Source organism: Clostridium nigeriense (assembly GCF_050585245.1).
In the GTDB taxonomy this organism is placed as follows: Bacteria; Bacillota; Clostridia; order Clostridiales; family Clostridiaceae; genus Clostridium; species Clostridium nigeriense_A.
On record NZ_JBNOOF010000002.1, the window covers coordinates 230,687 to 288,357 of the forward strand.

Genomic DNA, 57,671 nt, shown 5'->3' on the forward strand with positions numbered 1-57,671 from the left:
AACTGTAGAAGAAGTTATGCTTATGGCATCTGGTACAGCACCTATAAATATAACAGTTATGGATAGAGTTGAGGATGCAATAGCATTATTAAAAGAAAAAACAGAAGTTAAAGAAATATCAGTTGATAGTAATAAAATTACTATAAATGTTGTTGGTGGAGATAAAGAAGCGATGAATATTCTTAAGGATTTAGTAATTAGAGATATTCCAGTTATAAGTTATAGTAAGTCAGCAGGTAATTTAGAAGAAGTATTTATTCAAATAACAGAGGACGATAAATAGAGGGGGGATAAGTAAGATGAAATTTAATCCAGTTTTAAGAAATGAAAGTAAGCTATCGGTAAGAACACCAAGGTTTTCATTAATGATATTAATATATATTGTTGTTTTATCAGCAGGAACTTTAATATTTTATAATAGCTATAGTTCAGATGTGTATGTTTCAGGAATAAATCCACAAGTAGCTGTTACTCTTTATATTACAATGGCAATAATTCAAGCGATATTATTAATGTTTATAGTGCCATCACTAACAGCAACTTCAATTTGTTCAGAAAGAGAAAAACAAACATTAGATATTTTATTATCAACACGATTGAGCCCACTTCAAATAATTCTAGGGAAGCTTTCAGCCTCATCGCTAAAGGTAATAATGTTAATATTTTGTACAATTCCTTTATACTCAATTTGTGGGTTAATTGGTGGTGTAAAATTAAGTAATATTTTAATTTTAGTTGGCTCATTTATTATAAGCACAATATTTGTTGGATCTATTGGTGTATTTATTTCTACTTATTCTAAAACATCTAAGGCAGCAACATCATTAACATATGCATTGGTATTATTTGTATTTGTGGGAACAATAGTTATAGCTTATATTTGGGTAATGCTTAGTATGTATAAAGTGGGGTATAACGGAAAAACTCCAACAGTATCGCCTATTGTATATTTAAGTCCTGCTACTGGATTTTTTGTAATGTTATCTAATCAAGTAGGATTTGGTGGAAATTCTTTTTATTTTATAGATCAGATGGGTATTTCTAAATATGCAGATTATATTAGTATTGGAATACAATTAGTATTGAGTTGTATATTTATCTTTTTAGCTGCAAGAAAACTTAATCCATTAAATAATAGAAGATTATTTAATGGAATTAAAAAAGAAAGGGCTAATAAGAAGGTAAAGGAGTAGCGCTATGAATTCTTTAAATAATGAAATCATAACCTTCATAAAAAAGGCATCAAAAAGAATTAAAGCTAACTTTATAATTAACTTAAGCATAATAGGTTTTAAATACCTACTATGCTTAATATTATGCTTATTAATATTATCTTTATTTATAACTATTCCATATGTAGAAGAAGTTTCTTTAATAATTCTATTAATTGGTCTAATATTTATTATAATTTTTGGATTTATTAAAGCACCAGATAATAAAAAGGTAGCCTTAATAGTTGATTCAAAAGGTTTAAAAGAAAGAGTAACAACTTCTTTAGAATTTATAAATGAAGAAGATAGTATATCTATTGCTCAAAAAAATGATACTTTAAAGTTTATAAAGAATTTCAATATAAAAGAAAATTTAAAGATAACTGTTGATAAAAAGCAAATACTTTTAGTTATTTCATTAATTGCTTTGTGTATATTAACTTCTTTTATAGATACTTCAGCAAAAAAAGAAGCAAATAATATTAGAGAATTTAATAAATATCAACAGGAGTATATTAAAAAAGTTGAAGAGGAAAAGAAAAATATAGATAAATTAGAGGATTTATCAGAAGAAGAAAAAGAAGCGATAAAAAAGATATTAGAAGATGCAAAGAAAGAGTTAAAAGAGAGTGAAAAGAAACTTGATGTTAATAAAACTCTAGAAAGAATGGAAAAGAAATTAGAAGATGAAAAGGATAAAGCAAAAAGTGATAAAAGTAAAGAAGCCATAGAAAATATGCAAAAAAACTTATTAGATAAATTTAATAAGGAAAAAGAAGAAGGTGCTAAAAAAGATTTAAATAAGTTAGTAAATGAGCTTATGAAGAAGAAAGAAAGTAAGGACTTAGCAGAATCTATATTATCTAAGGATAGTGAGGCTTTAGAAAAGGCTTTGGGAAATTTAAAGAAATCATTAGGGAATATGAGTTCAAGCGAACTTAATAATCTGTCAAAATCTCTCGCTAGTGCCGCTGAAGGTGTAGATGATGAAAATTTAAAAGAAGCCTTAGAGGCAGCCTCTGATTCAGTTTTGGATGGAAAACTAGATGCGGAAAGTTTAAAAGAAGCTATTGAAAATTCTCAGAATAATAGTGATGGTAAAAAAGAAGGCGAAGGATCAGGTGAAGGCGAAGGAGCTGGAGAAGGTGATGGAAATGGTAGTGGCCAAGGATCTGAAGACGGAAATGGCAATGGCCAAGGTAATGGTCAAGGACAAGGAAACGGCCAAGGTCAAGGAAGTGGAACAGGTCAAGGCTGGAACATGGGAAGTGATGAAGGTAGCGAAAATGATATAGATAATGAAAGTGGAGAGCAGGTTTATATTCCAGGAAGGGATGTTGGAAATGATGGGAACTTAACTGGAAATAAAAATGAAAATGGAGACTCTCAAAGTATAGAATCAGAAAATGGTTTTAATTTAGATGGAAATAAGATAGATTATGACAAGGTAATTGGAGACTATACGAATAGTGCTTTAGAAGGTGCTAATAATAGTAATTTACCAGAAAGTTTAAAGGATCTAATAAAGAAATATTTCGAAGGATTAAACTAAGGGGTGAAAATAATGGAAAAAAATGAAAAAGAGATGATGGAAGTTTCAGAAAAAATAAGAAGATGTGAAGAAGAGATATCTAAAGGAATAATTGGACAAAAAGATATAATTAGAAATGTTTTAATAGCAATATTTGCAGATGGGAATGTACTTTTAGAAGGTATGCCTGGAATGGGAAAAACACAATTAGTTAAAACAATTGGAAAGGTGTTAAATCTTAAGTTTTCAAGAATTCAATTTACACCAGATTTAATGCCAGCAGACGTTGTTGGAACTAATATAGTTGTAAAGGAAAATGATAATACTGTATTTAAATTTGAAAAAGGACCTGTATTTACAAATCTTTTATTAGCAGATGAAATAAATAGAGCAACTCCAAAAACACAATCAGCTTTACTTGAAGCTATGGGAGAAAAAACAGTTACAGTAGGTAAGAAAACTTATGAAATGTCAAAACCTTTTATGGTTCTAGCAACTCAAAACCCTATTGAGCAAGAAGGAACTTATCCCTTACCAGAAGCTCAATTAGATAGATTTTTATTTAAATTAAATGTAGATTTTCCTAATTTACAAGAATTAAAAGAAATAATGGATTTAACATTAACTAATGAAAAAACTGAAATTAATGCTGTACTTGAGGGAAATGAAATTTTAAATATAAGAGAATTAATAAGGGAAATAAAAATTGCTGATTCTGTTAAGGAATATGCTTTAAAGTTAATCCTAGCTACTCATCCCGAAATAGAAGAAGGGGCTGAAATAGTTAAAAAATATGTAGAGGCAGGAGCAAGTCCAAGAGCAGCACAAGGAATAATTAGTGGAGCAAAGGTAAGAGCAGTTATGGAAGGAAGGCTAAATGTTTCTTTTGAAGATATTAAAGCCTTAGCATACCCAGTTCTAAGACATAGATTAATATTAAACTTTGATGCTATAACAGAGGGATTAACTGAAGAAAGTATTATAGATAAGCTATTAGAAGATTTAAAGGTTGTGTAGAGGATGAGTGAAAGATTATTTAATGAGGACTTTTTCAAAAAGCTAAATAAAATTAATATGCATATTAATTTTAAGCTTTCATCTGGTACTCAAGGAGGAAGAAAATCTAAGGCGAAAGGTGTATCAGTTGAGTTCTCAGATTATAGAGAATATGCACCAGGAGATGATTTTAGAAGAATAGATTGGAATGCTTATGGAAGATTTGATAAGTTTTTTGTTAAAGTTTTTATGGAAGAAAGAGAAGGCGTGTTTAACTTTTTTATAGATAAATCTAAGTCCATGGACTATGGAATAGTAAATAAGAAAGATACTGCATTAAAAGTAGTAGCAGCCTTAAGCTATATTGCTTTAAATAATTTAGATAGAGTAAATATTTCTACTATGGATAGTGGGAGTATAGAAAATATTAAATCTGCTTCAGGAAATAAGGCTTTTCAAAGAATACTTAGAGAATTGAAAAGTTTAGAGTTTAAAGGAAGTACAGATTTAACTAAAAGTATAAAAAAGAGGCCTTTAACCCCAAGAGGCGTTTCTGTTATAGTTTCTGATTTTTTTAATAATGAAGGAATGAGAGATTTAGAAGATGCCTTAAAATATCTAGCCTTTAAAAAGCAAGATATAATCTTAGTTCAAGTATTAGCAGATGAAGAAATAAATCCTGATTTTAATAATGAAATTACTTTTATAGACTCTGAAACTAATGAAAATGTAAAGATGAGCTTAACTCCAAATATAATTAAAGAATATAAAGCTACTTTAAAACTATATAAGAAGTCTATTGAAGATTTAGCTAGAAAATATGGTGGAAAATTTATAAGTGTAAATTCATCTATGGAAATAGAAGAAATAATATTAGGTGAGTTTAGTAAGAAAAGAGTACTGTATTAAGGCACAATCAAATAAATAATAGACTAGTATGCTAGCCTATTATTTATTATCATGTGCCTGAAAGGATGATGTTATGGGATTTACTAATTTATGGCCCTTATTTTTATTAATAACTATTCCTCTTTTAATACTACTTTATATATTGAAAAGAAAGTATAGAGAAGAGGTAATCTCTTCAACACTTTTATGGAATGAAGTTTATAAAAATACAAGAGCCAATACTCCTTGGGAAAAATTAAGAAAAAATATAATGCTACTTTTACAAATAATAATATTACTTTTACTTATTTTTAGTTTAATGCGACCATTTTTAAACTTTGGAGGAAAAACTTATAAAAATATTATTTTAGTAATAGATAATACTGCAAGTATGAGTGCTGAATATGGAGATGAAACCAGATTAGATGAAGCAAAAAAAATAGCAAAAGAGTTGTTATCTTCTACTAAGGATGATACAAATACTTATATTATATCCTTTGATGGAAATAGTAATTTGCTTCAAAACGGAGATTTTGATAAGGAAGTTTCTAATGAAATTATTTCCTCTATATCTCAAAGTTATAATTCAGGAGATATTAATGAAACATTATCTTTTGTAAAAGCCATTGGAGAAGGTGTTGAAGAAGATTATGAGGTAATCGCAATTACTGATAAGGAATTTTCTTTAGGTGATGTTAATGGAAAAGTAGTTTCTTTAGCAAATTCTGGTGTAAATGCCTCCATAGATAATATTTCTCATAAATTTTTAGAAGATAGTGTAAGAGTAATTGCAACTATAACTAACAGAGGAAATGGAGATTATCAAGGAGATTTTTCACTTTATGATGGAGAGGAGCTTATATCTGTAAAAGCCCTAGACCTTAAAGAGGGAGAAAATAAAACTTTAACATTTGATTTACCATCAATTAAATCAGAAACTTTAAGGGGGGAGCTATCCAGAAAAGATATGATTTCAGGGGATAACACCTATAATCATGTAGTTGGAAAGAAAAAAGTAAATAAAGTTCTTATAGTTACAGAACAAAATTTATTTTTAGAAAAAGCTTTTAGTACTATTCAAAATACAGAAGTATATAAAACAAATAATTCATCTAATTTAACTAGTGCCGATAATTATGATTTATACGTATTTGATGGGGTTACACCAGATATTATGCCATCTAAAGGAAGTATATTATTTATTAATCCTTCATCAAATGAATTCTTTAATGTTGTTAGTGGAGGAGAAGGGGGAGAGGCTAAGGCTGTTATTGGTGAGGTTTCTAAGTATTTAGAAGATACTACCTTTACTGCTGCTAAGTATAACTCTATTGAGATTCCTTACTATGGAAAGGGATTTTTAAATATTGATGAAGATTTTATCGGATTTAAAGGAGAAGTTGATGGAAGAAAAATTGCAGCCTTATCCTTTGATCTTCATAATAGTGATTTTCCACTTAAAAAAGAATTTCCAATTTTAATGTATGAACTTGGAGAAAACTTAATTTCCAGTGGAATGGTATATAGTAGTAACTATAAGGCTGGTGAAAAGATTATTGCAAAAGGATTATCTTTAGATTCTAATATTACATTAACTTATCCTAATGGAGATACTGAAGAAATTGCTTCTGGAGATGAAATAAAGGAAGATAGTCAAATAGGAGTATATAGACTTGAATCTCAAGAGGAAAAAGAGCTATTTTCAGTAAACTTCCCTTCTGAAAAAGAAGGAGATACTAATGTAAGTAATATTAGTGAAAGTGAAAACTTAGCTAGTGCTAAGACAGATTTAAAGAGAGGTTTAAATTTATCTCCTTTAATTATTATTTTAGCAATTGCAGTAGTAGCTTTTGAGTGGATAATGTATAAAAGAGGAAATTAGGAGGCAAAGAATATGAAGATAGAAATGGGAAATTTATACTTTTTGATATTAGTTCCAATACTTTTTGCCTTTATGTATTATACTTTTAAAAAATATAGACCATGGAATAAAAATGAATTGGTAATATTTATAAGTAGAACTATAATATTCACTTTACTTATATTAGCTTTAGGAAATATAACTGTTAATTTAAAAGGGAGAAATATTTCAACAGTATTTTTACTAGATGTATCTGAAAGCGTAGGAGATTTTGAAGAGTCTGGGAAGGATTTTATATCCACAGCGCTAGAAAAAATGCCTAGAGGTAATAAAGCTGGAGTAGTTTTATTTGGAGATAATTCAAAGGTTGATAAAGTATTAAATAGAAAAAAAGAATATAAATCTATAAATGAAAATCCTATAGTTACAGCTACTAATATTCAAGAAGCAGTTGAAAGTGCTTTAAGTCTATTTGAAAGAGGCGGTTCGAAGAGAATAGTTTTAATTACAGATGGGGAAGAAAATCAAGGGGATATATTAAAATCTATTCCACTTATAAATGAACAAAAAATAGATTTTAAGGTATATAAAATAACTGGAGAAAAGGGAAATGAAGTTTATGTAGATAGTGTAAAGGTACCAGATAATATATCTGTGGGAGAAGAGTTTTCAGTTTCTATAGATATAAAATCTAATTATGCAACTAAGGCTAAACTTTCATTGTTTTCTGGTAGAACTAAAGTAGGTGAGCAAGAGGTTCAAATCCAAAAAGGTAAGAATTCTTTTGTGTTTAAAGATAAACAAAATTCAGGTGGATTTAAAGGATATAGAGTTTTAATCGAGGCAGATGAAGACACTAATAAAGTTAATAATGAATATAGTACTTTTACTAATGTAATGGATAGACCAACTATTCTTATTATAAATGGGGTTAAAGGGGATTCAACAGCATTAGAAAACATACTAGTTAATTCAGGAGCAAATATAAAGAAAATATCACCTGGAGCATCACCAAGCACATTAAATGAATTACTAGAATATAAGACAGTAATACTTAATGATGTTCATAAAGATGATTTAACGAATGGATTTATGGAAAATATTGAAGCCTATGTTAGAGATTATGGTGGAGGTTTAGTAACCTTTGGGGGTGAAGATTCTTATGCACTTGGAGGATATAAAGATACAGCTTTAGAAAAAGTCTTACCAGTTTACATGGATAAAAGAGGGAAGAATGAAGTCCCAGCTATAAGTATAAATTTAATTATAGATAAGTCTGGAAGTATGAGTTCAGAAGGTGGAGGAGTAAGTAAGCTAACCTTAGCAAAAGAAGCTGCTATGAAGGCTTTAGAAAATTTAAGAGAAGTAGATGAAATATCTGTTATAGCTTTTGATGATACTTATGATGTAGTTGTACCACTTCAAAAAGTCGGTGATAAGGAAGCTATAAAAGAACTTATTTCAGGAATACAAATAAGAGGTGGAACTTCTATTTATCCTGCTCTTGAGCAAGGGTATAATATGCAGCTTGAAAGTAATGCAAAAATAAAACATACTATATTATTAACAGACGGACAAGATGGATATGGATATGATAATTATCTAAATTTACTTCAAGGATTTAACGATAATAATGTTACTCTTTCTACAGTAGCTGTTGGTGAAGGCGCTAATTCGGATTTATTAAGTCAATTAGCATCTATAGGCAGAGGAAGAAGTTATTATACTGATATATATACTGACATTCCTAGAATATTTGCTAAGGAAGTATTGCTATCTGCAGGGACTTATATAATTAATGAAGAGTTTACACCAAAGATATTAAGCAATCATGAAATATTAGCAGGAGTTAAAACTTCAGATGGAATACCTAGTCTTCTTGGATATATAGGTACATCTATAAAAGAAAATGCAGTTGAAATATTAAGCTCTAGTTATGATGAACCAATATTAGCTGCTATGCAATATGGGATAGGAAGAACTGTTAGCTTTACCTCAGATGTTAATGGACAATGGAGCAAAAATTATTTAGCTTGGGAATATGGACCACAACTTATAAAAAATATGGTTTATTTCACTATTCCAAAGTATGGAGAAGAGGGATATCTTAATATTACTCAAGAAGGTAATGAAGCAAAAATTGAGTTTTATAATGATAATATTTCTGCTGATGCAAAGGTTAAGGGAATATATAATGGAGAAAATGGAGTGGAAGGAGAATTTGATTTAACTCAAGTTGAACCAGGAAAATTCTCTGCTAATGTACCTCTTAACTCATTAGGATTTTATAACTTTAACATAAGAGAAGAGGAAAATGGTGAAATTACTAACAGTTATAAAGGAGCTTTTGCACTTCAGTATTCAGATGAATATAAATTTAATACTAATGCTGAAAAATTAGATGTAGTAGTAAAAGAAACAAAGGGAAGCTTTATTAATAAACCGGAAGAGGTTTTTGAAGGAAAACTTCAAAGAGAGTATAAAAAAATTAATTTAACTAACATTCTTTTAGTAATAAGTATTTTATTATTTATGCTAGATATAGCTTATAGAAGATTAAATTTAGACTTTATTAAATTATTTAAAAAGAAAAAAGATAAAGCTAAGAAAGAAAAGAAAATAAGAGACGATGATATTTTAATAAATAAAGAAAAAGTCAAAACTTCTAAGGTGATAGTTGAAGAAAAGAAAATTATAAAAGAAAAGCTTCAAGAAGATATAAAAGTTGAAGAAAAGAAAAATAAAGAAGGTAAAAAGTCTAAGAAGAAAGTAAAAAAGGAAGAAAATAAAAATCAATCCTTAGATACTAGTTCTTTACTTAAAAAGAAAAATGATAGAAATAAAATTTAAATAAGAAGCTGTTTCAATACAGCTTCTTATTTTTTATGAAAAAATATCAAAAATAATTAATGGATTAAAAAAAGAAAATGATTTAAATTAAATAAATGCTAATAATATTAATAAAAAATTCAAAAAATAAGCGTTATTGAAATTAGGTATTCATTGTGATAGTATTTTTTCTTGTATCAAAAGGGGGTATTATAATGAAAAATAAAATAATAACAAATACAATCATATTTATATTTATAATAGGGTTTGTTAATATATTTCAATCCTTATTTGGGTCTGGAAATTCATTAGTAGGGGTAACCATAATAACTACAGCATTAACTCTTGTGGAAAAAGATTTAACAATAGCCCCATTTAAAAATTTCTTTAAAATATTAGGCGTTAATTTATTTAGCTTATTATTTTCAGTTTTAGCAATTCATAATGTATGGCTTGGAATTATATTAAATTTTATTGCTCTTTTTGTAATAGGTTATTTATTTAGTGGTAATTTAAAAAAGTCTATAGTAGTGCCATTTGGGCTTCAATATTTTTTTATGCTCTTTTACCCAGCAGAAGGTGAAGTTTTATTTAAGAGATTTATAGGGTTAGTTTTTGGAAGTGTTTTTATAATGCTAATTCAATTTATTATTAATAAAGATAAGTTGTTTAAGACAGGAACTAAATTAATAGATAAAATTAGTAATAGTTTATTAGAAAAGATAAGATTATTACAAGAAAATAAGAGCTTTGAAAAAGAAAACTTAGAAATAATAGAGTTAATAAATTATTTAAAAAGGGTTATTTATGATAAAAGAGTATCTGATTATTACTTAACTAGTGATGGATTAATAATAACTGATATTATATGGGCATTAGAAAGAATAAATATGCTACTAGATAGAATTAGCATGGAAAATAATAAAAGCAGCTATAAAGATTTATTAGATGATGTATATAATGAAGTTAGAAATATTAGAGATAGAAATTTTGAATTAAAAGATATGGACAATATAAAAACTTATTTAAATAGAGAAGAGCTAAATAAAGAATATATAAATGAGATTATAGAGTTAATGAATATTCTTTATAGGGAAGTAGAAAATATAGGTGCTTTAAGTGACAAAGAAAGGAAAAGTGTAAAGAAGGAATATGATATTCCATATCATTTCCATAATATAGCTGTTCATAAAAGAAACTTCAAGATTGACTCAGCTAAAGTTAGATATGCCATAAGACTAGGAATAATAGGTGCTTTTACAGCCTTTATAGCTAAATATTTTAATTTATCAGAGGGGAGATGGATGTGTTTTACTATCTTTTCACTTATCCAACCTTATGTAGAGGTCTCTAATGAAAGAGTAAAGGATAGAGTTATAGCTACCTTTATAGGTGGAGTTATTGTTCTTATAGCTTTTGGAGCTATCCAAAATAAAACTGCAAGAGCAGCAATTATTCTTTTAGCTGGATATTTAGATCCCTTTAGTAAAAATTATAGACAAAAGATGGTTTGCATAACTGTATCGGCAGTAGCTTCAGCAGCAATAATAGGTGGAACTGCTGAATTAGTAATTGAAAGAATTATATTTGTTTTAATAGGTGCAGTATTAACTTTACTTGCAAATAAATATATTTTCCCTTATAAAATTAACGATATGAAACAATATTTAGTAAATGTATATAATTCATTAATAAATCAAATGAAGGAAGATATAAAGGAAAATCATAATGATTATAGTATAAGAAATCTTTATCTTATAACTGGATTTATAGAAGAGAAAATGAAGTTACCAATGGGTATTGATAATAATAAAGAACATAATGAGTTCTTAAAGAAAAATAGATTTAAGGTAAATAATATATATAAATCATTTGTGAGTATAAAAAATTAAATTATTATTTATGTAGCAAATTCATAGGTAGAGAAATATTTATATAGTAATAGTAATAAAATAGGAGATAGCCATATGCAAATGATGGATATGCTTTTTAGAGGATTAATGGGAGGCGGAATGCCAGGAATGGGTGGTGGAATGCCGGGTATGGGCGGTGGAATGCCAGGAATGGGTGGTGGAAATCCACTTATGAATATGCTACTAGGATCAATGATGGGTGGCATGGGAGGACAAAGACAAGGTCAAGGCCCTCAAGGGCAAGGAAATAATCCATTATCCATGCTGATGAATGGAATGTCAGGAATGGGAGGCGGAATGCCAGGAATGAGCGGTGGAATGCCGGGAATGAATGGTGGAATGCCAGGAATGGGTGGTGGAATGCCACAAGGAAATGGCATAGGTCAATTATTAAGTATGCTAATGGGGGGGAATGGAATGAACATGCCAAACCAAAACAATGGTATGAATGGAAACATGAATAACCCCATGAACAACAATATGAATAATCCTATGTCAATGTTTATGAATAATATGAATCAGCAACAACCACAACAAAATCAACAAAGAAATCAAGGACAAAATAGAAATAATAGTGTAGATATGAATCAGTTAATGAGTATGTTGATGAATGGAAATCAAGGTGATCAAAATAATATGAATAGCAGAAATAATAGCAATCCTCAAGGGGATCCTTTATCTATGTTATTCAGTGCAATGAATGGTGGAGCAACGAATGGAAACATGAATAGCAATATGAATGGTGAAATGAATCCTACTTCAAACCAAAGTGGAAATAGAAGTTCATCTAGAAGCCATAGAAGAAGATAGTAAGTGTGCTGGCGCAAAATTAATAATTAAAAATGAAGAATGAACAATTAAGGATAAAACTCCTTAGGGAGTTTTTAAGATTAAATTGTTTTTAGTAATCTTAGAATAAATTGTTCAATAATTGTTCATTGATAATTGCAAATTAGTAATTACATTAATGTGGCTGTCCTTTGGGCAGCCACATTTTGCTTAACATAATGTAATAAATTACATATAAAATAGTTAATTAAAATACTTTATTATTTTTATAAAAAATGATATGCTATATAATCGGAAATTTACATATAGGAGAATGCAAACTTATGATAAAAGCTGTGAAGAAAGAATTAACAAAAGATATGACAACTGGTAATCCGGTTAAATTAATATTATTATTTTCGATTCCATTACTTATAGGTAATGTTTTTCAACAATTTTATAGTATGGTAGATACTATTATAGTTGGTAGATTCATAGGGGTAGATGCATTAGCTGCAGTTGGGTCTACAGGTTCAATGTCTTTTTTGATAAATGGTTTTGTAGTAGGGATAACTAGCGGGTTTTCTGTTTTAGTATCTCAAAAATTTGGTGCTAAAGATGAGGAAGGATTAAAAAAAGCTACTTCAAGTGCTTTGGTCTTATCACTAGTAGCAACAGTTATAATTACATTAGTAAGTGTTTTATTAGCTAAGCCATTACTTCATTTAATGAATACACCAGAAAATATTATAGATGATGCATATATTTATATTGTAATAATTTATGCAGGAACTATAGCAACAGTAGTTTATAACATAATAGCAGGAATATTAAGGGCTTTAGGAGATAGTAAAACTCCATTATATTTTCTAATAATAGCATCGATATTAAATATAATTTTAGATATAGTATTTATAGTGAACTTTTCTATGGGAGTTTCTGGTGCAGCTTGGGCAACAATAATATCCCAAGGAGTTTCAGGAATACTATGTATAATTTATGCATATAAAAAATATAAAATTTTAAGATTAAAAAGAGAAGACTTTAAAGTTAAAAAAAATGTATATGTTAAGCATTTAAAAATAGGAATTCCTATGGCCTTACAGTTTTCTATAACAGCTATTGGTATAATGATAGTACAAGGAGCATTAAATGTTTTGGGATCTACAGTAATTGCTTCATATACAGCAGCATCTAAGGTATTACAAATAGTAATGCAACCAGCAATTACCTTTGGAGTAACTATGGCTACATATTGTGGACAAAATCTAGGAGCTAAAAATTATAATCGTATAAAAGAAGGGGTAAAAAATTGCATTCAAATATCTATAATAACAAGTATAATTGCAGGACTTGTATTAGTTTTTGGGGGAAAGTTCTTTGTTGGATTATTTATAAGTAATCCAGATGCAGAAATATTAGCCTATGCACAAGAATGTTTAAATTATGCAGCAGCATTTTTCATTCCTTTAGGAGTAATATTTATATATAGAAATGCACTTCAAGGAATGGGAGAGTCATTTGTTCCTATGATGGCAGGAGCTTTCGAGCTTATAGCAAGAGCAATAGTTGCTTTCACATTACCTAAATTTATAGGATACACAGGAATATGCTTATCCGATCCTATAGCATGGCTAGCAGCAGCAATTCCATTAGGACTTTATTATTATAAAAAAATAAAGTCTATTGAAAGTTAGGATTGGTAAAAGGTTGTAGTTTGCACTACAACTTTTTTTGATATATTTTTTTATTTCAATATATAAGGTTAGGGCTATAGAAGTCTTAAATATACTAATTAAAGCAAGGTCAGGATAGGTATTATAAAATATGATATAATAAGTAATAATAATTAACTAAAACAGAAATTATTAAATAGAAAGAAGGTGTTAGACTTGAAAGGAATAGCATTAGGAAATAGTGATTTTAAAACAATTATTGAAGATGATAGATATTTTGTAGATAAAACTCTTTTAATAAAGGAATTTTTAGAAGATCCATCCCAAATAGTTTTAATTCCAAGACCAAGAAGGTTTGGGAAAACACTTAATTTATCTATGATAAGATACTTTGTTGAAAAATGTGATAAAGATAGAAGATATCTTTTTAATAACCTTCTTATAGAAAAAGAAGAAGAGATAATGAAAAAACAAGGAATATATCCAACTATATATTTAACTTTTAAAGATGAAAAGCATAATAAATTTAATTTCCTTATTGAAAGGATTAAGTGGTTTATAACAGAGATATATAATGAACATAAAGAAGTTTATAATATTTTAAAGGATAAACAAGATAAAGATTTCTTTAATAAAATAATTAATAGTGATTACAGCATAGCTGAATTAGAATTAGCATTGAAAAATTTATGTAAATATCTTTATGAATATCACGGTGAAAAAGTTATTATTTTAATAGATGAATATGATACACCAATTCAACATAGTTATTTTTCAGGAATTTATGATGAAACTATTGGATTTATGAGAAACTTTTTATCTAACACATTAAAAGATAATATATATTTAGAAAAAGCAATGCTTACAGGAATACTAAGAGTAGCTAGAGAGTCTATATTTTCAGGGCTTAATAACATACAAGTATATTCTATACTTAAAGAAGGATATTCAAAACAATTTGGTTTTACAGATATAGAGATAGAAAAAATATTAAATGACTTTAATGTAGTGGAGCAAAGAGAAGAATTTAAAAGATGGTATAATGGATATATTTTTGGAAGCACAGTAATTTATAATCCATGGTCAGTGTTATCCTATTTAAAAGATAAAAATAATGACTTTATGCCTTATTGGGTAAATACTTCAGAAAATAAAATAATAAAAACTATATTAGCAAAAGGTAGTGAAGGATTAAAAAAATCCTTTGAAGAACTGCTTAGGGGAAATACTATAGAAGTTAGTATAGATGAAAATATAGTAATGGCAGATATAGAAAGAGATGAAAATAATATATGGAGCTTCTTACTTATGTCGGGATATCTAAAAGTTGTAGGAAGAAGAAGAGAAGGAAAAGATTTTTACTATAGTTTAAAGATTCCTAATTTAGAAGTTGAATCTATGTATGAAAAAATAATTCGTGACTGGCAAAGTGAAAGCTATGTTGCTTCAGAATATAATGAAATGCTAAAGGCTTTAGTAAACTTTGATTTTAAAGTATTTAAGCTTATATTTTCAAGATATGTAAGGGAGTCTTTTAGTTATTTTGACGTAAGTGGAAAAATGCCTGAAAAAGTATATCATGCCTTTACCTTAGGACTTTTAGTTTCTTTAAGCAGAACACATCAAGTGTTATCAAATAGAGAATCAGGCTATGGAAGATATGATATAATGGTTATTCCTAAAGATATAAGTAAGATAGGAATAATAATAGAATTCAAAAAATACTACGAAGAGTATGGCGAAACCATAGAAGAATTAATAGAAGAAGCAAAAAAGCAAATAGAAGATAAAAAATATGAAACAGAACTTATAAATAGAGGAATAACTAATATTAAAAAACTAGTTATAGTATTTAAAGGAAAAGAAGTTTACATTAATGATGTAAGTTAATTAGAGGCTAGGAAACTAGCTTCTTTTTTTATGCCTGGGCATAGAGTTGGACTCTATAAGTTCTGTTATCTATCTAAATTTGATATAAGGAGATTAGAAATATATAAATAATAATACATAAATACAATTCAAGCTTATTAAAAAATGTGGAGTATTTTATAAGGAAGAATTAGACGGAAATTTAAATAAAATGTTATAATTAAATTAGATATGGAATATTTTATAAAATCCAGAGGCGTTGGATATGAATGTAATAAGCATTTTGCTAATTATACACCTAGATTTATAGAAAAAATTGTTAATAAAAGAGATTGAAATATGAGGATTAATAGGGGGATTTTATGACTTATCAAAGTGAGTATGAACTTGAAGAACTTCTTATAAAACAATTAGAAACTCAAGGATATACGAAAGTTTCAATAAATAATGAAGACGATTTGAAAGCAAATTTTAGAAATATGTTATTTGAGTATAACAAAGAAAAGCTTAATAATATTCCTTTCACAGACAAGGAGTTTAATAGAATATTAATTCATTTAGAAGGAAAGAGTATATTTAATAGTGCAAAATTATTTAGAGATAAATTTGTACTAGAAAGAGATGATAGTACTGAGGTTTACATAGAGTTTTTTAATAGCAAAAATTGGACAAGAAATAAGTTCCAAGTTACAAATCAAGTAACAATGATTAATAAGTACACTAATAGGTATGATGTAACTATTCTTATTAACGGGTTACCTCTAGTTCAGATAGAGCTTAAGAGAAGAGGCTTAGATTTAAGGGAAGCCTTTAATCAAATAGAAAGATATAGAAGACATTCATATAAAGGGTTGTATAGATATATCCAATGCTTTATTATTACTAACGGAGTTGATACTAAATATTTTTCTAATAGTGATAAGCCTCTTAACTTTAATTTTACTTTTTTCTGGAGTGATGAGAAGAATAAGAGAATTAGTAATTTAAATTCATTTACTTCTAGTTTTTTAGATAGATGTAATTTAAATAATGTTATTGGTAAGTACATGATTATTAATGAAACTGATAAAAATTTAATGGTTATGAGACCTTATCAAATTTATGCAGTTGAAGCACTTACTAAGAGGGCTATAGAAACTAATAATAACGGATTTATATGGCATACCACTGGAAGTGGTAAGACCTTAACATCTTTTAAATCAAGTCAATTATTATCTAATGAAGAAAAGATTAAAAAAGCATTTTTCTTAATAGATAGAAAAGACTTAGATTCTCAAACTGTAGAAGAATTTAATAAGTTTGAGAAAGATTGTGTAGATACTACTAATAATATAAGTAAGCTTATTTCACAAATTGAAGATGTTAATAGCAGACTTATTGTAACTACTATTCAAAAGTTAGCAAGACTACTACAAGCAGAAAAGTATGCCCATAGAATGGAGAAGTATAGAGAAGACAAGATAATATTTATAATAGATGAATGTCATAGATCTCAATTTGGAGAGATGCACACTGCTATTAATAAGCACTTTAAGAATGCACAATACTTTGGCTTTACAGGAACTCCAAGACTTATGGAAAATAGAAGTCAAGATGGTAGAACCACAGCAGATTTATTTGATAAATGTCTTCATACTTATCTTATAAAAGATGCTATAAATGATAATAATGTACTTGGATTTTCTGTGGAATATATTAAGACCTTTGATGGTGACTTAGATGAAAATGACGATACAAAGGTAAGTGCTATAGATAAAGAAGAAGTATTTCATGCACAAGAAAGAATAGAAATGGTTGCAAAGCACATAATAGACAATCATAATGCTAAAACTGCTAATAAAAAGTTTACTTCATTATTTACTGTAGATAGTATACCAACTCTTATTAAATATTATGATACCTTTAAGAGATTGGATCATGATTTAAAGATTGCAGCAGTTTATACATTCCAAGATAATGAAGATTTAAGTGGGAAAGAGGAGCATTCAAGAGATAGCTTAGAAAGAATTATTGAAGACTATAATAGTATGTTCCCAAGTAAAGATAATACAAAATTCTCTACAGATACTTTCCAAGCTTACTTTAAGGATTTATCTAGAAAGCTAAAAACAGCAGAAGTAGATATAGTGCTTGTTGTAAATATGTTTTTAACTGGTTTTGACTCAAAGCCACTTAATACTCTTTATGTAGATAGAAATTTAAACTATCATGGATTAGTACAAGCCTTTTCAAGAACTAATAGAGTTTTAGATGATACAAAGCCTTATGGTAATGTAGTTTGTTATAGAAATCTAAAGAAGAATACTGATGAAGCTATTTGCCTTTTCTCTCAAACAGGTAATACAGATGTAGTTCTTATGGAAAGCTATGATTATTATTTAGAAGCTTTTAAGAAAAAGCTAATAGAGTTATATAATGTAGCTCCAAGTGTTGAGTCCTTAGATGATATAAAGGATGAAGAACATAAGAAAAAGTTTATTGAAGCCTTTAGAGATTTAAGTAAGCAGCTTATAAAGTTAAAAACTTTCGTTGATTTTGAGTTTGACAAAGAAAAAATAGGTATGTCACATCAAGAATATGAAGACTATAAGAGTAAATACTTTAATATTTATGATGAAGTTAGAAAAAATGCTAATGAAAAAGAGTCTATTTTATTAGACATTTACTTTGGAATAGAGCTAATGCAAACTGATAAAATTAATGTTAACTATATTATGAATTTAATTAGAGATATTGATTTTGATAATGAAGATAAGAGGAAGGCTGATATAGAAAAAATTAAGAAGTTATTAGATAGTGCTGATAATGATAATTTGAGATTAAAAGCAGATTTAATAAGGTCTTTCCTTGATGAAGTTGTTCCTAAAGCTGATGGAAAAGATTCGATGGATGAATTATTTAATAACTTTGTAGAAGAAAAGAGAGTTTATGAAATAACAGAGTTTGCAAATGATATTGATATTGAAAGAGAAACAGTGAAAGAATATATTACAGAGTATGAATACTCAGGCACTATAGATAGTGCACAAATTAAAGATAATGTTAAAGGGAGCCTTTTAAAGAAAAGAAAATTAGCAGATAGAATTAAAAGTTTTATTATAGATAATGTAGCAAAATTCACATTTTAATTAATGTAATGTACGGAGGAAAAATATGAGCGTTTCAGAAATACAAAGAGAGCAACAAAGTAATTTACAAACAAAGCTATGGGATATAGCAAATGATTTAAGAGGAAATATGGATGCTAGTGAATTTAAGAACTATATATTAGGGCTTATATTCTATAGATATCTTTCAGAAAATGTTAATAATAGAGCAAAGAAACTTTTAGAAGAAGATAATATGACCTATGAAGAAGCTTGGGAAGATGAGGAGTATAGAGAAGCTCTTCAAGAAGAATTAGTTTCTGATATTGGCTACTTTATTGAGCCAAAGTATTTATTTTCAAAGCTATTAGAAAGTATTGAAACAGGAGATTTTGATATAGAAATATTAGAAGAAGCTATAAATAATATAACAGAATCAACACTAGGACATGAAAGTGAAGAGGAATTTGACCATCTATTTGATGATATGGATTTAAAATCAACAAAGCTAGGTAAAGACGTAAAGTCAAGAAGTGCTTTAATTGCAAAGGTTATGGGAAATATAGCATCAATTGATTTTGCCTTTGATGATTCAGAAATAGATATATTAGGTGATGCTTATGAATATTTAATAGGACAATTTGCAGCTAATGCAGGTAAGAAGGCAGGGGAGTTCTATACACCTCAACAAGTTTCTAAAATACTTGCAAAGATAGTAACTATGGGAAAAGCTAATTTAAAGAACGTATATGATCCAACCTGTGGTTCAGGATCTCTACTTCTTAGAGTTGCTAGAGAATCAAAAGTTAGAATGTTCTATGGTCAAGAAAAGACTTCAACTACTTACAATCTAGCAAGAATGAATATGTTGCTTCATGGAGTAAGCTATAAGAATTTTAATATAAAAAATGATGATACACTAGAAAATCCTGAGCATCGTGGAATGAAATTTGAAGCTATCGTTGCAAACCCACCATATTCAGCAAATTGGAGTGCTGATAATAAGTTTTTAGATGATGAAAGATTTTCAGCATATGGAAAGCTTGCACCAAAGAGTAAGGCAGACTTTGCATTTATTCAACATATGATTGCACAACTTGATGATAATGGAACAATGGCAGTTGTATTACCACACGGAGTTTTATTCAGAGGAGCAGCAGAGGGAGTAATAAGAAAATACTTAATAGAAGATAGAAATTACCTAGATGCAGTTATAGGATTACCAGCAAATATATTCTTTGGAACATCAATACCAACAGTAATACTAGTATTTAAAAAGCATAGAGAAAATGCTGATAATATCTTATTTATAGATGCATCAAATGACTTTGAAAAAGGTAAAAATCAAAATAACTTAAGAAACTCAGATGTTGATAAAATAATTGAAACATTTAGTAAGAGAGAAACTATTGATAAATATTCTTATAAAGCTACTTTAGATGAAGTTAAAGAAAATGACTATAACCTAAATATTCCAAGATATGTAGATACATTTGAAGAAGAAGAGAGAATAGATATAGTTGCTGTTAAAAATAATATTGCAAAGATAGATGAAGAATTAGAAGAGTTATATAAAAGTCTAGAAGAAGACTTAAAACAACTTGGGCTTTAGGAGGTATGATTATGAGTAATAATATACCAAAGTTAAGATTTAAGGGGTTTAATGATGAGTGGAAAGAGCAAAAATTAGGCGATTTTTTAGAGTTTTATAGTACGAATTCGTTATCTAGAGATTGTCTAAATTATAAAGGTGGTTCTATAAAAAATATTCATTACGGTGATATTCATATGAAGTTTCCAGTAATATTGGATGTAAATAAGCATATAATTCCATTTATAAATGATTATATAGATACTTCTAAAATAAATAAAGATAGTTTTTGTAAAGATGGAGATTTAGTAATAGCAGATGCATCAGAAGATTACAATGATATTGGTAAAGCTATTGAAGTTGAAAATATAGGTGAATATAAAGTAGTTGCAGGATTACACACAATTTTAGCAAGGGATAATAAGAAAATTACTGCTAGAAAATTTAAAGGTTATATGATGTTAAATGAGAAAATAAGAAAACAAATAAAGATACTAGCAGCAGGGGCAAAGGTTTTAGGTATTTCAAAAAGCAATTTAGCTAAAGTAAGTGTTAAATTACCATCATTAGAAGAGCAAGAAAAAATAGCAAAATTTTTAAATAAGGTTGATAAAATTATAGAAAAGCAAGAAGAAAAAGTAAGCAATCTTACAAGTTATAAAAAGGGTATGATGCAAAAGATATTTTCTCAGGAGATACGATTTAAGGATGAGAATGGAGAAGAGTATCCTGAGTGGGAGGAGAAAAAGATAGGTAGTCTTGGGGAAACATATACTGGATTAACTGGAAAAACGAAAGATGATTTTGGATTTGGTAATGGGAAATATATAACTTATATGAACGTATTTAAAAATACTAAAATTGATTTAAATATGATTGAACAAGTTAATATTGTTGAGAATGAGAGACAGAATAATGTTGAAGCTGGAGATTTATTATTTACAACATCATCAGAAACTCCTAAAGAAGTTGGAATGGTATCTGTATGTAATAAAAGTTATGAAAATTTATATTTAAATAGTTTTTGTTTTGGATTTAGGTTAAATAATCTTAAGAATATAAATTGTGAATTTATGGCCTACTTAATGAGAAGCCCTAAAAGTAGAGCGAAAATTTCAATTTTAGCACAAGGATCTACTAGATACAATCTATCTAAAACTGAGTTGTTGAAAATGATAATAAAAATTCCTTGCTTAGAGGAGCAAACTAAAATATCTAATTTCTTTTCTAATATAGATGAAATACTAGAAAAAGAAAAAGAAAAATTAGAAGAATTAAGATTATGGGAAAAGGGATTATTACAACAGATGTTTGTATAGTAAAAAACTTAGGTAACAGTGTAGTATTAATAATTAATGCTATGCTGTTATTATTTAAAGAGGTAATTATATATACTTGGAGGAAGGTTATGAGGAGAATTAAGGTTTATTCAGACATAGATTTAGATTGTGGATATCAATTAAATAAGCTAGAAGATGCAATTGAAATTTTTGATATTAATAGAGGTAATTATGAAAGTAATGAAATACTTGAAATTTATAATATTATCAAATATATAGATAAGGAATTGTATTTACCATCATGGAATGAAGAATTTATAAAAAAATTAAAAGCGCTTAATAAAGTATTTAAATCAATAGTAGGTAAATTTGTTAGTGAATTAAATTATGAAAAATATAAATATCAAATATAAGGCAACTCTTAACAACTTCAGTCGAGGAAACCTCTACATCAGAAACACTCCTAGAGGTATAAAAAAACTCTAAGTACAAGTAATATAGATGACTATCTAGATATGAAACTTGGACCTGGAAGAAATTTTAACATCTGGGGGATTGGGGGGAGTGTGACGAACATCTTGCTACAGAAGATTTAAGTTGGAGCAATTGGGCTGCAAATGATGAAGGGATGATAGGGAATGAACTTTTATAAAGACTATTAAGTGTATTTAACCTTCATAAAATAGGTAGAATACCAAGAGGTGCATTTGTTTCATATACTGGAATTGATACAAATCTTTTATTCTTTTAAAAAGAAAAGGCTATAGAAGAAGTATGGTACTTTGAATATTAACACCAGAAGAATATGTTTCGAAAATAGAAAATCTTCAGTCATGAAAAAACTAATTAATGGTATAGGTGCAGCTACAACACTAGGAAGAAAGATAATTCGTAATTTATGTGGATTAAAAGGGTTTAGTGATATTAATTACAATTAAGGTGTACATATTGGTAGGGAAATCACAAAATAATGGATAATAAATTGGGGAAAATTCTTGCCAACTTTTACTTGATTCAAACTAAACTAATACAATAATTGACAAAAACTCCTTTAATATGATATAATCTCTTTGCCCATAATAATAGATTATGGGGAATAGGATTGTTGTCAAGAGATAACAGGCATTCTTGTGAATGAATTTAATAAATTTGTTCACTGCTAAATCTGTTATTTCGCTGATAAAGTATTCGACCAATAGTATAATTACATTCATCAGAATGTCAGTTATAGAAACAAAGTCAATTTGTAATATTGTTGTTGAGCTTATCATAGCACAATAGACCTCCATAGTTATAGTTATATATATTATAGCATAATTATTGATTAACGTAGTTTGGACGGTTAATATGAACAAGCACAATAGGCTCTTAGCTTAGAGTAAGAAGTAAATATTAAGTTTAACCTTATACCCTACAGTAATTTCGGAACACTGTCCTCCGTACTGTAGGGTATTGCGATATAGAGGAGTATATTATGGAAAAATTATTAAAATGGAAAAAAGAAAATGCACGTCCGGCCGGATATGCTCATTTTGATGAAAAGTTTGGATTAAACACAGCATGGGATTATATTACAAAACCCAACAAAGTTGCGAGACATAGTTTCTTTCCATTTATCACATACGATCAAATATTCTATAAAGTGTCAAAAAAGGACGGGAAAGTCGTTGTTAAGGATAAGGTTAGACCAATATGCTATTCTGCTCACATAGACAGATGTATTTATCAGTATTATGGATATTTGTTAAACGAGAAATATAATGATTATGTTAAGAGAGAAGGAATATCTGAATCTGTTGTTGCTTACAGAACAAATCTACATAAAAACAATATCAATTTTGCAAAACAAGCATTTGACTTTATCAAAAAAGACGATTGCAATATTATTGTAGGTGATTTTAAAGGTTTCTTTGATAACTTAGATCATAAATACCTTAAAAGTATGCTTTGTGAAGTACTCGGAGTAGAAACACTATCTAATGACTGGTATGCTGTATATAAAAATATTACAAGATATTCAACTTGGGATTTAACAGATATTTTAAAAATAAATGGTTTGATAACCGATGCAGATATTAAGGAAAAGAAAGATGCTCATAAGGATGCATTAGATGGAAAAACTAGAAAAGCTAGAAAATTAATTAAAAATATTGAGGATAAAATTGAAGAATTAAATGGATTTAAAATTGAAGATCCTAAGATACGTTCTAAAAAATTAGCATTAACAAAAGAACAATTCAAGCAATACAAAAAGAGTTATTTAAAAATTCATAAGGATACTTTTGGAATTCCACAAGGGTCATCTATAAGTACTGTACTTTCTAATGTTTATATGATTGACTTTGACAAAAAAATAAGTAGATTTATCAAAAAATTTAACGGGATGTATCTTAGATATAGTGATGATTTTATAATTATATTGCCAAAGGATTCTGAAGTTACATTTACAGAAGTCGTAACATACTTGCGTAGTGTTGTAGTTGAAACTGATAAATTAACTTTAGAGGCTAAAAAAACTCAAATATATTCATACGAAAATAATGAAATCATTAATATTACCAAAACAACTGATAATTATAAATCTTATATTGACTACTTAGGATTTATATTTGATGGAAAGCAAGTGACTTTAAGGCCTAAGACAGTCTCTAAATATTATTATAGAATGTACAAAAAACTCAACCACATTGTAAAAAGTAAGGGTTTTAGTAAAAAAGGTAATAAAATTAGCTATACTGAATTATATAAAACTTATACACAGAAAGGGAGAAGTGGTGAATATGACCCGTTAAAACTCCCTATGAAAGTTATAATAAAAGACAAAAATAATCCATATAAGAGTGGGAATTTCTTCTCATATGTATATAAAGCGGATGAAATTTTTAATTCCGAGTATGTTGGAAAAAATAAGGTTGAAAACCCTGTAAATCATAAGGAACCAATAACTCAATCTACTCAAAGGCATATGCTTAAAATAAGACGAGTTAGAGATAAAATAAAATAGTTTTTATGAACACCTGTTGATGTATCAATAGGTATTTTTCATTAGATAGGAGAATTATAAAAAGTCAATAATTTTAAAAGAAGATATCTTAGCTATAGCAACTTCAGTGTACGACAAGCAAGGGCATTAAAAGATAAAGTAGCAGTTTCGTGTCAGACAAGCTGACGACTCAAAAATTCCCCTAGGGGAAACAGGACTTTACAGGAACAAGTAATTTAAATTAGGGGTTGTTATTTTGGAATTCCTATTAAGCATTAGAGATGTTTCTATTAAAACAATGATAAAAATAGGAATAGCTAATCAGGTACATAAGTACTCATTAGCTGTTCCTATTTCTTTGTTTATAATGTGATATGTGTACTTTAGGGAATATATTTCATTTTATAATAAAGCTGAATATTACGTAAAAATCCTTCATAGAAAGTCAGCATTAAATAAGATTACAGCAATAATTATTTGAAAATTTATTAATGATGAAGTAATTATATTTAAAATAGAAGATTTTATATAAGTAAAATATTTATTAAGGGAGCAGCGGGATGCTTTCTTAATATTGTATTAGCAACTTAATAAAGAAATAACATTAAAAGATCCCCCTTGGACTCAATGTGTAAGGGGTATTTTCTTATACTTTTAACTTAAAAACAAGTTAGATAATAATTAAAAGAAAGTAATAGGGTTAAATATCTCTAAAGTTATTAAATCTAAAATTTTTAATTAAAAATAATTAAAAGAAAATACTAGCTTATGTTAATGATATTGTAAAATTATTTTTTGTCTTTCAATAAATATAATATACGAATATCTAAAATATTTCTTCAATAAAATAAGATATAGTAATATTTTATGAGGACGTATGAAAAAATTATTCTATAATCAAATAAAAAGTGCTACTGAAGAAAGAGATATTGAATTAGTTTATAAAAATAATATAAATGCTAACTTTAAATACTCAGAAATAACATATCCTTTTAAATGTGATGGATATTTAGAAGAAAACCTAATGTATGATGATATACATAAAGTTTTAAGACTTATAATGGAATTTAAGTATGGATTAGATTTTAATAATGATATTGATAGGGCTAAAGTTTTAGTACAAGTTATATTTTATTTAAAGCAGTTTAATTTAAGAACAAATAGAGATTATATGGACATGCCTAATGTAATTTTAGCTGGTGATAAAACTACATGTTTTGTAATAAGTTCTAGTGATGTAGAAATGTACTTAGAAAGAAATTTAGATTGGAGAACAGCACCTTCAGAAGCTCCAAATAAATATAAAGATTTAACTTTGGAAATAAGTAACAATAAACTAATTAATCCTATAATATTCAATATTGACAAGAGTTTTAAATTTGAGAATGTAGTTAGAGATATTAAAAGATTAATAATTGAAATAAAGACAAAATTTAAGGTTACTGAAGCCAATTTATTAGAAACTTATGATTATTTTATAGAACGTATAATAAAAGATCCTTCTAAATATTCTGCATCTGATTTAGTTCAATGTTTTATAGATACAATAGTTGGTGAAGCGGAAATATCAAAAAAGAAAGATAGTAAATTTATTGCTAAAAAAGATAGGCGTATAGAAATTGATTCTTATAGATATCAGCAGTTTGAAGAGGAGTATTCGGTAAAATATTCTATAGAGGAAAAGAATAGGTTTATAGCTATGAAGGATAGATTAACTGAAGATACTAAAAGAAGGATTAATGGCGAATTTTTTACTCCTACTATTTGGACAAATGAGGCACATAAACAGTTAAGTTATGTATTTGGTCCAAATTGGAGAGAAGAATATGTAGTATGGGATTGTGCATGGGGAACTGGTAATTTAACAAGAGATTATTATTTCAAAGAACTATATTGCTCAACTATAGACAAGGTTGATCTTGAATTGGGAGATAACTATAATAGGAATTCTCAAAAGTTTGTATATGACTTTTTGAATGATAATCCAGAGCTATTAATTTCTAGTGAAGTAAATAATTCTTTAATTCCAATATCATTATATAATGCATTACTAAAAAATAAGAAAATAATATTTCTTATTAATCCACCTTTTGGTGAAGGAAGTAATGGAAAACAAAATGGGAAGAAAAGTAAAGATGGTATAGCTAATACAAAGGTTAAGTCAATGATGGAAAAGGAAGGGTTTAAAAATGCATCGCAGCAGTTATATATTCAGTTTCTATATAGAATATTAAAATTAAAACAAATATTTAATTTAGATAATTTAAGCATAGGAGTTTTTACTCCAACATTATTTTTATCTGGAGAGAGAGGCGAAAAATTTAGAGAAACTTTTTTAGAAAACTTTAAGTTTGAGAAAGGTATTGTATTTAATGCAAGTTATTTCTCAAATGTATCGTCTGAATGGGGAATTGGATTTTCAATATGGACTTCTGGAGAAAATAAGGGAAAGAAGAATTTTAACTTTTTAGTTAAAGAATTAAATGAGAAAGGCAAGATTGAAACAAGTGGAGAAAAATCAATATATAATTTAGAGCCAAAGGAAAGATTATCATCTTGGATTAAGGATAAAAAATCTAATAATAAAGTTGAGACTATAACATTAAAATCGGCTATAACTATTGATAAAAAAACAAGAATGGTTGATAAAGATGCAATAGGATTTTTAATGAATGATTCAAATAATGTATATGCTAATACTCAAGGGGTATATATATTATCTGCCCCTGTTACAAGACATGTAAAGACAACAACAATAACAAAAGAAAATTATAAAAAATGCTGTTCATTATTTGCAGCAAGAAAAGTAATTAAATCTAATTGGCTAAATCAAAAAGATAATTATATGATTCCAAATATTAATCATCCTAAATATAAAGAATATGAAAATGACAGTATAATATATTCCATTTTCTCAAATGAAAGTGGGGTTAGTTCACTTAGAAATGTAAAAATAGAATATAAAAATTTTGATATTATAAATGAAATGTTCTTTATGAGTATTAAAGAAATTCAAAACTTAGCTAATATAAATAATAATGAAATGGTATATTGGGATTGTAAAAGATATAGTAAAGAAAGATTCATATATGAAGAATTAGAGAAATTAGAACTTTCAGAAGAAGGAAAATTAATTTTAAATACAGCAAGAAAATTAGTAAGAGAAAGTTTCAAATATAGAGATGAATTTAATAAATATCACCCAAGATATAATATAAATACATGGGGTGCAGGATGGTATCAAATAAAATTTATGTTAACCAAATATATGAAAAAAGAACTAGAATTATTTGAAGATATGATAAAGAATCTAGAAGATAAAATGAGACCTTTGGTTTATGAACTTGGATTTTTAAAATAGTAATAATAAACAAAAAATTGAAAATATTAAATATTGCATTTCAAAAGTAAAATAAAAGAAAATCTTATTATTTAAGGTTTTCTTTTATTTTATAGATTTTAATTTTTTAAAATCATTTTTTATATTAGACTTAATATTTTTTAATTTAGAAGTTATATAATCAATTTTAATTGAAAATATAAAACTTATGACTAAAGATATTAACAATAATACAGATTTTAAAATTAGATACTTTGATATAATCTCAAATTTAAGGGCAAAAATTATGATAAATATAAGTGTTAAATTTACGATAATAATTAAAGATACAAAATAGTAATTTTTTTTATTCATATAATCATATAAATTTAAAAATATCAATAAAAAATCTACTAATATGAAAATAATAGAAAAAACAAAAGTAAATCTAATAATAAAGTTATCGAATTGATAGGTTTTTAAAATTATATTAAGGAATAGACAAGATAAAAATAAAATTAAGTAGGATTGAATTATTGAGTAAAGAAAAAGTGTTATATTAGTATCTTTAAAAAAAGTAGTGATTTTTTCTAAATAATTAATTTTATTTTTATTTATTACATAATTTTGTTCTTTCTTCAAGTGAGCAATATTTTCATTTACAAAATTTTCTATTTCAGATATTTTATTTTTTATGTTATAAGTAGTTACATTTTTTAATAAATTTGAATAATCACTATTATTATAATATTGTAATTTATTTAATGAAGTTATTAAATAAATACTATTTAATTTTTGATTTTTATATAAAAATATATCATTTTGAACATCTATATGAGATTTTAACGCACAATCATTAAGTTCAGAGTTTTTATCATTTGATTTGATATTATTTGAAAAAATAAACTTGAAAGTTATTGTAAAAGATATTATTATTAAAGCCCAAGATAGAGATAATATATCACCATTCTTATAGAAATTAGAAATCTGTTCTAAAATAAAGTCCATTTTATAACCTTCCTATATAAATATTAAACTATCAAATAATTCTTTTGAAACTTATAAAATATTAATAAACATTTTACCTGTTATCTCCTGAATATTTGCAATTATTTTTGAATTATAATTCAAGAAAACAATACGAAAATTAGATACCACTAAAAACTTTAAAATTTTTTAATGGTATCTAATTTCTAAGTCTTTTTATTTAAGCTTTAGTATATGATGTTTTATTACATTTAGGGCATGGTGGCAAAGTATCAGTATTATCATCTAATACTACTCTTTGTCCACAAAAAGTACATACATATGTACCTTTACCAGGTTTTTCACCAGTTGAATATGACATAAAAACACCTCCTTTTTAGTTTTATAATATTAGTATAGCCTTATAAACTTATATTAACAATATTGTAAATATAAGTTTATACAATTATATGTAAGGTTTAGACCTCAAGCAAAATGATTTTATACAAAACTTACCAATTGATAATTAGTAATTGCTAATAAAATCAAAATGATTTATCGTCAATTTAGTAATGAAAATATTAATATAAAGAATAGAGGGCTATTTAAATTAGGAGTTTTATATTGGAAATTCTAAATTACACCAATTAATAGCATTTGCCTTTTGCTCGGCTATAAATGATAATTTAAATTGTATTTATTATATGTGTACCATATATAATAAAAAATTAGATAACATAAATAATAACCAATGTATTATAAAATTAAACAAAAGTATTAAAGAAATTTCAAAAGATTTATTTAAATAATTAACACTTGTAGTAATTATTGATGAGATATGAATAGTTTAATATAATAAAGGTAATAAATTAAACAAAAGATAAACAAGGAAGAAAAATAATGAGTGAAAATATAAAAAAGGATATTCATCATATACATGATAAGAGCTATAAGGATTTATATTCAAAGAAGGAAATAGCAGTAGATTTATTTAAGTCATTAGTTGATAAAGAATGGGCTAAGTATCTGATTCCAGAAAACTTAACACTAGTTAATAAATCATATGTAACATCAGATTATGAAGAGTTAGAATTTGATATTGTTTACAAAGCTAATCTTAATAATACTGAAATATATTTTTATATACTTTTAGAATTTCAAACAACAGTAGATTATAGAATGCCACTTAGATTAAAAAAGGAAACTCACTTAGCAAGCTAAGGAGTACAAGGTTATAGCTAAATCAAAGATTTAGAGAACCATAGCATGTGTGAAATATTAAGAGAGGACGCAGTTAATGCAAGACATAAAAAGTATGATAAAAATATAAAAATACCAGCTATAATTCCTATTGTTTTATATAATGGAGAAGAGAAGTGGGTTGTTCCTAAAGAGTTTAGGAAAATGATTTACAATGAAGAGCTTTTTGGAAGTAATATTTTAAACTTTACTTATGATGTGTTTGATATAAGTAATGATGAAAAATTAGAAATTGCAAGAAATATGATGAAGTTAGGACTTGATATAGATACTATTATAGAAGCAACTGGACTAAGTAAAGAAGAAATTATTGAAAAATTAAATATTAAAGAATAAATGGTAGTATTTAAGTTTTAGAATTTACGAAAAATTTAAGGAAGTCCTAACAAGGAACCTAGTGAATAATGCTAATGCCATATAGTTAGAAATTTAAAGAGAGAAGTTTTAATTAGTTTTATAAGTCAAATTAGTGTTTAAATAGATTTAAAATTAATTTGTTAGTAAATGAGTTAGAAAAAGTATTAGCGTAATATGAGAAAACACAGCGATTGCTGTGTTTTTTGTTTACTATGATTTAAAACATAATGTTACTAAAAATCAACACTATATTATTAGGTATATACTAATTAATACTTTAATATATTATAAAGTGAAGAATAGTAGGAGTGTATAGATGGCCGTATAATTAAATTAGCTTTATTAATATTAATGGCGGAGTTGGTAAAACAACAAAAAAATAAGAAAGTTTTCATAACCATTAGTGAATTAAAGAATATAGAAAAGGAGTGATTACTATTATAATTGAAAGATTTCCTAATACTGATTGGTGGTGTGATCGATGTAATGCATACTTAAATAATCAGTCAGGATTTAATGATCATAAATATATTTGGCAATGTACAGAGTGTGGACATAAAAATAGCATTTCAGGTTCTAACATATACGAATCTGAAGATTACTACAAAAATCAAAAAAGATGTTAATAATTTTATCATTATTAAATTAGAGTTATTAAGTAGATCTTTTAAAGTTATAGGTTTTAACACGCCTCAAAGTAAAATGATACTAGATCTAAGAAAATCTTAAAAGGCTCATTTGTTAACATAAAAAGAAATTATAAGGAGGATAAAAATGGATAAATGTAGTAACTGCCAAAAATCGTTGTCTGGAGGGGATTTAACACTTCCTTGGGAAAATGGAGGTAATAAATACGCTTATGTTATATGTCCGCATTGTAGATGTAAGAATATTTTATATGATTTTGGTGGCCAAGATGATGATGATGATTAAAAGTATGGTGAGGAGTAGATTAAATTAAGAAGGCACCCCACAAGTACCCTGGGCATGATTATGACATTGAAAGTGCAAAATCTACAAATAGATTTACTAAAAATTTTGCGTAATGTATAAAGCTATGGATAAGATTGAAGTCTTTATCCATAGCTTATATTTTTTATATCTACTTTACCATTTGATACTAAATTTATTCTTAGAATTCATGCAGGGTAATTTAAATTCAAAAAAGTTTAAATGTTTTCCGTTAGTTGAAAATCTATCTCCAACAATATGCAGAGTATAGCCCATAATAAATCCTAATGTAAGATATATATTACCAATATTATATATGGTATAGAAAAAAAGCATTGTCCCAAACCATTTATGAGTGAACATTCTATGTGGTGACAATTTTCCTAAGGTCACTAAAATAATAAAATATAGACTATATTTATTTTGCACAATAATTGTAGATAATATTTCCATAACTCTATTTGTTATATTCAGCTTATAGACTAGTGCAAACAATAATAAAGTTATTACTAAGACTTTATTAAAAATTTGACTTGCTTTAGATTTTTCAGCGTCTATATCTGGTAAATATGACCCTATGATGCTCCCGCTAATAAGGGGAATAAAATAATTTAAATTTTGATCCTTATCTAAATTAAAGACAGCTAGTCCCATAATGCTTGTAGCTGTTATTCCAATAGCTAAGTGTTCTCTACCTTTCATTAGTTTTCTCCATTTATCTTTTGTAATTTCTTATAGTGTACTATATTTCCTTAAAAAACAAAAGTATGTTCGCAAATAACATTCTAAGATAGACGAGTTAGTAATCTTTGATTTTTTAGGTTTTATAATAGTTTATTAGTTATATACTTATTAAATTCTAAATACATTATAAGGTAAATAATATTAGGAGTTTATAAATGACACGAATAATTAGTTTTATTAACCTTAAAGGTGGAGTTGGAAAAACAACAACAACAGTTGCTGTAGGTGAAATATTGGCAAAGGAACATAACAAGAGAGTATTAGTAGTGGATTTAGATCCACAAACAAATGCTACAGTATTATTAATCAGTCAGGAAAGATGGAAAGTAGCTAATGAAAACAATAAAACAATTCATCAATTATTCTTAGATTTAAAAGAAAATACTAAAGCATTTAACATAAGAAAATCAATAATAAAAGGTGTTAGTAATATTGGAGGTGGAATAGATAAGCTTGATTTACTTCCATCAAGTATTGATTTAATTGATATTGGTGATGATATTGTAGGATATAATAATAGGCAAGAGGTTATAACATCACTAAAAAAAGAACTTAATAAGACAGATGAGAATGGGACAAGCATTAAAGATAAATATGATTATATTTTAATAGATTGTCCTCCTAATCTAGGTGCAATTACAATGTGTGGAGTTTATATAAGTAAGTATTATATAATACCTGTACTACCAGATACTTTATCAACTTATGGATTAAAGCAAGTTAATAGGAAAATTAATGAGAAAGCTAGAGAAATTAAAAGATTTGATGAAGATTTTGATATAAAACCTTTAGGGGTGTTAATAAATAGATATAGAAATACTAAGTCATATAATGTAATTAAAGATTCATTAATATTAAGTAGCACAAAAAATGAAATTCCAAAGGTATTTGATACAATAATTTCAAATACAACTAACTATGCTGATGTATGTGATTTTGACGAAGCTAGAAATACAATAAGGCAAAAATATAATGATTTTCATACATTAAATAAATTAGTAGATGAAATTAAAAGCAGGTGTGATGAATATGAAAGGTAGTGGAATTTTAAATGAAGTAAGAACTGCTCTCTTAGCTGGTGAAAGTAGAGAATATTTAAACAAAATATATAATAAGGGAACTGTAACAAAAGTATATAATAAATTAATAAAAAATAATGAACTAGATACTAATAATAGTTTAGATAATCCTAAAGATAAAGAAGTTAAAATAACTAACTTAATACAAGAAATACTACTATTAGTAGATAAAAATAAAGAATACAGTGTTACTATAAAAATTAAAGAAGATAAAATAGAAAATAAAAAAAATGAAGATTTAATAAATCCATTTAAGCTAGCAGGAGAAGTTAATATAGATAAAATGAAAGAGGTTTTAAATGATAAAGATAATGAATATATTAAAAGCGTTATAAAAAAACATTTAAAATATAATACCAAAAAACTTAACTCATTAAATACTAAAGAAGAATTAATAGAGTATATAATAAAATCAATAAAGAAAGCTACCAGCATTGGAGAGAGTTTTAGATAAAAATTTAAAAAGAATTTATAAGAAATTATTTGTTAGGAGTAAATAAAAGTAACAATGGATAAGGTAGTTAATTTAAAAGAAAATTATTATATAAGTATAAGATGTATATCATATCTTTAAATATTTAGAGAAGTTAGTAAGTAGTATATAAGTAATAATAAAACTATAAGAGAGTAGATTATTATAAATATTGAATAAGATAATTTTAATGATAGATGATTATAAAGGTAGAATAGTTAATACCTTGTAATTATCTATTTTTTTATATAGATTTACAGATATATCTTTTTGAAAGTTTAGTAATAAATTAATAAAGATTAAATTTTTTAAGTTTAATACCAATAATGGTTAATTAATTAAAAAGTATGAAATTAAATAAAAAAATAGTTTCTGAAAATAACTAGAGAATTATAGGAGGGTAGTAATGAAATAAAACAAATACTTTCATATTAAAAGAAAAAAATAGCACTTGAATCACTAATTAAATATAATAATATAAGCAATAAATTAGGAGCTTTATATGGAAAATTCTAAATTATATCAATTAATAGCATTTGCCTTTTGCTCAGCGATAAATGATAATTTAAATTGTATTTATTATATGTGTACCATATATAATAAAAAAATAGAAAACATAAATAATAACGAATATATTATAAAATTAAACAAAAGCATTAAAGAAATTTCAAAAGATTTATTTAAATAATCAATACTTATTGTAATTATTGATGACATATGAATAGTTTAATATAATGGAGAATAAAAGAAGTTGCCATAAAGTTACTTGACATATTGGATGATGTGACTATTTCGGAAAAGACTGGATTAGATATTGAAAAAGTTAAAGAGTTAAGAAAATTAAATTCTTAAATTGGGAAGCATGATAATAAATTATGAAAACTAATCATTAAGGTGAGTTTTTTATTTTAGAGATTTATAGAATGATTTATGTATCATATGAAAAATTTTAGATAATTATTTATAGTAAGATAATTTGAAAATAAGTATATTAATGATTATTAAATTTTAATTAGAGGCTGTAATATGTACAGCCTCACAATTTTTTAAACTCCGAAAGGAGTTTTTTCTTTAATTATGCATTATCAATTATCAATTATTCATTAAAAAGCTGTTGCAAGACAGCTTTTTCTAGAATCCTTTTTTCTTTGCTTCAACTCCGCTTTCATTAAGAGCTGGTTCTTCTGTAGTGAAGTTATAATGATTGTTAGCAAATTGGTTTTGTGTCTTTGAACCATTCTTTAAATAATTTTCTTTAGAATATTTTTTTCTATTTTGATTTTTCATATGTTTTCCTCCTAAAATATTAGTCATTTATATTATTAGAAGATTAATTAAAATTATGAACTAATATATTGGAATATATAGAAATTATTATTATAGAGATTTTATTTTCAAATTATACTAGTAACATTATGTAAATTTTAAAAAATCAATGATTTAATTTCTTTATAATGTTATAATCAATTAGCGAAATTAAAGTACACATATGTAAGTTTGCTTATACTGATGTAAGATTTTAATTAAAAATTCAAAACTTTAGTTGTTGAGTTTCTACATTTGATATATGATAATCTAATATAAAAGATATATAAATATATATCTTTTATATTTATATATAATGTAAGGTCGTCATAAGTTTACATATGTGTACTTGAAAACTTAAGTAATAAATTTACAAAGAATTTATTTGTAAATTGCTAGAAAATTATAAGGTAGGTGTTTAAATGTCAAATAATAGATTTTTACCAATAAGCAAAGAAGATATGAAAGAACGTGGATGGGAACAATGTGATTTTATTATAGTTACAGGGGATGCCTATATTGACCACCATAGCTTTGGAACAGCAATTATTTCTAGAGTCTTAGAGGATGCAGGATATAAAGTTGGTATTATTCCACAACCAGATTGGCATAGTACAGATGATTTTATGAAGCTTGGAAGACCAAGGCTTGCTTTCTTAGTTAATGGTGGAAACATGGATTCCATGGTTAACCATTATACTGTTAGTAAAAGACCTAGAGAAAAGGATCTTTATACTCCAGGTGGTAAAATGGGAGCAAGACCAGATAGAGCAACTATAGTTTATTGTAATAAAATAAGAGAAGCATATAAAAACATTAACGTAGTTATAGGAGGAGTAGAAGCTAGCTTAAGAAGAATGGCTCACTATGACTACTGGGGTAATAATGTAAGAAATTCTATTTTAATAGATAGTGGTGCAGACCTTTTAATTTATGGAATGAGTGAAAAGCAGATTGTAGAAGTAGCAAATGCCTTAAATGATGGTTTTGAAGCTAAATATATTAGACACGTTAATGGAACTACATATGCTATAGATTCATTAGATGAAATTTATGGAGATTACAAATTATTACCTTCAAAAGAAGAAGTTACAAAGGATAAGATGAAATATGCTGAAGCCTTTAAAATTCAATATGAAGAACAAGATCCAGTAAGAGGAAAAGTTCTTGTTCAAAAGCATGCTGATAGGTATGTAGTGTGTAATACTCCAGAAATGCCACTTACAAGAGAAGAGTTAGATAAGGTTTATGCGCTTCCATATACAAAAGAGTCTCATCCTATATATGATGAGTTTGGTGGAATAGCAGCTTTAGAAGAAGTTAAATTTAGTATAGTAAGTTCAAGAGGATGTTTTGGTAACTGTTCATTCTGCGCAATAACCTTCCATCAAGGAAGAGCCGTTCAAAGTAGAAGTGAATCATCAATATTAGATGAAGCAGTTGAAATAACTAATCTTAAAGATTTTAAAGGATATATACATGATGTTGGAGGTCCAACAGCTAATTTTAGAAAACCTGCATGTAAAACTCAACTTACTATAGGGGCATGTAAGAGTAAACAATGTTTAACTCCAAAGCCATGTAAAAATTTAATAGTTGACCATAGTGAGTTCTTAGGAATATTAAGAAAAATAAGAAAACTGCCTAAAGTAAAGAAAGCCTTTGTTCGTTCAGGGTTAAGATATGATTATATAATGGCAGACAAGAATGATACATTCTTTAGAGAACTTGTTGAGCATCATGTTAGTGGACAGTTAAAAGTAGCTCCAGAGCACGTAGCTGCTAATACTTTAAAATATATGGGGAAGCCATCAGGCGATACTTATGATAGATTTAGAGAAAAATTCTTTAAAATTAACAAACAATTAGGAAAAGAACAATACTTAATACCATACTTAATGTCAAGCCATCCAGGTAGTGGATTAAATGAAGCAATAGAATTAGCTGAATACTTAAGAGATACTAAGTATCAACCAGAGCAAGTTCAAGATTTCTATCCAACACCAGGAACTTTATCTACAGCAATGTTTTATACAGGAATTAATCCAATAACTGGGGAAGAAGTATATGTTCCTAAAACTAGAGAAGAAAAAGCTATGCAAAGAGCACTTCTTCAATTTAAAAATCCTAAGAACTATAACCTAGTTCATGATGCTTTAGTTAAGGCTGGTAGAGAAGACTTAATAGGAAATGGACCAAAGTGCCTTATAAAGTCAAAGGCTGATAGATACTTAGCCAAGGTTAAAAAAGAAGAAGCAATAGCAAGAGGAAATTCTAAATCAAGAAAATCTAACTCAAAACAAAGCTCTAAAACCAAATCATCTTCAAAACCGACATCAAAATCTAGGTATGGAGAAGTTAAAGGAAAAGGACAAAAGCCAAGAAACAGTAAGAGCAATAGTAGAAGAGGAAGATAAAATATTAAGATTATTTATTGGAGTAACCCTATAACCAAAGGAGAACTAGTAAATGAAGAAAAGTTTTAATATAGATAAATTTGTATTAAAATATCCACATGTGGAGCAAATAATTAAAGATAATAATATAGATGTTGAAGTATTAAAGGATATATATAATGATTTTGTAGATTATGAAGTTTCTTATGAGAATCAAGCAGACTTTATAGCTAATATTTTACGTTCTCAGCCAATGGTTCATTCAGTAAAATCAAGAATAAAGGAACCAAATAGATTAATTGAAAAAATTATAAGAAAAACTGAAGATAGAAAATTAAAATATGGTAACAACTTTCAATTTGCTCTAGATAATTATAAGAATGAAATAAATGATTTAATTGGAATTAGAGTTATACATATATTTAAGGATCAGTGGCAGGATATTCATGAATTTATAACTAAGACTTGGAAGGTTATTGAAGTTACTGCAAATGTTAGAGAAGGAGATAATACCAAGAAGTTTGAGGAACTTAATATAGAGGTTAGATCCAGAATATCTGGATATAGATCAGTTCACTATTTAGTAGAGCTAAATTTTACCCATGAATATACAACGATTGCTGAAATTCAAGTAAGAACTATATTTGAAGAAGGATATGGAGAAATAGACCATTTATTAAGATATTCGCATTATCAAATTCCTGAAATATTAGCATCCAATCTATTATTATTCAACAGAATTGTAGGAAGTGCCGATGAAATGGCATCTTTAATTAATGATCTCAGTAAAGAATGGTTTAGTAAAGAAGAAGAATTATTAAAAATAATAGAAGAGCAAAAAGAAGAAATAGAAAAATTAAAAAGTTTAGAATAAGTGAAAAGCAGATTTGAATTATCAAGTCTGCTTTTTACACTTCAATATACAATAAACCTTCTTCATCGAATGGAAGTTCATTAAGAATTAAAATATAGATAAAAGTTAACTATGTAAAAATTATGATTATTAAGATATTAATATGTATATAATAAAAAATGGTTATTATAAAAACGATCACATAAAAAATATGTTTATTTATAGTATATCTAATTTGAAAAAAATATATTTTAAGTTAAATTGACATAATAATATCAAAGTTTTAAAATTAAAGAATATTTTAGTTTTAAAGGGAAAAAATAGAATATAAAAACTTTATAACAAAGAAAGAAGTGTTGTCAACTATGTCATTAGAAAGTATGATTATTAAAAAATTTTTTAAGCAAAATGATCAAACGCCTTTTAAGGTCATATTTAAAGATGGAGAAGTATTAGATATGGGTGAGGGAAGCCCAAAATTTGTAATTAAGGTAAATGGAAATATAGATAAAAAGTTACTAGTTAATAGTACATCATTAGCCTTAGGTGAAGCTTATATGGATAAGACCTTAGATATGGAAGTAGGAGATTTATATGATGCTTTAGATATTTTATTAGGAAAATTAGATGAGTTTGATGTTGACGAGAGTGCATTAAGCAAATTAATATTTACATCAACATCTAAGAAAAATCAAAAGAAAGAAGTAACTTCCCATTATGATATAGGAAATGATTTTTATAGTCTTTGGTTAGATGAAACTATGAGTTATTCATGTGCATATTTTAAAAATGAAGATAATACTTTATATGAAGCACAAAAAAATAAAGTTGAGTACATATTAAAAAAATTACAACTTCGAGAAGGCATGACTTTACTAGATATAGGATGTGGTTGGGGTTACTTGCTTATTGAAGCTGCTAAGAAATATAAAATTCATGGAGTTGGAATTACTTTGAGTGAACAACAGTATTTAAAATTCAAAGAAAGAATTAAGAAAGAAAATTTAGAAGAATATTTAACAGCTGAGTTAATGGATTATAGAGATTTAGAAAAAAGCAATTTAAAATTTGATAGAGTTGTAAGTGTAGGAATGCTTGAACATGTTGGTAGAGATAACTATAATCTTTTCTTTAAAAATGTAGATTCAGTGTTAAAGGATCAAGGAGTATTTTTATTACACTATATTAGTGGAAGAAAAGAACATCCAGGAGATCCATGGATTAAAAAATACATATTCCCAGGTGGAGTTATCCCTAGCTTGAGAGAAATCATAGATATAGGTAGTGAGTTTGATTATTATACATTAGATGTAGAAAGTTTAAGAAGGCATTATCAAAAAACACTACTCTGCTGGTATAATAATTATAAAGATAATATAGATAAAATTTCAGAAATGTTTGATGAAAAATTTGTTAGAATGTGGGGATTATATTTAGCTTCTTGTGCAGCATCTTTTCATAATGGAATGATAGATTTACATCAGATTGTATTTTCAAAAGGAAACAATAACACATTAGAAATGACTAGAGATCACTTATATAAATAATATAAATTGATAATGCATAATTGATAATGGATAATTAAGGATGTTTTGCACAGCAAAACTCAAATTCAATTGGTGCGAAGCACTTTTTATTAAAAATTCGCTACGATTTTTTTCCTTAATTATGCATTATGCATTATCAATTATCCATTAAAAAATGCTTGCATTTTTTTTGCTATTGACTAAATATAGATAATAATCTATATTTAATAAAGAATATATAGATATATATCTATATACAAATAATGAATAGGAGATATTGGGATTTAAATGAGTAAAGACTATGAGATGAATATTAAAGTACTTAAGGCATTAGGAGAAATAAATAGACTTAAGATTGTAGATATGCTGTCTTCAGGGGAAAAATGTGCATGTATAATATTAGAAAGCTTTCAGTTTACTCAACCAACCTTATCACATCATATGAAGGTATTAATGGACTCTGGTATTGTTAAATGTAGAAAAGAAGGAACTTGGATATATTATAGTTTAGATCATAAATTATGTTCTGATTTTTTAAGTTTCTTAAAAAATATTTTGGAGTAATGAAATGAGAAAGGTTGATTTAACTAAAGGAAATGTCTTGAAGGTTTTAGTAACTCTAGCATTGCCAATAATGGGAAGTTCTTTATTACAGTTTACTTATAATTTAATAGATATGTTATGGGTAGGAGCTTTAGGTAGTGATGCAGTAGCAAGTATAGGCTCATCTAGCTTTTTTATTGGACTTGGTTATTCAATTAATGCTTTTGTAGTTATAGGAACTGGAATAAAAGTTGCTCATTCAATTGGGGAAAAAGATGATAGTGCTGTTGAAGAATATATATTTAATGGAATTATTTTAAATGCAATTGTAGGAGGAATATATTCTTTAATATTAATAATCTTTGGTAAAAGCTTTATACAGTTTTTAAATTTAGGAAACACTATAGTTGAAAGAGATGCATATATTTATTTAGCAATTAGTGCACCGATGCTATTTTTTTCTTTTTTTAATACATTGTTTATTAGATTATTTAATAGCTTTGGAATTAATAAATCTGCATTAAATATAAGTGCAGTAGGTGTAATAATTAATATGATATTAGATCCAGTAATGATTTATATTTTAAAGCTTGGAGTTACTGGAGCTGCAATTGGAACTTTAATTGCAAATGGTATAATGTTTTTGCTTTTTATTAAAAAATCACGAAATTTGTATAATTTTAACTTCAAAATAGGATTAAATTATAATAAGATTAAAGAAATTACAATTTTAGGATTGCCAATGTCCTTTCAAAGAGTATTATTTACTTTAGTAAATATATTATTGGCTAGAATAATTGGAAGTTTTGGCTCAGAAGCTATAGCAGCTCAAAAAATTGGTTTACAAATAGAATCCGTGGTATATATGGTAGTAGGAGGATTAAATGGTGCTATAGCAGGTTTTGTTGGGCAAAATTTTGGAGCTAAAAAATATGAAAGAATAAATAAAGGTTATAATACAGCTATTAGTATAGGAGTTATATATGCTTTAGGCATAAGCATTTTATTTATATTTACTCCAGAAGTACTAGTAAGGCTATTTATTAGAGAAGAGAATACAGTATATATTGCAAGTGATTATTTAAGAATAATAGGGTATTCTCAAATTTTTGCTACTATTGAAATGATATCTAATGGTGTATTTACAGGTTTTGGAGTGCCAAAGATACCTGCCCTTATAAGTATAGGATTTACAATTCTTAGAATACCATTAGCCATGATACTTACAAGATTTTTTGATGTTAATGGAATATGGATTGGGATTTCAATATCTAGTATTTTAAAAGGAACAGTAGCATATTTAATATATAAATTTAAAATATGGAAGGTGTATAAAGATGTTAGATGTGATTCAGTCACTTAATTATAAAGAAGGGTTATTAAGAGGAAATTATGGAATAGAGCGTGAAACATTAAGAGTAGATGAAGACGGTAAGTTAGCTTTAACTAAGCATCCAGAGGTATTTGAATGTAAAATTACCCATCCATATATAACAACTGATTTTTCAGAAAGTCAAATAGAGCTTATAACTCCACCATTAAGAACTGTAGAAGAGGTTTATAATTTTGCAAATTCTCTTTATGATATTACTGTTTTAGAACTTAAAAATGAATATTTATGGCCACAATCAATGCCATGTAGTATTCCAGAAGATGATTTAATACCTATAGCAGATTATGGAAAATGCAAGAGTGGTGAAGGTGCTAGTGATTACAGAAAAAAACTTTTGAAAAAATATGGCGGTAAAAAACAATTAATATCAGGAATTCATTATAACTTTTCTTTTAGAGAGGATTTAATTAAAGATTTATATGAAAAAATAGGTGATAGTGAATCATATAGAAATTTTAGAGATAATATTTATTTAAAAGTGGTTAGAAATTATTTAAGATATAGATGGTTATTAATTTATCTTTTAGGTGGAACTACTACTATGCATGAAAGCTTTGGAGAAAAATGTGTAGTAGAGTTAGATAAGATATCTAAGGATAGTTTTAGCAATGAAGGTGCCATCTCTTATAGAAATAGTGAATGTGGTTATAAGAATCCTATAGATTTATATCCAAATTATACTTCTGTAAAAGAATATGTTGATAGTGTATATAAATTTATAGATGATAAATTAATTGATAGTCATAAGGAACTTTATACACAAATTAGATTAAAGGCTATGGATAATACTAGATTTTTAGAGTCCTTATTAGAAGAGGGAATTAATTATCTAGAAATTAGAAGTATAGATATTAATCCTTTTAGTAAAGCTGGGATATCTTTAGAAGATTTAAACTTTATTAATTTATTTACTATTTACTTACTTATAAAAGATGAAAGTACTTATGAAAAATGGCAAGAAGAAGCTCAAAATAATCAAAATATAATATCAATGTATGGACAAATGGATGTAGTTTTATATAAAGACGGAGAAACTATTTCTAAAACTAATTGGGCTTTAAATATTTTAAATGAAATGAAAGAAATAAATAATAAATTATCATTAGGAAAAGAAAGCTTAATTGATAATATGATAGAGAAAGTTAAAGATCCTAAGTTAACTTATGCTTATAGAATATCTGAAATGGTTAAAGAAGAAGGCTTTATAGAAAGCCATTTAAGATTAGGCAAAGAATATAAAGAAGATGCTTATAAAAACAGATTTAAATTAGAAGGCTTTGAAGATTTAGAACTTTCAACTCAGATACTAATGAGAGAAGCAATTAAAAGAGGTATAAAGGTAGAGGTTGTAGATAGATCAGAAAACTTTATTTCTTTAAAGAAGGAAAACCATAAAGAGTATGTTAAGCAGGCTACTAAAACTTCTAAGGATAGTTATATAACTGTATTGATGATGGAAAATAAGGTAGTAACTAAAGAGATATTAAAGAATAATGATATAAGAGTTCCAAAGGGAGATGAATTTTTTAGCTTAGATGAAGCTTTAAGAAATGCCTGTAGATATGTTAATAAAGCCATTGTTGTTAAACCAAAATCAACTAATTTTGGACTAGGAATTTCAATATTTAAAGAAGGTCCTAAGGAAGAAGATATAAAAGAAGCATTTAAATTAGCTTTTGAACATGATAATACTGTTTTAGTAGAAGAATTTATAAAAGGAAAAGAATATAGATTCTTAGTAATTGGAGATAAAGTACCAGGAATTCTTCATAGAGTACCTGCTAATGTTTTAGGAAATGGGAAAAGTTCTATAAGAGAATTAGTTGAAGAAAAAAATAAGAATCCTCTTAGAGGAAAGGGATATAAAACTCCATTAGAAAAAATAAATTTAGATGATAATGCAAGATTATTCTTAAAGCAATTAGGAAAAGATTTTGATTATATACCTAAGAAAGATGAAGTAGTATATTTAAGAGAAAATTCAAATATAAGTACTGGTGGAGATAGTATAGACTATACGGATTTAATACCACAAAAGTTTAAAGATATAGCAGTAGAGTCTGCAAAAGCTGTAGGAGCTAATATTTGTGGCGTTGATATGATGATAGAAGATTATAAGGATGAAAATTCTAAATATGCTATAATAGAACTTAACTTTAATCCGGCTATTCATATTCATTCTTATCCATATAAGGGAAAAGAAAGAGAAATAGCAAAAGAGGTGCTAAATATATTAGGATTTTTAAAAGAAAATAATAATTAAATTACATTAGTCTAATTGTAATTTTTAAAATTATCTAAAGGAGATAGCTCATTAAATTAGCTATCTCCTTTTATATTTATATTTTTACTAAACCCATTGTTTTCTTGTAGACCTATATTTCTTAATAAATATATAGTAATAAAATATGGATAGAAGTAGCAATGATAATATTAAATGTAGTAAAATATACTAAAAGAATAATTGCCTTTAGATTCCAATTTTTGGGCTTCATGGGGTGAATTTTGAAAGGAGTTTTAATTAATATGGAATATAACATTAATAGAGAATATGTACTTAACACAGCTAAGAAAATACTTGAATTTGATAGTCCAACAGGTTTTTGCTTTGATATTATAAAAGTAATTGAAGAAATTGCATCAGGATTTGGGTATAAATTTGAGACAACTAGAAAGGGTTGTGGAGTTATTACTATTCCAGGTGAAAGTAATGAAAAAGTAATTGGACTTTCTGCACATGTAGATACTTTAGGTGCAATGGTTAGATCAATAACTAGTAATGGTACATTAAAGTTCACATTGTTAGGTGGACCAATTCCAGCAACTATGGATAGTGAGTATTGTAAGATTAGAACTAGAGATGGAAAGATATACACAGGAACATTTTTAAGTACTAGTCCAGCTGTTCATGTTTATCCAGATAGTAAGGATAAGAAACGTGATCCAGAAAATATGGAAGTTAGAATTGATGAAAAAGTTCTATCAAAAAAAGATGTTGAAGATTTAGGAATATGTCCAGGTGATTTTATATTTATTGATCCTAAAACTACTATTACTGAAAGTGGGTTTATAAAGTCTAGATTTATAGATGATAAAGGTAGTGTATCAGCATTAATGGGGTTATTAGAAGTATTTAATAGAGAAAAAATAACTCCTAAATATAAAACTAAAATATTTATTTCTGTTTATGAAGAAGTAGGTCATGGATCTTCATATATACCTCAAGATATAACTGAAATGATAGCTGTTGATATGGGATGTATTGGTGATGATTTAAGTTGTACTGAATATGATGTGTCTATTTGTGCTAAGGATTCAGGTGGACCTTATGATTATAATATGGTTACTAATTTAGTTAATTTAGCAAAAGAAAATAATATTAGATATGCGGTAGATATATATCCAATGTATGGTTCAGACGTTGGAGCAGCGTTAAGAGGTGGAAATGATATAAGGGGAGCGCTTATAGGACCTGGAGTTCATGCATCTCACGGAATGGAAAGAACACATTATGAAGCTATTGAAAATACTATAAAATTACTTATAGCATATTTAATGTATTAAAGAATATAATTTTTTAAATCATTTTAGAAACTTTTAAGAAAAATTATAATTTATATTAAGGTTATATTAAGAAAGATGGGGTAAACTAAAAGTCGTTAAAAAGATGACTTGGAGAGTTGATAGAATGGATAGTATACAAATCGTAATTGAATATTTTGCAAGATATGGCTTAATATTTGTATTTATAATTATTTTTTTAGAGTATTTAAATTTCCCCGGTCTTGGGGCTGCCATAATAATGCCTGCAATAGGAATGGCAGCTGCAAAGGCTGGAATAAGTTTTTTTGTAGCACTTATAATTTCAGTAATAGCTGGAGCCTTAGCGAGTTATGTTTTATTTGGAATATCATATTGGTTTGGTCAACCAATATTAACTAAGATTTATAATAGATTTCCTAAGACAAGGAATTCTATAGATAAGGTTTGCTTATATATAGAAAATTACGGAGATAAGGGAGTTTTATTTATAAGATTAGTTCCAGCAGTTAGAACATTAATTCCTTTTGTTGCTGGAATGTTTAGGATGAATATAATTAAATTTTCAATTTACTCTACCATTGGTATAGCAATTTGGAATGCAGCTTTTATTTATGCAGGATATGCCTTTGGATATTTTTTTATTTAATATATGACATATTTACATAGAAGGGAATATATTGTTACTATGATCTAACTTAAGGAGTTGAGTTTATGAACTTAAATGAAGATTCGTCATTATATGATAATGATGAGGAAGACTATAATGAAGAACGTAGTAATATATGTCCCCTTGTAGATCCATCAGATCCAAAGACTATACCAAAGTTTGTAGATAAGCTACCAATACCAGTTATAGCAAAGCCTATGCAAGGTATAGATAGAAAAGGAAATGAAGAGTCAGAGCAATACAAAATAATAATGAAAGAAGCTAAGCATTATTTTTCATGTTATTTTCCACCAACAAAAGTATGGACTTATAATGGATTATACCCAGGCCCAACTATTGAAGCATTTAAAAATATTCCAAGCTATGTATTATGGGAAAATCAGTTGCCTAATAAACATTTTTTACCTTATGACAAAACTTTACATGGAACTATAGATGATCCAGAAGTTAAGACTGTAGTACATTTACATGGGGCAAAGGTAAAAAGTAGTAGTGATGGTCATCCAGAAGCATGGTTCACTAGGGATTTTAAAGTAGTAGGACCTGAATTTAAGAAAAAAGTTTATAAATATGAAAACTATCAATCAGGAGCTACATTATGGTATCATGACCATGCTATGGGACAAACAAGGTTAAACGTCTATGCAGGACTTGCAGGAATGTATATTCTTAGAGATGAATTAGAAGAAAGATTAAATCTGCCTAAGGGAGAATATGAAATACCATTAATTATACAAGATAAGTCTTTTACTAAGGAAGGAGAGCTTTTTTATCCAAGTGAACCTCCATTTCCAGTAGAAGTTTTTCCATCAATAGTGCCTGGATTTTTTGGAAATACTATTGTAGTTAATGGAAAGGTTTGGCCATATTTAGATGTAGAACCTAGAAAATATAGATTTAGAATATTAAATGGATCTAATAGAAGGCAATATATTTTAAGGTTAGATAATAGTGAAGAATTTATACAAATAGGAACAGATGGAGGCTTAATTGAAGCACCAACTAAAATATCTGAATTTAAGATTATGCCAGCAGAAAGAATTGATTTAATTATTGATTTTTCTAAATATAAGGGAGAAAAGATTACTTTGATGAATGATGATACTTCTTCTCAAGATCCGGGAACTGAAATGATTATGAGATTTAATGTGAAGAAACAGTTAAAGGGAAAGGATGAAAGCTCTATTCCTGATATTTTAAGAACTTCTCATGGACCGAATGAAAATACTGTTAGTAAAAAAAGAAGATTAACATTTGGAGCAATGACGGATCGGTATGGACGACCTATGCTTCATATAGATGGAATGAGTTGGAGTGATCCAGTAACAGAAACAGTAGAGCTTGATTCAGTTGAAATATGGAATTTAATTAACCCTATGCCTGTGCCTCATCCTGTCCATATTCACTTAATTCAATTTAAGCTTTTATGGAGAAGAGCATTTGATGTTGAGCATTATGAAAATACAGGAAAAATAATCTTTACAGGAGAAGAAGAACCACCTAAAGATTACGAAAGAGGATTTAAAGATACTATAGATTCAGAGCCAGGTAAGGTTACAAGGATAATTATGCAGTTTAAGGGTTATTCAGGAGATTTTGTTTGGCATTGTCACTTCTTAGAACATGAAGATCATGAAATGATGAGGCCGTTGAAAGTAGTTAAATATTTAAATTCAAAATAATAAATATTTGTTTAGTGACAGTAGATAGAAGATTAAAGGTCTATCTACTGCTTTTTATAATTATTAAGGGGGAAGAATTTATGTATAAAAATATTATTTTTGATTTAGGAAATGTATTATTAAGTTTTAATCCAAAAGAATATTTAAAAAGTAAGATAACTGAAGATAAGATAGATGATGTTTATAAAGCTATATTCCAAAGTGAAGAGTGGGTTATGTTAGATAGAGGGACAATTACTGAAAAAGATGCTATTAATAACATAATTGAAAGAAATACTACGTACAGAGATGATATTAATTTAGTGTTTAAAGATTGGTATGATATTTTAAAGCCAATTGAAGAAACTGTAGAAGTATTACAAAGTCTAAAGGAAAATGGGTATAATATATATTATTTATCAAATTTCCATGAGCTAGCATTTAGGGAAGTAACGACAAAGAATAAGTTTTTTGAACTATTTGACGGTGGAGTAGTGTCTTATGCTGAAAAACTAATTAAACCAGAAGAAGAGATATATAAGTTGCTTTTAAAAAGATATAACTTAAAGCCAGAAGAAACTATTTTTATTGATGATACAAAGGTAAATGTAGATGGTGCAAGTAAATTAGGAATTAAAGCTATTTTTCTTGAAAATCCTAAGGCTTTAAGAGGTAGTTTGAAAAGTTTAAATGTAAATATAGAATAAATTAAAAAATATCTATAGACCTTTTACTTGCTATATAACATAATACTGGAGTAAAATATAGAAAGTTATTTAAAATGTTATAAAAGTGAGGTAATTTAATGAATATAGATAAATTTGAAGATATGGGATTAAAGCCTGAAATTCTAAGAGCTTTAAGAAATTTAGGTTTTGAAAGCCCATCAGAAGTACAAAAAGAAGTTATTCCAGAAATGCTTAAGAAAAAGGATATAGTTGTAAAATCTCAAACAGGTAGTGGTAAAACTGCGAGTTTTGGAATTCCACTTTGTGAACTTATTAATGAAGAAGAAAACATAGTTAAGGCGTTAATATTAGTTCCAACTAGAGAGCTTGCAATGCAAGTTAAAGAGGATATTTCTAATATTGGAAGACTTAGAAAAATTAGATCTGCAGCAATTTTTGGTAAGCAACCTTTTAATGAGCAAGTAAGAGAGCTAAAACAAAGAGTCCATATAGTTTGTGGAACTCCAGGAAGAGTAATAGATCATATAAAAAGAGGAAACTTAGACACTAGATATATTGAGTATGTAGTTATAGACGAAGCGGATAAAATGCTTAATATGGGTTTTATAGATCAAATAGCTGAAGTATTAAGTGCTTTACCAAGTAATAAAAATACTGCGTTATTTTCAGCTACTATACCTAGTGAAATAGAAGGACTTTATTCAAAATATATGAATAATCCTGAAATTTTAAATGTTAAATCTAAAGTATTTAATAGAGAAAAGATAAGCGAAAAATATATAATATCAAGTAGAGAAGATAAGTTCAAAACTTTATTAAAACTTCTTTATGCTCATACAGATGAAAGTGCAATAATTTTCTGCAACACTAAAGATTCAGTTAAAAATCTAAGTTCTTTACTTAGGAAAGAAAAGATTAAAGTAAATGAGTTGCATGGAGATATGGAACAAAAAGAAAGATTAAAAGTTATGGATAGCTTTAAAAACAAAGAATTTAAAGTATTAGTAGCCACAGATATTGCTGCAAGAGGAATTCATATTAATCACATAACTAACGTATTTAATTATGAAGTGCCAATGGAAAAGGAAAGTTATGTTCATAGAATAGGTAGAAGCGGAAGAGGAGAAAAGAATGGATTAGCTATTACATTAACTTCTTTAGGAGAAAAAAGATTTTTAGATGATATTGAAGAATATATTGGTTATAAGATTGAGGAAATTTTCATTCCATCATATGAAGAAGTAATAGAAGGAAGAAAGAAATTTTTTGAGGATCAAAAAAACAATTACGGTAATACTGTAAATAACAAAAAAGCTATACATACCGAGGTTACAAAAATCCATATAGGTGCAGGTAAAAAGAAGAAGATAAGGAATATAGATATACTTGGAGCTTTCAGTAACTTAGAGGGATTAAGTGGTGAAGATATAGGCATAATTGATGTGCAAGATGGTTTTTCTTTTGTAGATATATTAAATGGAAAAGGGAATTCTATTTTAAAAAAATATAAAGAAATAAAAGTTAAAGGGAAGCTAGCTAAAATAAGTAAGGCAAAGAAATAGATAGCTATAAAAAGTATTATAATTGAAAATAAGAGTAAGCGTCAATTATTGATGATTACTCTTATTACGTTAAGATGTAATTTCTATAACTTTTTCATTAGGATTATTAAAAGTACGAATAAATATAAGAGGTTGCCCTTTTCTAGTGCTGATTAAAGTTTCTACCATTATTATTGGAGTTGTTAATTTTACATGTAAAAGATTAGAATACTGTGAGGGTACAATAATAGGTATAAACTTCTGAGTTATTTTGCATTCTGTAAGTATATGACTTATATCCAATAATTTAGGTAAATTATTAATGTCCTCATTATTTACAAAATCAGTATTAAAATATATTTCTTCAGCGCTAAGTGGACATCCTTCTTTTTGATTAAGACGTACTATACGTAAAACTAGATCGTCACTAGAAAGATTCATGATATGCCCAATTTCTTTATCACATTGTTCGGCTTTCTTAACCTTAAAATATAAAATAACACAATCTATTGAGTCTTGACCTCCTAAAATTTCAGTAGAGGTATTTTTCTTTATTAGTTTTCTATCCGCAACATAAGTTCCTTTATTTTTGTCACGATATAATATCCCTTCAGTAACTAGTTCATTAATTGCTTTTCTTACTGTCATACGGCTAGCCCCATATTTTATTGCCATATCTCTTTCTGAAGAAATAGGTGAAGTAGCTGGTTTATCTGCTATTTCTTCCATAATTCGATTTTTGATTTCTATATAAATCGGATTAGCCATGTGTTCACCACCTTTTATTACACAAACAATTACATAAAATTTTAAGAGTTAAGTAATTTTTTATCTTCAAGAATAGATTTTTCGATAGAATGTAGGAATTGAATAACTCTTTTTTTAGCCCCTTTTTTGAAAAATATATTTAAAAGTTTATAGTTAAAGTCCATTAAATATTTACTTCCTTTATAGTCTTCTATATAGGTTACATTTATATTATTTTTATCTAATGTTTCTATATAATAGGAAATTGTGTTTATTCCTGAACTAGACTGAAATTCAGCACTATAGCTTGTAGGTTTATTAAATTCAGTGATTTTCACATTTACTGTTCCTTTTCTTCCTAATTTATTATTTAAAATTTTTTTATAATGAAATCCTTTCTTTATATTATTCAAAGGAATTTCTTTTCCAGTAGTATTGCTAATATCATAAGCAATATTGTTTAAAAGATTGTTAAAAAAACTTTCAGCGTCAACATATAATATTTCGTTTATTTTTAGCATTTAAATCTTTCCTCACATTTCAAATGAATTAATATAAAAAATATTATAATATAAAATATCTATATTATTTTCTTAAAAATTGCATAGGTTAAGAAATAACCTATGCAATTATTTATATTATTATCATAATATATTTTTAATTATATTTATTATTAAGCTACTTATATATTTTCTATCTTTTTATTTAATGCAATAAATTTCTCTGCTAATATTTTAAATGATTCAGCACTCATCAATTGATCTTCAGCATGTATTAGTAATAAAGCAAATTCAGTATTATTTCCTTCAGCTTCTTGTTGGATTAATTTCATATGTGCAGAGTGACCTGAAGAAAAATAATTATCTCCTTCTAAAATTTTATCTTTAGCTCCATCAAAATTTCCTTCATTGGCAAGATCAATAGCCTCAATAAAACTTCCCCTAGCCATACCAACACTTGATATAATTTCAAAACAAATTAATTCTAAATTTTCCATATTTCCTCCAGTAAACTAATAAGGAGAGGAATTTTTCCCTCTCTTATATTGTTTTAAATTTAAATATTGGTTATTACTTCATTGTTAATTTTCAATACTTTATATAAAGTTTAAAATAATGTATCAATTCCAAATATAGAAGTTATATATACTTCAATTTGCAATATATAAATTATTACCTTTTTAATAATTGCAAAGCTTGATCTAATACTTTTTCACCATTCATTGTACCATATGCTTGCATATTGATAACTTCAACAGGTTTTCCTTCTGCAATTTCAACAATTTTTTTCTCTAGAAAACGAACTTGTGGTCCTAATAATATCATATCTGCTTTTCTAATATCGTTAGCTACATCAGCATTAGCAACTGCCCAAATATTCGCTTCAATCCCTTTTTTTATAGCAACCTCTTTCATTTTTTTTACCATTAAGCTTGTAGACATTCCTGCTGAACAAACTAGTAAAATATTAATCATTCTCTTCACTCCTTTATATTTTGGTATATACCATTTTATAAAATAATAGTATCATATTTTATAAATATTGCAACATATTTATTTTAAAAAATATATGTGATTATTTAATGAATTAAATTGATATTTGTCAGTAAATTTTAATGATAATAGAAAACTGAATTCTATTTATATTATAAATATGAAAGTTATATCTATTTTATAATATAGAAAACGATTATAGATGAAAATTGTTTAATATATTCATAAATATAAATTTTAATATTGACAAAAAAAAAGCAAACATTTACAATGAAAAATATACAATGGTATATACCAAGGGGAGGAGAAAATTAATGCAAGAAAAAGTACAGAATTTTATGGATGAAAAGTTACTTCCATGGGGGGTAAAAATTGGAGGGGAAAAACATTTAGTAGCAATACGTGATGGTTTGGTTACTACTATGCCTTTAATTATAGTAGGGTCAATATTTGTAATACTATCAAGTATTCCATGGGCTGGATTTAACCAGTTTATAGCTACCATTTTTGGAGTTGAATGGCAATCAAAGCTTGATTTTGTTGTACAAGCTACATTCAATATCATGGCATTATTAGATGCATTTACTATTGCTTATAGTTTAGCTAATTCTTACAAAGTTAGTGGCATATCAGCAGGAGTTTTATCTGTAGCAACTTTTGTACTAGTAACACCAATACAAGAAGGTGGAATTCAAATAGGATATTTGGGAAGTAGAGGATTGTTTGTTGCAATTATTGTAGGATTAGTTTCAACAGAAATTTTTAGAATTTTTGTACAAAAGAATATTGTTATTAAGTTACCGGAAAATGTTCCACCAGCAGTTAGTAGGTCTTTTGTAGCACTAATTCCATCGACTGTTTGTTTGACATTGTTTTGGGTTATTCGTTTATTAGTTGAAACTTATGGAAATACAAATATTCATGATCTTATTTATAAAATTGTAGGTCAGCCGATTTCTATTATCGGAGGTGGATTTATTGGTGGACTGTTTGCTATCTTATTTACTACAGTTTTCTGGTCAGTTGGTATTCACGGATGGGATTTAGTACTTAGTGTAATGCAACCTACATGGTTACAGTTTGTTGATGAAAATCGTATAGCATTTCAAAGCGGAGAAGCAATTCCACATATTATAAATTATACATTTATGAATACATTTGTATGGATTGGGGGAAGTGGTGTACTTCTTGGTTTAGCAATTTTATTATTCTTTAAAAGTAAAAGTAAATACATGAAAGAAATGGGTAAAATAGGTTTTCCACCAACGGTATTTGCAGTTAACGAACCTTTGATGTTTGGATTACCAGTTGTAATGAATCCAATAATTTTGATTCCGTATGTAATAGCACCTATTGTTTGTTATATTATCTCTTATGTATCTATGTCATTAGGGATTGTCGCAAAAGCTGTAGTATTGGTACCATGGTCAATGCCGCCAATCATCGGAGGATATTTGGCTACTGGTGGACATATTTCAGGCGTAATTTTACAAATAGTAAATATTATTATTTCAATTATAATCTATTATCCATTCTTCAAGATTATTGATAGAAAATCATATATTGAAGAAAATGAGGAAAAAGAAAATTAATTTTAATAGGAGGCAATTAATTTTATGAAGATTAAAAGATTACTTAACTGTTCTGCGTCCGATTTTGCTAGTTTTGATAAATTAAACTTAATATCAAGTATTGCAGTAAGTGCTGGGCGAACTATTTTAGCAGAAAATGATGTGCAATTGGATCCAATGACAAAAGGAATAACTAATGCTGAATATGTAGCGGCATTTGGTACAGATTTAATTCTATTAAATTTATTTGATTTTGGAACTTGTGAAATAAAGGGTATAGATAAAACAGAGAATTGTATAAAGAGATTAAAAGAGTTAACTGGACGTCCAATAGGCGTAAATATTGAACCTGTTGATATAGAAGCAAAAACTCTTGAATTAACTAAAACAATTTCGCAAGGAAGAATTGCTAGTGAAAAAAATCTAAAATTAGCCAATGAAATGGGTTTTGATTTTATTTGCCTAACTGGAAATCCATCAACTGGAGTATCAAATAATGAAATTGAAAAGTCTATTAAATTAGCTAAAAAAATATATAGTGGTGTTATAATTGCTGGAAAGATGCATGGCGCTGGAGTGTCAGAACCTGTAATTGATGAACAGACAATCACTAAATTTATTGATGCTGGAGCTGATATTATTTTAATTCCAGTAGCTGGAACTATTCCAGGGTTAAGTGAAGCAGAAATGTCTTCTTTAGTTAATTATGTACATTCTAAAGAGAAATTAGTAATGGGAGCAATCGGGACAACCCAAGAAGGATCAGATATAGGAACTATTAGGGAGTTAGCATTAACGAGTAAACGTGCAGGATGTGATATACATCATATAGGAGATGGAGGATATTCAGGTACTGCAGATCCAGAAAATATTATGCAGCTATCTATATCAGTAAGAGGGAAAAGACATACATTTCATAGAATGGCTTTGTCTATTAATAGATAATATAGTATATGCGTGAAGGGTATAAGTAAATCATTAATGAAAGTTTTATTGCGAATTTTTGCAAATAGAACTTTCATTTTTTTAGTACTTAATGAAAATTTATATTTACTACTCTATAAAAGTCTTGATACAAAAAAGATAATTATTTATATAATAATAGTAAGAGAAAATTAAAAATGTGATTAATAAAGTATATTATTTAGATAGCGAGTGTAAAATTAGTATTTTATTAAAAATATATATAATACTTTAGGACATAATATTTGAGATTGATACAAAATTATATAGAAAGAAGGTATTACTATGAAAATAATAAAAAAGGATGGAAGGTTAGAGGAGTTTAATTCTAAAAAAATTAAAACAAGCATAGAAAATTCAGCTAATGATTGCGATGCAGTTTTAAATGAATCAGATTTAAAAATCTTAGTTTCTGATGTTGAAAAGACTTTAATTAATATTAGAAAAGATTCTTTGATAACATCTAGCTACGAAGTAACTGGAGCTATTTTTGAGGTACTAAAAAGAGACGGATTTAATAATGTGTTAAAAGCTTATATTGAATTTGGAAAATAGCTTAATAATGTAAATATTAAATTAATTTATATATAAAGGTATGATATAATCATATTAAAATTCAATTTAAATGGAGGATTATTAATGTATAAATTAGTAGCTATTGATATGGATGGTACTTTACTTAAAGGAGATAAAACTATATCTGAAAGAACTAAAAGTGCTATTCAGTCAGCTAGAGAAATGGATGTAACAGTGGTTTTAGCAACAGGAAGACCAATAGAAGGCGTTTCTAGATATTTAGAAGAATTAGATATGTATACTGATAAGGATTATGTGCTTAGTTATAATGGAGCCTTAGTACAAAGAACAAAAAGCAAGGAAGCTATAGCTAAGATAGCATTAGATGGATCTGATTTACATTATTTAAAAAAATTAAGTGATGAGTTAGGTGTTAATCTTCATGCTTTTTCAGAAAAAAAAGGCTTAATAACTCCTAAAAACAGCAAGTATACAGAAGTAGAGGCTGATATAAATAATATAGAAATTCATGAAATTAATATAGATACTATTTCAAATGATGAAGTTATGATAAAAATTATGATGATAGATGAGCCAGAAATTTTAGGACCTGCCATGGAAAAGTTACCTAAAGAGGTATTTGAAAAGTACACCGTAGTTAGAAGTACTCCTTATTTCTTAGAGTTTTTGAATAAGGAAGTTAATAAAGGTGTAGGTGTTGAAATGTTAGCCAATCACTTAGGAATCAAAAGAGAAGAAATAATAACTTTAGGAGATGCTGGAAATGACCTTCATATGATAGAATATGCAGGACTTGGAATAGCTATGGGAAATGCATTTGATGAAGTTAAAGAAGCAGCGGATTATATTACTGATACCAATGAAAATGATGGAGTTGCAAAAGCAATAGAAAAATTCATATTAAATAAATAAAAAAGTGCAATTATATAATTTTGCTTATTCCATCGACTAGCTCCAAGTCATCGCAAAATTAATAGATGCACTTCAAAGCTGAAGGAAGGAAATTATAAAACGTTATTCACAGGGTAACATTTTTATAATTTTCAAAAGAATAAATTTAAGAAGTTACTGTGTTTGCAGTAACTTTTTTGCTTTTCAAGGGTATTTTTTAAGAACTATTGTCAAATTATACTCATATAACTATAAATATAAGCTAATAAAGAAAGAAGGATAAATATGTGTGGAATAGCAGGCTTTGTTAATTTCAAGAAAAATATAAAAGAAGAATACAAAACACTAAAAAATATGACTGATACTTTGAAGGATAGAGGCCCTAATGCAGAAGGTCTGTACACATCTAGCAATATTATGTTTGGCCATAGAAGGCTTGTAGTAGTTGATCCAGAAGGTGGAGGTCAACCTATGAAAAAGAGTGTTAATGGAAAAGAATATATTCTTGTTTACAATGGTGAATTATATAATACAGAAGATTTAAGAAAAGAATTAATAAATGCTGGATATACATTTGAAGGATATTCAGATACCGAGGTATTACTTTTATCATATATTAGATGGGGCATAGATGCTATATCAAAGTTTAATGGTATTTTTGCCTTTGCTATTTATGACGAAGATAAAAGACGGGTAGTTTTAGCACGAGATGCCATGGGGGTTAAACCATTATTCTTTACTTTTAAAAATGATACTTTTATTTTTGGTTCAGAAATTAAGGCATTATTTAAACATCCATATGTTGAACCAATTGTAGATAAAGATGGATTAACAGAATTATTTGCTTTAGGACCAGCCCTTATACCTGGTACAACTTTATATAAGGGAATTGAAGAAGTTAAACCAGCTGAATATTTGATTGTGGATGCAAGTGGTATAAAGAAAGATATGTATTGGGAGCTTAAGGCAGAGGAGTTTAAAGAAAGTGAAGAAGAGGCAGTTGAACATGTAAGGGAACTTCTTGTCGATGCAATAAAAAGACAATTAGTTGGTGATGTACCACTTTGTACTTTCTTATCAGGGGGATTAGATTCTTCAGCAATATCAGCTATAGCAGCAGAAGAATTTAAAAAGAAAAATAAGATTTTAACTACTTATTCTATAGATTATGAAGATAATGAAAAGTATTTTAAATCATCACTATTTCAACCAACTTCAGATCAATATTATGCAGAGATGATGGCTAAATATATAGGAAGTGAGCATAGAACAGTTGTATTAAATCATATGGATTTAGTAAATTCCCTTGATAATGCTGTAATCGGTAGGGATTTACCAGGTATGGCAGATGTGGATTCTTCCCTATATCTATTTTGCAGGGAAGTTAAAAAAGATTTTGTAGTAGCCTTATCTGGAGAGTGTGCAGATGAATTATTTGGAGGTTATCCATGGTTTACTAACGAGGATATGATTAATGCAAATACTTTTCCATGGTCAAGATTTATTGGAGATAGAAGGAAAATATTAAGTCCAGAATTAAAAAAATTAAAAATAGAGGATTTAGCACAAACAGCATATAATGACACTTTAAAGGAAGTTCCTCATTTAGATGGCGAAAGTAAATTAGAATATAGAATGAGAGAATTATTTTACTTAAACTTAAGATGGTTCATGGTTAATTTATTAAACAGAAAAGATAGAATGAGTATGGCAAATAGCTTA

45 protein-coding genes and 1 pseudogene (2 of these 46 running past the window's edge) are annotated in these 57,671 nt (G+C 27.2%); 38 read left to right on the top strand and 8 right to left on the bottom strand.

Annotated elements, in window-relative coordinates; translation table 11 throughout:
• The 17 genes from ACQPUY_RS04460 to ACQPUY_RS04540 form a co-directional block, all read left to right on the top strand.
• Positions 1 to 283 carry the 3' end of an ABC transporter ATP-binding protein gene (locus ACQPUY_RS04460; RefSeq protein ID WP_430839725.1) on the top strand. The gene continues 641 nt to the left of window position 1, outside the view, so 283 of the gene's 924 nt are visible here — the last part of the coding sequence; its start codon lies off the left edge, out of view; its stop codon occupies positions 281 to 283.
• Positions 284 to 299: 16 nt separating this feature from the next.
• Positions 300 to 1,193, top strand: coding sequence for an ABC transporter permease (locus ACQPUY_RS04465; protein WP_430839726.1), 894 nt, complete (start codon positions 300 to 302; stop codon positions 1,191 to 1,193).
• 4 nt (positions 1,194 to 1,197) lie between these two features.
• Positions 1,198 to 2,763, top strand: coding sequence for a pectinesterase (locus ACQPUY_RS04470; RefSeq protein WP_430839727.1), 1,566 nt, complete (start codon positions 1,198 to 1,200; stop codon positions 2,761 to 2,763).
• 12 nt (positions 2,764 to 2,775) lie between these two features.
• On the top strand, positions 2,776 to 3,759 hold the full coding sequence (locus ACQPUY_RS04475; RefSeq protein WP_430839728.1) for an AAA family ATPase: 984 nt from the start codon (positions 2,776 to 2,778) through the stop codon (positions 3,757 to 3,759).
• 3 nt (positions 3,760 to 3,762) lie between these two features.
• Complete coding sequence (locus ACQPUY_RS04480) at positions 3,763 to 4,647, top strand: DUF58 domain-containing protein (RefSeq protein WP_430839729.1); 885 nt, start codon at positions 3,763 to 3,765, stop codon at positions 4,645 to 4,647.
• Between the two features lie 73 nt (positions 4,648 to 4,720).
• On the top strand, positions 4,721 to 6,508 hold the full coding sequence (locus ACQPUY_RS04485) for a vWA domain-containing protein (RefSeq protein WP_430839730.1): 1,788 nt from the start codon (positions 4,721 to 4,723) through the stop codon (positions 6,506 to 6,508).
• A 12-nt stretch (positions 6,509 to 6,520) separates the two neighbouring features.
• The gene (locus ACQPUY_RS04490) at positions 6,521 to 9,337 is read left to right on the top strand and encodes a VWA domain-containing protein (RefSeq protein ID WP_430839731.1); all 2,817 of its coding nucleotides are present in this window, start codon (positions 6,521 to 6,523) and stop codon (positions 9,335 to 9,337) included.
• 194 nt (positions 9,338 to 9,531) lie between these two features.
• Positions 9,532 to 11,208, top strand: coding sequence for an FUSC family protein (locus ACQPUY_RS04495; RefSeq protein WP_430839732.1), 1,677 nt, complete (start codon positions 9,532 to 9,534; stop codon positions 11,206 to 11,208).
• Between the two features lie 75 nt (positions 11,209 to 11,283).
• Positions 11,284 to 12,039, top strand: a complete 756-nt coding sequence (locus ACQPUY_RS04500; protein ID WP_430839733.1) for a hypothetical protein — start codon at positions 11,284 to 11,286, stop codon at positions 12,037 to 12,039.
• A gap of 302 nt (positions 12,040 to 12,341) precedes the next feature.
• Positions 12,342 to 13,694 (top strand): MATE family efflux transporter, encoded by a 1,353-nt coding sequence (locus ACQPUY_RS04505; protein ID WP_430839734.1) that lies wholly within the window; start codon positions 12,342 to 12,344, stop codon positions 13,692 to 13,694.
• A gap of 195 nt (positions 13,695 to 13,889) precedes the next feature.
• The gene (locus ACQPUY_RS04510) at positions 13,890 to 15,563 is read left to right on the top strand and encodes an AAA family ATPase (protein ID WP_430839735.1); all 1,674 of its coding nucleotides are present in this window, start codon (positions 13,890 to 13,892) and stop codon (positions 15,561 to 15,563) included.
• Positions 15,564 to 15,904: 341 nt separating this feature from the next.
• Positions 15,905 to 18,670, top strand: a complete 2,766-nt coding sequence (locus ACQPUY_RS04515) for a type I restriction endonuclease subunit R (RefSeq protein ID WP_430839736.1) — start codon at positions 15,905 to 15,907, stop codon at positions 18,668 to 18,670.
• Positions 18,671 to 18,695: 25 nt separating this feature from the next.
• Positions 18,696 to 20,240 carry a type I restriction-modification system subunit M gene (locus ACQPUY_RS04520; RefSeq protein WP_430839737.1) on the top strand — a complete coding sequence of 515 codons (1,545 nt, stop codon included), beginning with the start codon at positions 18,696 to 18,698 and terminating at the stop codon, positions 20,238 to 20,240.
• A gap of 11 nt (positions 20,241 to 20,251) precedes the next feature.
• Positions 20,252 to 21,538, top strand: a complete 1,287-nt coding sequence (locus ACQPUY_RS04525; RefSeq protein WP_430839738.1) for a restriction endonuclease subunit S — start codon at positions 20,252 to 20,254, stop codon at positions 21,536 to 21,538.
• Positions 21,539 to 21,627: 89 nt separating this feature from the next.
• Positions 21,628 to 21,912 carry a hypothetical protein gene (locus ACQPUY_RS04530; RefSeq protein ID WP_430839739.1) on the top strand — a complete coding sequence of 95 codons (285 nt, stop codon included), beginning with the start codon at positions 21,628 to 21,630 and terminating at the stop codon, positions 21,910 to 21,912.
• A gap of 1,061 nt (positions 21,913 to 22,973) precedes the next feature.
• Positions 22,974 to 24,503 (top strand): reverse transcriptase/maturase family protein, encoded by a 1,530-nt coding sequence (locus ACQPUY_RS04535; protein WP_430839740.1) that lies wholly within the window; start codon positions 22,974 to 22,976, stop codon positions 24,501 to 24,503.
• Positions 24,504 to 25,359: 856 nt separating this feature from the next.
• Positions 25,360 to 27,843, top strand: coding sequence for a hypothetical protein (locus ACQPUY_RS04540; RefSeq protein WP_430839741.1), 2,484 nt, complete (start codon positions 25,360 to 25,362; stop codon positions 27,841 to 27,843).
• A gap of 84 nt (positions 27,844 to 27,927) precedes the next feature.
• Here the strand turns inward: ACQPUY_RS04540 and ACQPUY_RS04545 are convergent, their stop codons facing one another.
• Both ACQPUY_RS04545 and ACQPUY_RS04550 read right to left on the bottom strand, forming a co-directional pair.
• Complete coding sequence (locus ACQPUY_RS04545; RefSeq protein ID WP_430839742.1) at positions 27,928 to 28,809, bottom strand: hypothetical protein; 882 nt, start codon at positions 28,807 to 28,809, stop codon at positions 27,928 to 27,930.
• Positions 28,810 to 29,008: 199 nt separating this feature from the next.
• Complete coding sequence (locus ACQPUY_RS04550; protein ID WP_430839743.1) at positions 29,009 to 29,149, bottom strand: zinc ribbon-containing protein; 141 nt, start codon at positions 29,147 to 29,149, stop codon at positions 29,009 to 29,011.
• Between the two features lie 518 nt (positions 29,150 to 29,667).
• On the opposite strand from ACQPUY_RS04550, the pseudogene ACQPUY_RS04555 reads away from it, so the two are divergent.
• From ACQPUY_RS04555 to ACQPUY_RS04565, 3 genes and pseudogenes are all read left to right on the top strand, one after another.
• Positions 29,668 to 30,363: pseudogene (locus tag ACQPUY_RS04555) on the top strand (Rpn family recombination-promoting nuclease/putative transposase).
• A 449-nt stretch (positions 30,364 to 30,812) separates the two neighbouring features.
• Positions 30,813 to 31,010 carry a Sec23/Sec24 zinc finger-containing protein gene (locus ACQPUY_RS04560; RefSeq protein WP_430839744.1) on the top strand — a complete coding sequence of 66 codons (198 nt, stop codon included), beginning with the start codon at positions 30,813 to 30,815 and terminating at the stop codon, positions 31,008 to 31,010.
• Between the two features lie 148 nt (positions 31,011 to 31,158).
• The gene (locus ACQPUY_RS04565) at positions 31,159 to 31,317 is read left to right on the top strand and encodes a hypothetical protein (protein ID WP_430839745.1); all 159 of its coding nucleotides are present in this window, start codon (positions 31,159 to 31,161) and stop codon (positions 31,315 to 31,317) included.
• Positions 31,318 to 31,491: 174 nt separating this feature from the next.
• On the opposite strand, the gene ACQPUY_RS04570 is transcribed toward ACQPUY_RS04565, so the two are convergent.
• Positions 31,492 to 32,037 (bottom strand): metal-dependent hydrolase, encoded by a 546-nt coding sequence (locus ACQPUY_RS04570; protein ID WP_430839746.1) that lies wholly within the window; start codon positions 32,035 to 32,037, stop codon positions 31,492 to 31,494.
• Between the two features lie 197 nt (positions 32,038 to 32,234).
• Here ACQPUY_RS04570 and ACQPUY_RS04575 point away from each other — a divergent pair, with 197 nt between their 5' ends.
• Positions 32,235 to 33,119 (top strand): ParA family protein, encoded by an 885-nt coding sequence (locus tag ACQPUY_RS04575; RefSeq protein WP_430839747.1) that lies wholly within the window; start codon positions 32,235 to 32,237, stop codon positions 33,117 to 33,119.
• A complete protein-coding gene (locus ACQPUY_RS04580) occupies positions 33,103 to 33,612 on the top strand; it encodes a hypothetical protein (RefSeq protein WP_430839748.1) in 510 nt (169 codons plus the stop codon). Before ACQPUY_RS04575 ends, ACQPUY_RS04580 begins: the two co-directional genes overlap by 17 nt.
• 1,149 nt (positions 33,613 to 34,761) lie before the next feature.
• On the opposite strand, the gene ACQPUY_RS04585 is transcribed toward ACQPUY_RS04580, so the two are convergent.
• Complete coding sequence (locus ACQPUY_RS04585; RefSeq protein ID WP_430839749.1) at positions 34,762 to 34,917, bottom strand: hypothetical protein; 156 nt, start codon at positions 34,915 to 34,917, stop codon at positions 34,762 to 34,764.
• Between the two features lie 440 nt (positions 34,918 to 35,357).
• Between ACQPUY_RS04585 and ACQPUY_RS04590 the strand changes: the two genes are divergently transcribed.
• The 11 genes from ACQPUY_RS04590 (at position 35,358) to ACQPUY_RS04640 (ending at position 49,768) form a co-directional block, all read left to right on the top strand.
• Complete coding sequence (locus ACQPUY_RS04590) at positions 35,358 to 37,352, top strand: YgiQ family radical SAM protein (protein ID WP_430839750.1); 1,995 nt, start codon at positions 35,358 to 35,360, stop codon at positions 37,350 to 37,352.
• 52 nt (positions 37,353 to 37,404) lie between these two features.
• Entirely contained in the window at positions 37,405 to 38,205 is an 801-nt protein-coding gene (locus tag ACQPUY_RS04595; protein ID WP_430839751.1) for a RelA/SpoT domain-containing protein, read from the top strand.
• Positions 38,206 to 38,549: 344 nt separating this feature from the next.
• A complete protein-coding gene (locus tag ACQPUY_RS04600) occupies positions 38,550 to 39,731 on the top strand; it encodes a class I SAM-dependent methyltransferase (RefSeq protein ID WP_430839752.1) in 1,182 nt (393 codons plus the stop codon).
• A gap of 267 nt (positions 39,732 to 39,998) precedes the next feature.
• Entirely contained in the window at positions 39,999 to 40,274 is a 276-nt protein-coding gene (locus ACQPUY_RS04605) for an ArsR/SmtB family transcription factor (protein WP_430839753.1), read from the top strand.
• Between the two features lie 4 nt (positions 40,275 to 40,278).
• Positions 40,279 to 41,616: an MATE family efflux transporter gene (locus ACQPUY_RS04610; protein ID WP_430839754.1), complete on the top strand. Its 1,338-nt coding sequence runs from the start codon at positions 40,279 to 40,281 to the stop codon at positions 41,614 to 41,616.
• The gene (gene gshAB, locus ACQPUY_RS04615; protein ID WP_430839755.1) at positions 41,591 to 43,909 is read left to right on the top strand and encodes a bifunctional glutamate--cysteine ligase GshA/glutathione synthetase GshB; all 2,319 of its coding nucleotides are present in this window, start codon (positions 41,591 to 41,593) and stop codon (positions 43,907 to 43,909) included. Before ACQPUY_RS04610 ends, gshAB begins: the two co-directional genes overlap by 26 nt.
• A 263-nt stretch (positions 43,910 to 44,172) precedes the next feature.
• Positions 44,173 to 45,210 (top strand): M42 family metallopeptidase, encoded by a 1,038-nt coding sequence (locus ACQPUY_RS04620; RefSeq protein WP_430839756.1) that lies wholly within the window; start codon positions 44,173 to 44,175, stop codon positions 45,208 to 45,210.
• Positions 45,211 to 45,334: 124 nt separating this feature from the next.
• A complete protein-coding gene (locus ACQPUY_RS04625; protein ID WP_430839757.1) occupies positions 45,335 to 45,835 on the top strand; it encodes a DedA family protein in 501 nt (166 codons plus the stop codon).
• Between the two features lie 65 nt (positions 45,836 to 45,900).
• Positions 45,901 to 47,538 carry a multicopper oxidase family protein gene (locus ACQPUY_RS04630; protein WP_430839758.1) on the top strand — a complete coding sequence of 546 codons (1,638 nt, stop codon included), beginning with the start codon at positions 45,901 to 45,903 and terminating at the stop codon, positions 47,536 to 47,538.
• An 80-nt stretch (positions 47,539 to 47,618) separates the two neighbouring features.
• Positions 47,619 to 48,224: an HAD family hydrolase gene (locus ACQPUY_RS04635; protein ID WP_430839759.1), complete on the top strand. Its 606-nt coding sequence runs from the start codon at positions 47,619 to 47,621 to the stop codon at positions 48,222 to 48,224.
• A gap of 98 nt (positions 48,225 to 48,322) precedes the next feature.
• Positions 48,323 to 49,768, top strand: coding sequence for a DEAD/DEAH box helicase (locus ACQPUY_RS04640; RefSeq protein ID WP_430839760.1), 1,446 nt, complete (start codon positions 48,323 to 48,325; stop codon positions 49,766 to 49,768).
• Between the two features lie 69 nt (positions 49,769 to 49,837).
• Here the strand turns inward: ACQPUY_RS04640 and ACQPUY_RS04645 are convergent, their stop codons facing one another.
• The 4 genes from ACQPUY_RS04645 to ACQPUY_RS04660 form a co-directional block, all read right to left on the bottom strand.
• Positions 49,838 to 50,515: a GntR family transcriptional regulator gene (locus tag ACQPUY_RS04645; RefSeq protein ID WP_430839761.1), complete on the bottom strand. Its 678-nt coding sequence runs from the start codon at positions 50,513 to 50,515 to the stop codon at positions 49,838 to 49,840.
• A 41-nt stretch (positions 50,516 to 50,556) separates the two neighbouring features.
• A complete protein-coding gene (locus ACQPUY_RS04650; protein WP_430839762.1) occupies positions 50,557 to 51,015 on the bottom strand; it encodes a DUF3284 domain-containing protein in 459 nt (152 codons plus the stop codon).
• 161 nt (positions 51,016 to 51,176) lie between these two features.
• The gene (locus ACQPUY_RS04655; RefSeq protein WP_430839763.1) at positions 51,177 to 51,491 is read right to left on the bottom strand and encodes a PTS lactose/cellobiose transporter subunit IIA; all 315 of its coding nucleotides are present in this window, start codon (positions 51,489 to 51,491) and stop codon (positions 51,177 to 51,179) included.
• A 175-nt stretch (positions 51,492 to 51,666) separates the two neighbouring features.
• On the bottom strand, positions 51,667 to 51,969 hold the full coding sequence (locus ACQPUY_RS04660; RefSeq protein ID WP_430839764.1) for a PTS sugar transporter subunit IIB: 303 nt from the start codon (positions 51,967 to 51,969) through the stop codon (positions 51,667 to 51,669).
• Between the two features lie 332 nt (positions 51,970 to 52,301).
• Here ACQPUY_RS04660 and celB point away from each other — a divergent pair, with 332 nt between their 5' ends.
• From celB to asnB, 5 genes are all read left to right on the top strand, one after another.
• The gene (gene celB / locus ACQPUY_RS04665; RefSeq protein ID WP_430839766.1) at positions 52,302 to 53,579 is read left to right on the top strand and encodes a PTS cellobiose transporter subunit IIC; all 1,278 of its coding nucleotides are present in this window, start codon (positions 52,302 to 52,304) and stop codon (positions 53,577 to 53,579) included.
• 24 nt (positions 53,580 to 53,603) lie between these two features.
• Positions 53,604 to 54,503 (top strand): haloacid dehalogenase-like hydrolase, encoded by a 900-nt coding sequence (locus ACQPUY_RS04670; protein ID WP_430839768.1) that lies wholly within the window; start codon positions 53,604 to 53,606, stop codon positions 54,501 to 54,503.
• Positions 54,504 to 54,806: 303 nt separating this feature from the next.
• Positions 54,807 to 55,076, top strand: a complete 270-nt coding sequence (locus tag ACQPUY_RS04675; RefSeq protein ID WP_430839770.1) for an ATP cone domain-containing protein — start codon at positions 54,807 to 54,809, stop codon at positions 55,074 to 55,076.
• Positions 55,077 to 55,160: 84 nt separating this feature from the next.
• A complete protein-coding gene (gene yidA, locus ACQPUY_RS04680; protein WP_430839771.1) occupies positions 55,161 to 55,970 on the top strand; it encodes a sugar-phosphatase in 810 nt (269 codons plus the stop codon).
• A gap of 264 nt (positions 55,971 to 56,234) precedes the next feature.
• Positions 56,235 to 57,671 carry the 5' portion of an asparagine synthase (glutamine-hydrolyzing) gene (asnB, locus tag ACQPUY_RS04685; RefSeq protein WP_430839773.1) on the top strand. It continues 402 nt past the right edge of the window, so 1,437 of the gene's 1,839 nt are visible here — the first part of the coding sequence; the start codon lies at positions 56,235 to 56,237; the stop codon falls past the right edge of the window.

Bases quoted from the DNA above. Each gene is read 5' to 3' on its own strand.
- ACQPUY_RS04620 (WP_430839756.1), top strand. From the start codon at position 44,173: ATGGAATATAACATTAATAGAGAATATGTACTTAACACAGCTAAGAAA.
- ACQPUY_RS04545 (WP_430839742.1), bottom strand. From the start codon at position 28,809: ATGGACTTTATTTTAGAACAGATTTCTAATTTCTATAAGAATGGTGAT.
- ACQPUY_RS04630 (WP_430839758.1), top strand. From the start codon at position 45,901: ATGAACTTAAATGAAGATTCGTCATTATATGATAATGATGAGGAAGAC.
- celB (WP_430839766.1), top strand. From the start codon at position 52,302: ATGCAAGAAAAAGTACAGAATTTTATGGATGAAAAGTTACTTCCATGG.
- ACQPUY_RS04490 (WP_430839731.1), top strand. From the start codon at position 6,521: ATGAAGATAGAAATGGGAAATTTATACTTTTTGATATTAGTTCCAATA.
- ACQPUY_RS04660 (WP_430839764.1), bottom strand. From the start codon at position 51,969: ATGATTAATATTTTACTAGTTTGTTCAGCAGGAATGTCTACAAGCTTA.
- ACQPUY_RS04520 (WP_430839737.1), top strand. From the start codon at position 18,696: ATGAGCGTTTCAGAAATACAAAGAGAGCAACAAAGTAATTTACAAACA.
- gshAB (WP_430839755.1), top strand. From the start codon at position 41,591: ATGTTAGATGTGATTCAGTCACTTAATTATAAAGAAGGGTTATTAAGA.
- ACQPUY_RS04465 (WP_430839726.1), top strand. From the start codon at position 300: ATGAAATTTAATCCAGTTTTAAGAAATGAAAGTAAGCTATCGGTAAGA.
- ACQPUY_RS04540 (WP_430839741.1), top strand. From the start codon at position 25,360: ATGAAAAAATTATTCTATAATCAAATAAAAAGTGCTACTGAAGAAAGA.
- ACQPUY_RS04640 (WP_430839760.1), top strand. From the start codon at position 48,323: ATGAATATAGATAAATTTGAAGATATGGGATTAAAGCCTGAAATTCTA.
- ACQPUY_RS04480 (WP_430839729.1), top strand. From the start codon at position 3,763: ATGAGTGAAAGATTATTTAATGAGGACTTTTTCAAAAAGCTAAATAAA.
- ACQPUY_RS04565 (WP_430839745.1), top strand. From the start codon at position 31,159: ATGGATAAATGTAGTAACTGCCAAAAATCGTTGTCTGGAGGGGATTTA.
- ACQPUY_RS04600 (WP_430839752.1), top strand. From the start codon at position 38,550: ATGTCATTAGAAAGTATGATTATTAAAAAATTTTTTAAGCAAAATGAT.
- ACQPUY_RS04550 (WP_430839743.1), bottom strand. From the start codon at position 29,149: ATGTCATATTCAACTGGTGAAAAACCTGGTAAAGGTACATATGTATGT.
- ACQPUY_RS04525 (WP_430839738.1), top strand. From the start codon at position 20,252: ATGAGTAATAATATACCAAAGTTAAGATTTAAGGGGTTTAATGATGAG.
- ACQPUY_RS04485 (WP_430839730.1), top strand. From the start codon at position 4,721: ATGGGATTTACTAATTTATGGCCCTTATTTTTATTAATAACTATTCCT.
- ACQPUY_RS04590 (WP_430839750.1), top strand. From the start codon at position 35,358: ATGTCAAATAATAGATTTTTACCAATAAGCAAAGAAGATATGAAAGAA.
- ACQPUY_RS04675 (WP_430839770.1), top strand. From the start codon at position 54,807: ATGAAAATAATAAAAAAGGATGGAAGGTTAGAGGAGTTTAATTCTAAA.
- ACQPUY_RS04500 (WP_430839733.1), top strand. From the start codon at position 11,284: ATGCAAATGATGGATATGCTTTTTAGAGGATTAATGGGAGGCGGAATG.
- ACQPUY_RS04530 (WP_430839739.1), top strand. From the start codon at position 21,628: ATGAGGAGAATTAAGGTTTATTCAGACATAGATTTAGATTGTGGATAT.
- ACQPUY_RS04670 (WP_430839768.1), top strand. From the start codon at position 53,604: ATGAAGATTAAAAGATTACTTAACTGTTCTGCGTCCGATTTTGCTAGT.
- ACQPUY_RS04580 (WP_430839748.1), top strand. From the start codon at position 33,103: ATGAATATGAAAGGTAGTGGAATTTTAAATGAAGTAAGAACTGCTCTC.
- ACQPUY_RS04505 (WP_430839734.1), top strand. From the start codon at position 12,342: ATGATAAAAGCTGTGAAGAAAGAATTAACAAAAGATATGACAACTGGT.
- ACQPUY_RS04470 (WP_430839727.1), top strand. From the start codon at position 1,198: ATGAATTCTTTAAATAATGAAATCATAACCTTCATAAAAAAGGCATCA.
- ACQPUY_RS04515 (WP_430839736.1), top strand. From the start codon at position 15,905: ATGACTTATCAAAGTGAGTATGAACTTGAAGAACTTCTTATAAAACAA.
- ACQPUY_RS04535 (WP_430839740.1), top strand. From the start codon at position 22,974: ATGGAAAAATTATTAAAATGGAAAAAAGAAAATGCACGTCCGGCCGGA.
- yidA (WP_430839771.1), top strand. From the start codon at position 55,161: ATGTATAAATTAGTAGCTATTGATATGGATGGTACTTTACTTAAAGGA.
- ACQPUY_RS04575 (WP_430839747.1), top strand. From the start codon at position 32,235: ATGACACGAATAATTAGTTTTATTAACCTTAAAGGTGGAGTTGGAAAA.
- ACQPUY_RS04570 (WP_430839746.1), bottom strand. From the start codon at position 32,037: ATGAAAGGTAGAGAACACTTAGCTATTGGAATAACAGCTACAAGCATT.
- ACQPUY_RS04605 (WP_430839753.1), top strand. From the start codon at position 39,999: ATGAGTAAAGACTATGAGATGAATATTAAAGTACTTAAGGCATTAGGA.
- ACQPUY_RS04475 (WP_430839728.1), top strand. From the start codon at position 2,776: ATGGAAAAAAATGAAAAAGAGATGATGGAAGTTTCAGAAAAAATAAGA.
- ACQPUY_RS04645 (WP_430839761.1), bottom strand. From the start codon at position 50,515: ATGGCTAATCCGATTTATATAGAAATCAAAAATCGAATTATGGAAGAA.
- ACQPUY_RS04655 (WP_430839763.1), bottom strand. From the start codon at position 51,491: ATGGAAAATTTAGAATTAATTTGTTTTGAAATTATATCAAGTGTTGGT.
- ACQPUY_RS04585 (WP_430839749.1), bottom strand. From the start codon at position 34,917: ATGAAAAATCAAAATAGAAAAAAATATTCTAAAGAAAATTATTTAAAG.
- ACQPUY_RS04635 (WP_430839759.1), top strand. From the start codon at position 47,619: ATGTATAAAAATATTATTTTTGATTTAGGAAATGTATTATTAAGTTTT.
- ACQPUY_RS04595 (WP_430839751.1), top strand. From the start codon at position 37,405: ATGAAGAAAAGTTTTAATATAGATAAATTTGTATTAAAATATCCACAT.
- ACQPUY_RS04625 (WP_430839757.1), top strand. From the start codon at position 45,335: ATGGATAGTATACAAATCGTAATTGAATATTTTGCAAGATATGGCTTA.
- ACQPUY_RS04650 (WP_430839762.1), bottom strand. From the start codon at position 51,015: ATGCTAAAAATAAACGAAATATTATATGTTGACGCTGAAAGTTTTTTT.
- ACQPUY_RS04495 (WP_430839732.1), top strand. From the start codon at position 9,532: ATGAAAAATAAAATAATAACAAATACAATCATATTTATATTTATAATA.
- ACQPUY_RS04610 (WP_430839754.1), top strand. From the start codon at position 40,279: ATGAGAAAGGTTGATTTAACTAAAGGAAATGTCTTGAAGGTTTTAGTA.